The following is a 57,671-nucleotide window of genomic DNA, read 5'->3' as shown; positions in this document are numbered from 1 at the left end:
GAGAATCGTTGGTTTTGATGGCTTGTACGGGCAAGATTCGTATGAATATTTACGCTACACAAACGCCATTCAAGAATACATGACAACTGGAGTTCATCCTGGGAATTATTTTTGGCCGGTTTTATATCCGACGTTGGGAAGTCTATTAGGTTTTCTTTTTGGAAGCACGGCTTTTGCCTTGCAATTTATAAGTTGTTTAAGTTTCTCAATAACATGTGTATTCACGTTAAAAACAATTCGATTACTGTATCCAAAAGTAAAATTTAGCTTCTTTTACGTGTTGATTTTTGCCGTTTTCTGTCCATTTCTATTAAAAATGGGATTGATTGTGATGTCAGACGCATTAGCGTTAGTTTTTGTCGTATTAGCGTTCTATTTCTTTTTTAAATCATACATTAAAAACACAAGCCTTGCGCCTATTTTTATCTTTGCAACCTGTGCGTTGATGACACGCTATGCTTCACTTTTCATCACATTTCCGATCATAATTTACGCGTTGTATTTAGTGTTTAATAGAAGAAAAATTAAGCAATTTAGTCTTGCAGTAATCTTAAGTTTAATTGTGGCAATTCCGTTTCTTATTTTCCAATGGGGCGCATTATTTGAAGCTTCTTCCAATTCATTTTTAAAAGCTTGGTCGTTTGGAAATTATTTCAAATCAAGTTTCACCACTGGAGACGGCGCGTCCAATTTTACGTCCCCAAATTTGATGTATACACTCTATGTATTCTTTCATCCTGGATTTATCTTTATTGGATTTATTTTGAGTTTAATTACACTTAAGAATTATAAATTACTGGATGAGTTTCATCAAAAAATATTGATGATTTGTAGCGGATTATACATTTTCTTTTTAGCTGGAATTCCATTTCAAAATCCGCGCGTGCTCGGTTTGGTTTTTCCGCTGATATTAATTTTACTATTTCCCGCTTTCGCAAGATTGATGCACGTAAAATTGATCAAGCGTTTTTTTATTCCCATCGGAATTGTCTGTGTAGGATTGCAATTGGTCTTTTTCTCGATGACTTTCCACTTGATTTTTTCGCGAACAATTACAGAAAAAGAAATCGCAACAATGATTCAACCGTATCAAGGTGCGACATTATATAGTTTTGATGTAGATTTGGCAATGCAAGGTCGCGGACTCGATTTTGAGTATAAAAATATGTTCATGGAACGCTATAAAAAGTTCAATAAAAACGATTTAATTCTGTTCGATCCAGCACGTTATAAAGTACAATGGAAAGATAAAACGCCCATGTTAAACTGGGGATTTATTGAACAGAATTACGAATTAAAAATTTTAGAAACACATTCGGAAGGATGGAAATTATATCAAGTTGAGACTAAGAAGTAACATTATATATTATAAAGAAATACAAGACGTCAGTTCGAGTGTTTTATTGGAATGAAATGAAGATAAAATGTATCGAGAACAGCTTTTGAGCATTAATTTTCGTTCTAGCTTAAAAGTACTTCTCGATACAATTTTTCCTTGAAAAATCACTCGAAGTGACGTGTTGAAAAATAAAATAGTAAAAAAATCGAATCACATTTTAGTATGAACTCACTGTGTTTACAGAATAACATCAAAATCTAAAATACCAAAAAGTATGCTTTGGATGCGTATCAAATATCGGTTAGGATTAGTGTACAAAATCATTTTGTTTAAACTTGGTTTTGGCAAATTGCTTTTGAAAGATCGCTATGGCGAACGCATTTTAGTCTATCACGGAATTGATGAAGTTGGCGAAACAAAATACAACAGTCGCTTTATCTCAAAAGTATTCTTTGAGGAATTTATCAAGTATATTACCACACATTATAATGTAATTTCTCTAGATGATTTCTATCAGAAAAAATTCAAAAAAGACACCTTAAATATTGCCATTACTTTTGATGATGGCTATTTGAATAATTACACATATGCAGTTCCGATTTTAGAAAAATATAAGGTTCCTGCGTGTTTCTACATTACAACTATTCACGAAAAAGCGCCGTATTTATGGGCAGATTTTCTCGATTTAGTTTCCTATCATACAGAAAAAGAAGAAATTATTTTTGAACGGAATTTGTATAAAAAAAGCGCTAAAAGAGAATTCATTTGGAATGGGATTTCCATGAAAAATGTCGCAAAAGCATTGCCGTACGAAGTTTTAAAATTGATCTATGAAGTGTTTGAAGATGACTGGAAAGCTTTGCCGCCAAAAGACGTTGAAGACTATTGGAAACTCATGAACGCGAAACAAATCAAAGAAATTGCAGACAATCCATTATTCACAATTGGCGCGCACGGCGAAACACACGCAAGCTTGGTTGATATTCCATTGGAAGCTGCAAAACGTGAAATTTTAACGAGCAAACAACAACTCGAAACCATTTGCAAGCAACCAATTACGGAGTTTGCATTTCCGTTTGGGTATTACACTAATGAACTTGCTGAGTATTGTCATGAGATAGGTTTTGAACGCTTATTATTGGTTGATTACAATACAAAAGAAGATGCTAAAAATGAAACATCTCAAAACCGATTTGTAATGAATCCGTACATTTCCATGGAACAACAATTGGCGTGTTTGTTAAAAGGTTCTTACTTTTAGAAAATATATGTTATACAAAGAAATATACCGTCTTAAACGTGTTGACAACAACGATTTTCCAGCTATTAAAGAGCTTTTTTGGAAAGTCTTTAAAAAGAAAGTCACGCTCAACTATTTGCAAAACAAATACAACACTTCTTATGTTGGCGTCAATTACATCTGTAGCATTGCATATTGCGATGAAATTCCGGTGGCTTTTTATGGTGCAGTTCCACAAAAATTTAAGAATACTGATCGTGAAATTTATGTAGCACATGCCTGCGATTCGTATACGCTCCCAAATCATCAACGAAAAGGATTGCATAACGCATTGGCAACATTTGCGTATGAAATTATGAAAGAAAACGACATGAAATATGTGTATGCCTTTCATAGTGAAAATACGCATCGTAGCACAAAAAAATTAGGTTGGAAAGAACACGAACGTTTGCAACGATTTCACATAAAAGTAAACACACTTCCAATCGGGAAAGTATTAAATAAGTTGCGTCGGAATCATTTTTATGATGTTTTTTTCAAACAAAAAGTTTCTCTAGAAGCGATTGAAAAGTTAAATGCTGAACATAAAGAAAAGTATCAAATACAATTCACAAACGACTTTATCGATTATAAAAATAGTTTCAAAAGTCATCATTGTGTTGAACTAGAAGGCTGTGTTTTTTGGTTAAAAATTCAAGCAATTGCTCATGTTGGAAAGTTTTATGCGCCATCTGCGGAAGCGTTACAAAAAGCCATCAAAAAGTTGAAACGAAAAGCATTTTTCTTAGGAATCACAGAATTTTTATTTCAAGTTGATGCAGATTCTACCATGGCAAAACAGTTGCAAACCATTACGCAACCTAAAGAATCTTGGTTGGTTGGTTATTTAGATTTTGATCCTGAAATCGATTTAAAAGACTTTATATTTACCTATTCAGATTTAGACACTTTTTAAACATGGAAGTTCAGCTTAAAAATCATACATTTCAAATTGATCCGGGACAAAATAAACACTATTGGACGCATATTAATTCCACAGATTGGGAACCGCATACGTTTGCTATTTTTGATCATTTCGTCACTAAAAATTCGGTGGTTTTAGACATTGGTTCTTGGAGCGGCGTTTTAACATTATATGCCGCAAAAATCGCCAAAGAAGTGCATGCGCTCGATCCAGATCCGGTGTGTTTTCATGAATTGGAGACGAATGTTGGGTTGAATCCGGCTGTAGCCGAAAAAATAAAAACATACCAAACTACCATTTCAAATACTAAAGAAACCTTGCGTTTGTCTGCGCGTGAAGCGTATGGAGCTTCGTCGACAAGTATTTTATCGCGAAAGCGTGACACAGAAAATTCAGTAGAAATAGAAACAGTTTCGCTGCTCGATTTTGTAGAAACAGCACAAATTAACAACGTAGATTTTATAAAAATGGACGTGGAAGGTGCTGAGTTTCAAATTTTACCAACGATTGGAAAAGCCTTAGAAAAATTAAACTATCCAACATTATATGTATCGTTTCATTATGATTTTTTAAACGAACATTTATACAATAAAAATATTCCTTCGGGCTTTTTAAACAAAGTGTTGATGCGACTCGAAAATACGTTTGGATTTTCGTTATTTAAACGTCGAATTCGAAAGGAAATCGCCAATTTGTATGACGATGTAAAAGCGTATGCATACATTTATAAAACGGACGGCACATTGATTTCGCTTGAAGATTTACAGCGAAATCCTGAATTGATTAAAGAAACGGATTTGGTGTTTACGAATGTGGAATGGAACACTTCGGCTCCGCTCAGTGTAACAAAGAAGTAATAGCAAAACGTCAGTTCGAGTGATTTTCTGTCATATCGAGCGCAGTCGAGATAGATAGAAAATTGTATCGAGAACATTTTGAAACTATGAGTTGTTCTCGATACATTTTATCTCCATTTCATTTCGATAAAACACTCGAACTGACGTTTGGAAAAAACATAAAGGGTTGAAAATTAATTAATATTAGATTCCCGCATGCGCGGGAATGAAAAAATTGAACAAAAATAACCAACATATCGTATTTTTAACACCAGGTTTTGCGGAGTCTGAGGAAGATTCTACGACAATTCCAGCGTTGCAAGTGTTTCTGAAAAGTATTCGAAAAGCTTTGCCTAATGCTAAATTAACGTTGCTTGCATTTCAGTTTCCGTTTACTAAAAAAACGTACGATTGGCATGGTATTGAAGTGATTCCACTGAATGGACAAAATAGACGTTTGAAGAAATTGCAAACCTGGCGAAAGGCTACAAAAACACTCAAAAAACTGCACAAAACGCAAAATATTGACACCATTCATAGTTTTTGGATTGGCGAATGCTCTAAGGTTGGACAACGATTTGCGGAAAAACACAGTATCAATCATGTCGTAACTGTGATGGGACAAGATGCTTCTATTGAAAATTCGCATGCGAAGAATTTGATACATTCCAACGCAAAAATGGTGACACTTTCCAAGAATCATCATGCAGCACTATTGAAAACATATAATTTGGAATCTACTATTATTCCGTGGCATTTGGATGTTGCTGAGTTTCCCGAATTACAAGAAAATGCCATTGATATTTTAGGTGTTGGATCGTTGAATACTGTCAAGAATTATTCAGATTTCATCGAGATCATTTCAGCTTTAGCAAAAAAACATAAAAACCTCAACGTTGCTATTATTGGCGATGGCGCATTGCAAAACGAACTCGAAATACAAATTCAAAATTTAGGCTTAGAAAATACGATCACACTTCTTGGAAAACTACCAAGAACCGAAGTTTTGAAGAAAATGGCACAATCAAGGATTCTATTACACACAAGTTCGTACGAATCGTTTGGATTTGTGTTTTTGGAAGCATTGTACTCAGGAATGCAGATTGCTTCATACGATGTTGGACTTGCCAAAGCTTCTAAAAACTGGCATGTTGGTGAAAGTGAAATTGAACTGATTGAAGCCTGCGAAAGCTTACTTTCAGCGCAAAATGACGCAAAAAAACGTGTTGAATTAAGTTCAGAAAAACAATCTATTAATGCGTATCTAAATTTGTACCATGCGTAGATTGATCACCATAGGAATGAATACAATTCAAGGGTTTGCAAGTCCTGCATTTAACTTTTTGATTGTGGTTTTTGGTGTAAAAGTTTTTGGAAAAGCAGATTGGGCAAGTTTGATCAACGTGATGCTATGGGTTTTCTTTGTATCGTTCCTTTTAGGCTGGGGAAATAGAGATCATTTACTCCGAAAATACAGTCAAGAACCAGGACAAATGTATCATGCTTTTTTCAGTAATTTCTTATCGAGAAGTTTGTTGTTACCTTTTGCCTTATTGTTATTGTTATTTTTTCCTTTCAATATTTCCCTTTGGGCAATTTTACTTGTGGTGCTCACTTTTAGTTATGCTTCACTAAGCACTTTGGTTGTGTATCATCAACGGTTTAGTGCGCAATTAGTCGCAGAAATTGTAGCATTTGGAATCATTTTCGGAAGTATTTTTTACTTTGAAACATTTGATTTAGAAACATTTTTGCAACTATATGCGCTGGCAATTACGGTTAAATTATGCTTGTTGAGTGTACAATTGAACTTTTGGAAAGAATCATTTTCTGCCACGATTTCTATTCAAGAATTTAAAGCAGGGTTGCCTTTTTTCATTCTCGGACTCAGCGGCTGGTTGGTTTCAAAAGTAGATATTTATGTGGTTGATTTTTACTTAGAAAAATCGCAATTAGCCGAATATCAATTACTCATTACTGCTTTTTTAATGTTGCAAGCCATGGCAGCATATATTACCATTCCGTTTACCAAACATGTGTATCGTGTTTCTGATGAAGTTGTGCAAAAGATGAAATATAAGTTATATGCTGCTGCATTTCCATTAACTATTTTGGGCGGATTTGCTATTTGGTTTGTGATGGAATATTTTGTGGAATTAGGTTTCAGTTACGAATATTATGTAGTTGGCGGATTGATCGCGTTGCCTTGTTATTTCTACACATTGAATATCATGGAACTCATGAAAAACCATAAAGAGCGCACCATTATTTACATTAGTTTCTTTGGCTTTTTTGTAAACATAAGCTTGATTTTCTTCTTGATAGAAACTTACGAAATTTTTGGTGTTTTGCTCAGCGTTTGTATTACACAATGGCTTGTGATGATAATATATAAGGTGTTTCGGAGGTTTGGCTAAAAACGTCAATTCGAGTGGCTTTTTCGTAATGAAATGAAGAAAAATTGTATCGAGAATCATTTACTTTTCAAAGTAGATCTCGATACTAATTTGTTTCACAAATTCATTCGATCTGACGGATAGTTAAACGATTAAATCATTCTGAAATCAAAAGCGTTGCAAATCTAAAAATCCAAGAGCAAAGCGATACTAAAGCGAAGCGTAACTAACAATCTAAACTTACTTCTTCTTTCGAAAGAAATTCAACACTTTACTCACAAAATCATCATTGATGCCTAATGTTCCTTTGAGCCAGGTGTAAATCGCAATCATTTTTTTGTCGAGCCAAATAAAAACGGCTTTGAAACCATCATTTGGACGTGCACGATAATTGGTTGCTCTTCGTCTGAAAGAACCAGTTTTTTCTTCTGTGAAGTAATACAATGCAATTGATTTTCGCGTTACATCATCCGGACATTGTATCGGATCGGGAAAACCGTGATACGAATCTTCATCCGTGTTAAAAATAACAATTCGGTTAAAAACCGGTTCCACTTTTACAGCACATTTCGACATGTCTTTATCCCACAATTCCAACGCGCCACCATACGAAGTTTCCCAGTTTTTATTCAAATAGACCAATACATTCACACGACGTCGCCACGTTTTTTTGTGTGGATGCACGGTAAAATCTGCATGAATATTCAAATAGCCTCCATTTTCACTTTGATGAATTCCGCCGCCTTCAATTGTAGTATCGGGCAATAAATTGTCAATTCCCGTAAGGTTTTCAAGATATGTAATGAATTCGGGCGAGTTTAATTCTTTGATAATTCCATCACGAATAAACTCCGGAATTAAATCTAATTTGTTGAGTCCATGCTTTTTTTCGTTCACATGCACATAATGAATCCAACCAGCATCTTGAATCTTTGGAAACACTTCTAACGCTTTTTCAGCTGCAGCAGTTTCTAAAAAATCATCAGCCACCATATACGGATACGGTTGCGCGTTTTGATACTTTTCAGTATCCGTTGCTAACGTTGTATTCCATTTTGAATAATCAAAAATCATTGAATTGTTTCCTTGTATTTATGGCATAAATGTAGTAAAAAATAAAGAAGCTGTATTTTGTTTGTTATATATTTTTAGTTCCTTTGTTTTAAATTATAGTAATGAAAAGATTACGTCTGTTGCTTATTAATTTTTGTGTGCTAATTGGTTTATTGCTTATTGTAAGTATTATAACTTATTTTATAGCAGCACATAGAATACAGTCGTTTTTTGAAATGACTGGACCAAACCAAGTTGCATACCTACAAAAGGATTCTTTAGCGATGTTTGTTCACATTCCTGATATAAAGATTTACGATAATTGGGGAACACCACAACAAAAATTAACCACCGAGCGAAGAACTAACAATTTAGGGTTTAGAGAAGACGATGATATCGTTGAAAAGCAACAAAACGAATATCGTATTTTGGTTACAGGCGATTCGCATACAGATGGCGTTTTAAAACACAATCCGCAATCGTTTGTAAATGTTTGGGAAGAAAAACTGAATGCTTCGGATAGTATTTCTTATTATAATTGTATTAATGGCGGTGTTGGTTATTATACGTTTAGAAACTACTTAGGTTTTCTTAAAAAGTATAAGCATTTAAAACCCAACATGTATGTTATCAATGTTTTTACGGGAAATGATTTTAGAGAAGCTCCCATTTTTGAAGATGATAGAACGAATGTTGCCAACGTTTTTAAAAACACCTATACACGCCTTAAAAAAAGGTTTTATAGTGCAGAAAAAAAAGCGATTCCTTTTACCCAAGGAATTGAACAAACCTTATACTTTTATTCTTTCCCAGGCGAAAAGGAAAAATCTTTGAATCTGGCAAAAAAATACATGTTGAAAATCAAAGAATTATGTGCACAAGAAAATATTCAGCTTGTTGTTACTTTATTACCTTCCAAAATAGAAACCAATCCCGCATTTAAGTCCAAAATACAGTCATTATTTAACTTAGATACTTCAGCCATTAAAGCTAATGAAAAGCTTACCAATGAGTTTATAGAATGGCTAAACACGGAACATATTGTCAACATTAATTTGAAAGCGCCATTGGAGCAAGCTACTGAAAAAGTATTTTGGGACGAAGATTTACACATCAACCCAAAAGCGCATCGTATTATTGGGGAATTTTTGTTTGAAAAGGTTTTGCTTTCGACTCTACACAAGCATCACATTCAATAAAAAATTTTGATTAACGATTGAAGTTTTTAGATATCATTACAAGGAAGTGTCACATCGAGCATTATCGAAATCAAAATATATTTTGATTGAAAATACCTAGCGCAGCTATCGAGATGTGTCACATCGAGCGGAGTCGAGATGCTTTTTATCTTTAGGATTAAAATCATAAATAAATACGAATCACTACATTGCACACAAGTAGAAGAAAGTGAATGTATATTAAAAAATTAAAGCGCATGAAAAAAGCAATCCTATTTTTAGCAATCGCAGTATTTTCTTTGCACCTTTTTAGCTGTAAAACGGAACCCAAAAAAGCAGTAGACACTAAAACAGAGCAAGAAGTTGTTGTGGAAGAAAAAGAAGAGCTTGTTGAAGAAAATCAACATGCTGACAGAGAACCAACAGATGATGAAATTAGCGAATATGGAATTATTAAAAATATAGAAGATGCACAATATCCAATGTTTATCCTTACGGTTGAATTTCCTGAAAGACAGACCAAAGTTGACTTTAATCTAAACGTAGAAACGATTTCTCAAACTGCTGCTCATTTGGTGAGTTTACAAGGAAAATATGCAACTATTTATTATACGGACACTTCAGAAAATATACTCATGGACATTTATTTTAATGGCAACACCTTATATGGAGAAGATGCACCCGCAGTAAATGATAGTTATAAAAACATTACAGGTGTATTGAGTGGCGCAGAAAAAGAAACCGCTGGCGATTTACCAAGCACGGTTTACATTACAGCTGCAAACGGCGAAAAAATGGCTTTTAAAGAATTTATCACAACAGAAATCGTTGCTAAAAATGAAAAAACTGTGACTGCTTATTATTATATGAACTATAATCAGACAATTACGTATTTGAAAAAGTCTGAAGATTAACGATTGTTATTTTTCTTTGCCACGAATTCACGAATGTTTTCTATTTTGTCATTGGTTTCGCTGAATCTTCGATTTACTAGGTGTCACATTGCACAAGTGTAATCTTTAGCTTACTTTTATGGAAAATAATGAATTTTAGATAAAAGTTCCTACCATATCTTAGCAAACCGACTAACAAATTAAAATTTTAAAACCTACTTTTAAATACACCTCATGAACTTTTCTAATTACGTTATAGCAGCGCTGATTCTTTTGGGAGCTTTCATTATGTTGATGAGTGCGAGGTACACACAAAAGATATTCAATATTCTTCCAAATAGCGAACTAAAAAGGAATTGGAAAAAGCTGCGTTTATTAATGTTACTATTCTTAGTTGGGTATTTGGTAGTAGCGGTTGTCGTTATTTTGGGTGAAACTGAATTACTCGCGTTCCTTTCGGGAGTGATCTTTTTTATGGGATCATTGTTTGTTTTTTTGGTAGTTCGTACCGGACTGGACAGCTTTACAAAACTAAAGGAACTCCACCAAAATTTGGATGATACCGAATTAAAGAACAAAGAGCTTGAACAGTTTGCCTATATAACTTCACATGACTTAAAAGCACCGTTGAGAGGAATTTCGAGTTTGGCTTCTTTTATAAAAGAAGACTTAGAAGCTGGCGAAACGGATGAAGTGCACAATCACATAGCAACCATGCAAAGCCGCGTGGAACGTCTCGAAAACTTAATTAATGGCATCTTGAATTATTCGAAAATTGGGAAAATTAAACTCGAATCTATTGACTTGAATTTAATGATCCGGGAAGAATTCAAAAATTACCAAAACGTACCAACTATAAATTTCACAACCAAAGGAAAACTTCCCATCGTCAATGGAGATAAGGTACAGTTATCACAACTCGTCTCAAACTTGATCAGCAACGCCGTAAAATACAATGACAAAGACGTTTGTGAAATTTGTGTTTCAAGTACCGAAAAACCAGAGTCTTATGAAATTACATTTGAAGACAATGGACCTGGCATTATTCCTAAATATCATCAAAAAATCTTTGAAGTATTTCAGACACTCACTGAAAAAGACACGTATGAAAGCACCGGAATTGGGCTTGCCATCGTAAAAAAGATTATTGAAAAACACCAAGGAAAGATTAAGATAGAATCTAGTGGTACACTTGGTGCAAAGTTTATTATTTCGTATCCGAAAGTGTTGCGACGGTAGGGTTTATTTTACTACTTTTTGTCATTCCTGCGAAGGCAGGAATCTACTCGATTCTAGTAACCTTAATAACTAGAAATTTTTCTTAATTATACTTCATTTTTAACGTTTTAAGCACCAATTACGGGAAACCACATTGCACAGGTGTAACCTTTAGCTTACTTTTATGAAAAATCTTTACATATTGTTAAGTAAAATTTTACAAAATATAAATGGTAGACTTTAGAAAAAGACTTAATAAGTCAGAAATTGAAAAGAAAACAAATCCAATAGAGATATACGACTCATTGGATAGAAGAAGTATTGCAGGACCATTGAGACCAGCTCAACATAAAATTCTTTCTGAATGGTATGAATCTCGGAAGAATCAGAAAGATTTAATTATTAAACTACATACAGGAGAAGGAAAAACTTTAATTGGCCTTTTAATACTTCAATCAAAAATTAATTCTGACGAAGGTCCTTGTCTATTTATTTGCCCAAATATTTATCTCGTTCAACAAGTAAGAAGAGACGCAAAAAAATTTGGAATAAGTTACTGTACAATTGGTGAGGATAACTCTTTACCTAATGAATTTATTGATGGAGAAAAAATGCTGATAACTCATGTTCAGAAAGTTTTCAATGGTAAAACTATTTTCGGATTGGGAAATGACTTTATTTATGTTGAGAACGTGATTTTAGATGATTCTCACGCTTGTATTGATTCTATTCGAAATACTTTTACAATTAGCTTAGATAATGAACACTCTGCTTATAAAAAATTATTTGAACTTTTTAGAGATGCGCTTCCTGAACAAGGAGAAGGTACATTTCTAGAAATTGAGAATGGAGATTATAATTCTTTTTTACCAATACCATATTGGAATTGGATTGAAAAATCAGAAGAAGTCCTTCAAATACTTTCTAATTATCGAGAAGAGCTATCGATAATGTTTTCTTGGCCATTCATAAAGGATAGCATAAAAAATTGTCAAGCATTTATTTCTGGTCAAAATATAGAAATCACACCAATACATATTCCTATTGAAAAATTCTCATCATTTCATAAAGCTAGTCAAAGAATATTAATGTCAGCTACAACACAAGATGATTCATTTTTCATAAAAGGGCTTGGATTTAATTCAGATGCAATTAAAAATCCGTTAGACAATCCAAACCAAATATGGTCAGGAGAGAAAATGCTTGTTATTCCTTCACTAGTAGACGAAAGTTTGGATAGAGATAAAATGGTTAATACTCTAGCTAAACCATCTGACAAAAATTATGGGGTAGTTTCTTTAGTTTCTTCATTTAGTAAATCAAAAACTTATGAAAACCTTAAGTCTATTGTTCCAAAATCTAATGAAATTTCTGCGGCAGTTGACCATCTAAAAAAAGGAAAGTTTAAACAAACTATTGTTTTCGCTAATAGATATGATGGTATCGACTTACCAGATGAGACTTGTAGAATTCTAGTATTAGATGGGAGACCTTTTTTCTACTCTCTTTCAGATAGATATGAGGAATCAAATCGAATGAATAGTGACTCTATCAACATCAAAATTGCTCAAAAAATAGAGCAAGGTTTGGGTAGGAGTGTAAGAGGTGAAAAAGATTATTGTTTAATACTTATAATTGGAGCTGATTTAATAAGATTCATCAAGAGTTCAAGAACCAATAAATACTTCTCACCACAAACCAAACAGCAAATTGAAATTGGTATGGAAATAGCTCAAATGGCATCTGATGAAGTTTCGAGTGATAATGAGCCATTTGAAGTTGTAAAGTCTCTTATGAAACAAAGTTTGCAACGAGATGAAGGTTGGAAAGAGTTTTACAAAGAAGAAATGAATAAAATTCAGCCAAATAATTCTTCAAGTAAAATATATAATGTTTTAACATTAGAAAGAAAAGCAGCTGTGATGAACTACGCAGGAGATTATGAAAAAGCCAGCGATTTAATACAGCAAATAATTGACAATCATTGTGATGATGATAGTGAAAAAGGATGGTATCTGCAAATAATGGCTAGGTACAAGTTTTTACAAAGTAAAACAGATTCTAATAGTCTTCAAAAAAGTGCATTTCTTAAAAACAACGAACTACTAAAACCTAGCGAAGGAATTACTTATAAAAAATTAGAGTATGTTAATGAAAATAGGACTAAACGAATTGTAGATTGGATAAAAAATCATAAAAACTTTGAAGAATTGATGTTATCAGTTGAAGAAGTACTATCCGATTTAGAATTTGGAACAACTGCTGAAAAATTTGAGACAGCTTTAAAAGAATTAGGGTTAATGCTTGGCTTCTTAAGTGAAAGACCAGATAAAGAATTCAAAAAGGGACCTGACAATTTATGGTGTGGAGTAGGGAATCAATATTTTATTTTTGAATGCAAAAGCGAAGTAAACGTTGAAAGACAAGAAGTGAATAAAAATGAAGTCGGTCAAATGAATACTCATTCAGGATGGTTTGAAAATCAATACAACGATTCGCCAGTAAAAAGAATACTAATAATACCTACTAAAACTGTTTCTTATCACGCTGATTTCACACATAAAGTTGAAATATTGAGAAGAGGTAAACTAAGAAATCTGAGAAATAGTGTAAAAGGTTTTTTTAAAGAGTTCAACAAATATGAGATAGATTCACTTTCCGATGAAAAAATTCAAGAATTTATTAATGCACATAAATTAGACATAGATAATTTATTAACTGAGTATTCTGAAAAATACTATAAAAAAACGAGTTAAAAAACCGCTGCCAACAATATTAACCATTATAAAACTCAATATATAAAAGCCCTTTTCGGGGCTTTTTACTTTTTTAAAAAACTACCCACTACTCCACCAACTCCAAATCCTCAACCAAATACATAACACCATCACCAGGCAACCAACGTGAATACCTATATTCCTGAATCACTTGTTCGTCTTTGTTGGGTTTAAAAACCAGTTTGTAAATCGGCGTAACGCTTTCCCACCATTTTTCTTTTTCTTCCGAAAAGAAATTCCATGTGACATATTCTACGCCACCATTAATGTGATTTTTGGGAATTCCTAAATCTGTAAGTTCGCTGAGTGCATTCCAACGAACGCGATTCCACGATAAATAATCGTGCGTTGCAGCAACTGAAAACCAAGTGAGCAATCCGAGAAAACCAAACGCGAAATATTGATAGATTTTTTGAGGAACTTTTTGTGAATTCGTACCGATAAAAACAATCGCAATGGGAAACAACGGCAATAAATATCTGTCATATACGCCAACAATTAAAAATGGCGTTAAATACACGACATAAAACACAAACGATAAGACAACGATTGGCGAAATTGCTTTTTTCTTGAAGGTAGAAACTATAATTGTTCTGATATTGAAAAGCAACACAACACTCGAAAACACACCAATTACCGTGACGATTTGCCAAAACAATTCAGGCGCGCGTGGCGACGGACTTGTGGTAAAGTTTCCTGCGTGATCGGCTAATGTAGTGGGTCCAACACCGAAATCAATCCAAATGTTATCTAGGCTTGGTAATACTTTTCTACTTTTAATTAAAAATGCGGTGACCAATAGTGTCCAAATAATAGCTGAAATTTTATAGCCTTTAAACTTGTACCGATTGAAATATATCAAATGAATTGGCGCTAATAAAAACCCTAAATACGCCATACATCGAAAGAAATATGATATCGAATTAATGATGATTACTTTATCAACATGGAAGATACTATCTAGCATCAAATTGAACTTGGAATTGTAACGTTCTTGCAACAAATCATTCGATTCCATAATGTATGAAAACACCAACGAGAAGACAAATAAAATTGCTAAAGGTGCCATTGCTTTCGCGAGATGTTGCACAGTTCGTTTTTTCGTCAGCAACACCGTTATCAACCAAACAATCGGGAAAACCCACGCCAATTGTCGAATGAGAAATGCCCAACAACAAAAGAAAACTGCCCAATACATCGGTTGCCAATTATCGGTTTTAATTGCTTTCGCGAAAAAGTAAAATGCCCAAATAGTGACGCAATAAAAAGGAATATCCGTCATAAACGAAAACGACAACGAGAGAAATATCGGATTCATCATGCATAAAATCGTTCCGAACAATGTCATCCAACGCGAAACATTAGCAAGTTTGCAGAGTTCGTAAATTCCGAGAATTGTCGCGAATCCCATGACTAAGGTAGAAAAGCGCAAAACGGTGAACGAAAACCCAAAGACTTTGGTAAAGAAATAGCCCCAATATACGTGTCCAACCAAGGTCATTTCTCCCCAATTATAGAGTTTCAAATACCCATCTTCTAGTAAAGTTTTGACAGATTTTCCATAGCACCAATCGTCATTCAGTGGGAAATCGCCCATCGGATTTATGATTGCGATAATGACCAACCACAAAAGCAGCAACCCAAGTTGATCTTGGTGTTTTTTGAGGAAGTTGATCATTTTTTATAATACGTAAAATAAGATTCAATATGCTTTTTCGCGAATGCATTTCCAGCTTCACTCCAATGTCCATCACAGGATAAAAACAAGGCTTCGTACTCTTCCGTTGTAAAGCTTTCTGTTTTTGGTAACAAGTCTAAATATTCAACATTAATACTGTCACAAACCGCTTTCAAGCGTTCTCCAAGCGAGTTTTTTCCGTGTTCGCGATACGCTTTGATTTCTTTTTCAATCGGAATGCTATAGATCATTACTGGGCGATCTCCCGCCAGTTTTTTAATGACTTCTATCGAATAGCGCATGCGATTGAATTGTTTCTCTGTATAATTGAAATAGCTCGGCACTTTGGACGCGTCTAACAATTCATCTTGTGGAATTGCTTTTACCCTGCGCATCACACGTAAATAGCGATACATATTGTATGAATTGGTAAAATTCTTTAATGTTTTATGAATAAATCCTTGCTTTCGTGGTCGCGCTTTTGACTTCTGAATACTATCTGTATGATATTCCAATTCATAGTTAGGATAAGTACCATTTAAAAATGGCTTGTACCGATCGCCAGCAACTTTTAACGCAATTTCGTAATCGTCATCAATAAAATCATTGGAAGGCAAAATTCCCACTAAAACGGCTTCATGCGAATATTTTCGCGCAAGCGTTTTATACAACATAAAATATTGCGTTGGTCCAAAATTCCCTGCCAAACCAAAATTCAAATGTGGAATGTTTTTATCTTTTTCTAACAGGTTTGTCAATCGATCTTCTAGATTCACACCAATTCCTTCTGTAAATGAATCGCCTAAAGCAACTACTCTTTTAGTGTTGCTAATAACTTCTCGTTCTACATCGCGAAAGCCTTTCGAATTTGATGTATACACCACATCAAAGCAATACTTTTTCTGTCGATATTCATCATTTGGCAAATGCAGTGTTCCGAAGTCTTCATTCAAATCAAACCAAAAATTCTGGGTATTTTGAAACGTATACGTTGGTAATTCTATTTTAACTTCTGCCACGCGAATGTAAATAGCGAGTACAATTTCGAGTAAAACAAATGTAATCCCGAAAATAATAATCAGGTTTTTGAGTGGTTTAAAAACGTACTTTTTAAGCAAAATATTTCTTTTGATAATTGGTGTGTCCAAAACAAATATACAATCTCTCTGAAAAGATGCTGTATGAAACATAAAAAATAAATACGATATAAATTTACTTTTAAGTAGTTACACTATTCTAAATATTAATTTTGGTTAAAGCTACAGAAAAGTATTCTAGGACTAAGATCTGGAGGTTACTATAAAAGGACATGCGATTATTGGAAACTTTCCTTTTAAAAATATTGAAATGAGGTATTAATCTTTATAAAAGTTTTGCATAGATAAGCCAAAAAAAATATTACTTTTGACATTATCACAGTTATGATAATACCATTTCTAAGATTAATCTCACCACAACAAGTATTGATTTGATTTTTTTAAAAAAACCATACAAAACGCTCCATAAGGATTCTTTTCTACAAAGAATTAATTCGACAGTAATTGGCGAAGGCATGCTTCATGAAGGCAATATATATTTAATGGATTATGCGATCCAAAATATGCCAAATGAAGGTATTATTTTCGAAATAGGATCATATGCTAGTTTATCGACCAATGTGATGTTACATTTATTAAATAAACATAACAAAAAACACCTTTTCATAGGTTGTGATGCATGGGTTTATAAAGGTTTTAAAGATCATGAAGGAACCATCCGTAATCATATAGACGGCAGCGATACTATAACTAGAACAGCGTATGCAGCATATATAAAAAATGCATTTATTAATGCTATAAATTTACTGCATCCAAACACAAAACCTTACACGTGTCATTTAACTTCTGATGCTTTTTTCAAAAATTGGAACACCACTAATGAATTTACAGATGTTTTTGATAGAGCATTTAGTATCCATCAAGAGATTTCTTTTTGTTATATTGATGGGAATCACTCCTACGAACAAACAAAAAAAGACTTTGAAAACGTAGTTTCAAAATTAAAATTGAATGGATTTATTTTAATTGATGACTCTGCGAAATATATGAATTTTGGGAGCGCAAAATTTATAAAAGAGATTAAAAAGAATGTTAGGTTTAAAATAATAGATAATAATCCCAATTATTTAATTCAAAAAATAAAGTGATAAAATTCATACATGTTTTATCTATTTTAAATTTGAACGGTTTTAAAAACACTCTTTTTGAGTAAAATAGTTCTTTTGATGATTGATCTACAAAAACAAACATACAGTGTCTGTAAAAAGAATCTTAAAGAATGATAAAAAAATTGAATGTTATTTAGACTTACTCTAAGTAGCTATATGATTTTATCAATTTAAAATGTAAATTTAAATACGAATTTTGCTATTTGATTTGTAATTTTACAATTTCGCAGGAAAAAGACACCATGAACATATCTACTTTAAAAAAAGGCAATAAAAAGCTACTGCCAAACAAATATATGTTTGCGCCTGAGTGGATTATTTTGGGAGTGAATAATGTATGTAATTTACATTGTAAAATGTGTGATGTTGGAACGAAGAATTTGGATTCTAATTTTGCGCAAAATTTAGTAGGAACACATCCAATTAATATGCCATTACCATTGATTGAAAAAATTATTGATCAAATGGCAAATTACTACCCTGATTCAAAATTAGCATATGCATTTACCGAACCGTTAGTATATCCGCACTTAGAAGCTTCTTTACAATACGCCAAACAAAAAGGAGTTGCATGTGCTATCACTACAAACGCGCTTACACTAAAACACAAAGCAAAAATTGTGGCCGATAGCAATATATATATTTCACTAGATGGTCCGCAAGATATTCATAACGAAATTAGAGGTCATAAAAAATCATTTCAAAAAGCCATAGAAGGCATAGAAGAAGTTTTGACAATCAATCCGAATGCGACAATTGGTGTTTTTTGCGTAATTACCGAGTGGAATATTGGCTACATGAACGAGTTTTTAGACTTTTTTAAAGACTATCCATTGCAGCAAATCGGATTTATGCATTCAAACTTTGTAGAACAACGTGTTGCAGATGCACACAATGAAATTTGGGCAAATTCATATCCGGCAACGGCTTCAAATACAGATGAAGTTAATATTGACAACTTCGATTTGGATGTGCTTTGGGATGAAATTGCCACGATAAAATCTAAAAATTATAAATTTCCTGTGAGTTTTTCTCCCGAAATTACTTCAAAAGAAAAGCTCCACGAATATTACGATAAATCAGAAATTAGAATTGGAAAAATGTGTAATGATGTTTTTACCAATGTCATGATTAAATCGGACGGAAGTGTGATTCCTGCACATGGTAGATGTTACAATTTAGAACTAGGAAACATATACAAAAAAAACTTAAAACAAATTTGGAATGGACGTGTTTTAGCAAAATTCCGTTCCGCCTTATCAAAAAATGGAGGTTTATTGCCTGCATGCAGCTGCTGTTGTAATTCTTTTTAAGTATGAAACAATTAAAATTTAAAATTATTTCGATCGGAATTGGGCTTTTACTCAGTGCTTTTTTGGGCGAAATGATTGCTAGAGTGTACTTTTTTGGCGGCGCGGCGTTTTCATATTCACGTACGAACTCGTTTGGAATTTTAGACAATGCTGGATTATTGAAATATTCAGATTCAGATGATTTAGTATATGAGTTACTTCCAAATTTAGATACAAAATACAAGTTAGCCGATTTTCACACAAATGCAGAAGGTTTCCGCGATCGGAATCATGAAGTTGCTTCGAATGCTAAAAAAATTGCCATTTTGGGCGATTCATTTACCATGGGAACTGGCGTGTATGAAGAAGATATGTATGTAGCACAAACAGAAAATTTGTTAAACGAGGAAGATCAAAACACAAATTACGAAGTGTTCAACTTTGGAGTTTCTGGCTATGCACTGACAAATTATAAAACAATCTTGGAACGTAATGCGCTCAAATACAATCCAGATTTGGTTGTGATTGGCTTTTGCGCTTCTAACGATCATTATAGAATTGGAATCGATTTTTCTATGGATGATTTTATCATCAAACCGAAGAAAAATGTGTTTTGGGATTCATATTTAAAGAAATTATTAAAAATTAAGCTCAGTCCTAAAACGCCTGAACCTGTTTCTTATGAAACTGAACATGTACAATATATTGACAAACAGTTTCAAGGTTTTCAAGACATTTTCACCAAAAATAATAGCAAAGGACTCGTTTTTTATATGGATCTCGTTTACGATCCGATTCGCGTACAAAAAGTAAAAAATTTAGCTGAAAAAAATAATTTACACTTTGTAGATGTTTCCGAGTTTTTTCAGGATAAAAACCTATTTAAGTACATTGTGAACGAATTAGACCCACATCCGAACGGAAAAGCCAACCAAATCTTTGCTGAGAAGCTTTCAAGTTATATTTTAGCAAATCGAAATGATATATTCAATAAGTAATGGGAAATAAGATCATCATATTCAATCCGAGAAGTGCCAATGCAAAGCATCGCTTACCAAATACTATTATTCAGGTTGGTGCTGCAATTCATGGAAAATATGACTATGTTTTTGTAGATGGAAACATGGAAACCGATCCTTGGGAAAAAATTTCTGGGTATTTTGCTACGGGCGAATTTAAGTATTTCTGTTTGACAGTGATGCCTGGTCCGCAATTGAAACAAGCGATTCCGTATGCAAAAAAAATCAAGGAATTGTATCCAGGTTCCATTAATATTTGGGGCGGTTATTTTGCGTCGAACCAATATAAACCCTGTATGAATTCTGGGTATGTTGATTATATTATCAACGGTCCTGGCGATAATACATTTCCGCAGTTATTAGATGTGTTGGAAGGAAAAAGTGACGAGAAACTCATGTTGATCCGGAACTTAATTTTCATGAATGATGAAGGTAAGATTGTGCAAACGGTGAAAGAAGCTTTGCTCGATCAAGATTCGTTACCACCATATCCGTACGAATATTTTAATACGTTTTATCCGTTAGAAAATTATTTGGCAAAGACATTTATGGGACGCAGAACGTTTGCGTATCATTCAAGTATGGGCTGTCCGTTTAGTTGTTCTTTTTGTGCGGTTGTCCCGATTTATAACGCAAAGTGGAAAGCAAAAGCTGCGCCAACGGTTTATAAAGACATAGAATATTTCAAACGCAACTACAATATTGACGCCGTAGAGTTTCACGATAATAACTTTTTTACGTCCAAAAAACGTGTGATGGAATTTTCCAAACTCGTTATTGATGATAATATTGAATGGTGGGGAGAAGGACGCATTGATACGATTAATAAATATTCGGACGAAGAATTGCGTTTGATGCGAAAAGCAGGTTGTCGCATGATGTTTTTGGGTGCAGAAACAGGAAACGACGAAGTGTTGAAGCAGATGAATAAAGGTGGAACACAATCGGGTCAAATGATCAAGGATTTTGTGAGACGCATGAAAGATGTGGACATTATTCCTGAACTTTCGTTTGTATTGGGCTTACCTGGACCAGACGAGAAAAAAGTATACGAACAGATTTTGTGGGATATTAACTTTATTCGCGAAATCAAATCGATCAATGCGGATGCTGAAATTATCATTTACTTATACAGTCCAGTGCCAACAGAAGGTTCTGAGTTGTATCAGCAAATTGTAGATGCAGGTTTTTCATTTCCAGAAACCTTAGAAGAATGGATTGAACCAAGTTGGGAAAAATTCGATTTACGAAGAAATCCTTTGACACCTTGGTTAAAACCGTATATGATTGATACGATTCAAAATTTTGAAACGGTGTTGAATGGGTATTATCCAACTGCTTCTGATTTTAGAATTAAAGGATACAAAAAATGGTTACTCAAATTAGTTTCGGGCTACCGTTTTAAATATGGTTGGTATAAATTTCCTTATGAAATTAAGGTTTTGCATAAAATTTGGAAATACCGTCAGCCAGAAATTGAAGGTTTCTATTCAGAATAATTTTCAGAAATATGTTTAAGAAGCTCCGAAAGATCATATTTCCTATTGCGAAATTTTTCTTTGATAAATATACTGTAAAGGAACGAAAGTATACATATGAAGGTATTACGGTACAGATTAATGAAGAAGTATTTCCTCCAAAATTTACTATAAGCACCAAAATTCTTTTAGAACATATAAAACCATTAAACATTGCGGACAAGAGCTTTTTAGAACTCGGCTGTGGTTCTGGAATTATCTCGTTGTTTGCAGCTTCTAAAGGTGCAAATGTGACAGCTTCTGACATCAATCAAATAGCGATTGATGAACTAAAAGAAGCTGCTGCAAAGAATGAAATTGACGTAAACGTTGTGTATTCTGATTTGTTTGATGATTTAACGGATCACACTTTTGAGTATATTATTATAAATCCGCCGTATTATCCAAAAGCGCCACAGAACGATAAGGAACGTGCTTGGTTTTGCGGAGAAGATTTTGAGTATTTTAAAAAACTATTCGCCCAACTTCCAACACATATTGCACCAAACACTTGGATGATTTTATCGGAAGATTGCGAAATTGAACACATTAAACAACTCGCTTCTGAAAATGGACTTTCGTTTGAGTTGATTTTACAAAAAAGTGTCGTCAAAGAGAAAAACTATATCTTTAGTATTCAAAAATCATAGAAGATTTGCAAACAACTTCGCGAAATATATTATTAGATATTTTAAAAATTATAGCTGCACTATTTGTGATTGGCACACATTGTGGCTTTTTGTTTGAATATAGTGAAACAGCATCTCAAATTGTGACAAACGGAATTTTCAGAATTGCTGTTCCATTTTTTTTCTGTGTGAATGGTTTCTTTCTATTTAACGTATTTAAAAATGATCGCATACAAACGTGGGCAAAACGCGTTGGTATTCTATACCTCGTTTGGATGTTGATTTATACCTATTTTTGGGTGTACTTAATTGATTTTAATCTATTTAAAATTATTTCAACATTCGTGTTTGGCTTTAATCATTTATGGTATTTGGCTGCGCTTATCCCTGGCGGATTGGTATTATATCAACTTCGAAATGCGTCAAATAAAGTATTAATTGTAAGTGCTTTTGTTTTATTTTTAATTGGAATTGTCATTCAATATGTAGGACAGTTTCATGTATTTGAGCAACAACCTACATTAGATAAGTTGATCAATTATCCTCCATTACATCGAAACTTTTTGCTCTTTGCATTGCCACTCTTATGCATTGGTTATGTAATAAGACGCGCAAATTTTCATACCAAACTCAACAAACAATTTGTCATAAAACTACTCATTATAAGCTTAACTATTTTAGTTGCAGAGAATTTGATTACGTATTATTTTATAACAGGAGAAGCGATTCTAAACACCTATCTTTCGTATTTATTCTTGGCTCCAGCATTGTTAATTGCAGCGTTTACGTTCAAAATCACGTCCAATTTGAATAGTAAAGTATTATCGTCATATTCGATTGCGATTTACTTAGTGCATCCATTCATTATTTTTTTAATTTATAATACGCTTACTTTGTCACCTACAGCAACAACTTTTGTGACTATTATATTGTCAGTAATTGCAAGTTATGTATTGATTCAACTCAACAAGAAATTGAAATATATTTTATAAATCCTTTTATTCGTGAAAAGTAAACTCAAATTTGCCTTTGTATTATTCAGAAATGTACTGATCATTCTTCTTTTGTTAGAAATTGGATTGGGTATCTTTTATAGTTACCACGATGAAAGTGGTATTGATGGAAACACTGAACGCATTATTGCAAGTGGCTTGTATGAAGGTGATGGTATGGATGATGAATCTATCAAGGAAATTTTCAGAGAACTTCGCCAACAAGATATGATGTGGGAACCGTATTTACATTATCGTTTTAAACCGATGAATGGAAAACACAATACAATTTATGAAAATGGACTCCGAAAAACAGCAAATCCTAGCTTAAAAGATTCGGCGACAGCCTTAAAAATATTCTGTTTTGGCGGTTCTACGATGTATAGCTCAGGTTCAAGAGATGAACATTCCATTCCATCAAAATTAGCAAAATTAATTCACACAAATTTCCCTGATCAGAATGTCGAAGTAACCAATTTTGGCTGTCACGGATACACACGTGTTACTGAGAATATTCAGCTACAGCGAGAATTAGTAAAAAATAATATTCCTGATATTGTTATTTTCTACGATGGCGTAAACGAAATCATTTCTGCACATCAAAACAACGAAGCCGGATCGCCAACAAACGCATACAACAGAAAGAAAGAATTTAAAATTGCGCACAGCTACAAAAAGCGTATTAAACTAATGATTTATTCGAGTAATTTATACCGATTTGTGACCACAATGCAGCGCAAACTATTCACAAAATCAGCCTACAAACAATTAAGTTCTCGTTCGGATGCATTGGCAACAGATATTGCAAAAAACTATGTTGGTTATGTTCAAATTTCAAAAAGCTTAGAGAACGAATACGGTTTTAAAGTGTTCAATTTTATGCAGCCGAATATTTATTCAAAAAAGAACTTAACAGAAGCTGAACAAAGCTATTATAACGATCAAAAATATTACGAAAACTTATATAAGTTATCGTATGAAACGGTTCGTAAAGATTCAACAATGATTAAAGATTCCACTTTTGTGGATATCAGCGATGTATTTGACAATGCTGAAAAAACGGTTTATTTTGACTTTTGTCATACGGGCGAACTAGGAAATAAATTGGTCGCAGCCAGAATGTTTGAATATTTAAAACCTGTGCTGACACCAAAAACAACCGAAGCTGTAACAGTATCTGAAACTGAACAACTAACAACAATCAACCAATAATAATATAAAGAAACATGGAACAACTTTTAACCTTAGACAGTCTTTTTACCCTATTTATGCTTGTCTTATTACAAGCCGTATTAGGATTTGACAACCTATTGTATATTTCGTTAGAATCGCAAAAAGCACCAAAAGATAGACAATCGTATGTCCGAAAAATGGGCGTTGGTTTGGCTATTGTTTTACGAATTGTATTATTGTTTTTGTTGCTGCAATTGATCGAGTTTTTTCAAGAACCATTTTTATCCATGCATAGCAACTCTTTGGTGGAGTTCGACTTTAACGGACATAGTTTAATTGTATTAGCAGGTGGAATTTTCATCATTTACACCGCCGTCAAAGAAATTTGGCACATGATGTTGATGAAAGAGCACGAAAAAACCGAAAATGTAAAAAAGAAATCTGTAAAAAGTGTCATCATTTGGATTGTGGTTATGAACTTGGTATTCTCGTTTGATTCTATTTTAAGTGCCATGGCATTAACGAGTGATATGGACAAAACGCCGCAGCTTATTTTAATGACCGTTGCCGTTGTATTAGGTGGATTGTTAATGATTATAATGGCAGATAAAGTATCCGACTTTTTACAAAAGAACAAAATGTATGAAGTATTGGGATTATTTATACTGTTCATTGTCGGAATCATGCTACTCTCTGAAGGTGGTCATTTAGCACATATTCACTTATTTGGAAACCCTATTGAACCAATGAGCAAAACAACATTCTACTTTGTCATTATTACGTTAGTTATTATTGACATTGTTCAAGGTCGTTACCAAAAGAATTTATTAGCTAAGAAAGAAATGTTGGATAAAGCTAGTGAAGAGAAGGAAGCGTAATAATTGTCTTAAATGTCATTCCTGCGAAGGCAGGAATCCATTGTGGCTTAAAACTAAGATTACTTTTTAAAAGGAATTTCAGACTGTAAAAAATCACTCAATACCACATTCCCATTAGTATTAATGTGTGGATCGTTGGAAAAATACAAACGATGACTAGCATTGTCGTTCGCTTGAAAAGTTTCTAAAGGATTTAATTGTGTCACATTTGTGAATGCTTTTAAATCCTTTTTAGCTTGCGCGAAGAATGGATAATCGGTTTGCTGAATGGTCATTTTATCTTCAAAATTGGCGCCTAGCTGATTCAAATTGTTTGCATAAAAATCGTTTACTTGTGAACAATGTGGAATCCAAACAATATACACAGGAATGTCTTTAGAAACCGTTTCCAAGAAAGTCTTCATATATTCTAACCAAGCATCATAACGTTCCTTAAAAGGTACCTTAAGCATCAACGTGTTATTAAAAAACGAACGATCAAAGCTTAAAAACCGTTTCGTTCGCTGATCGTAATAATCAATCGAAAAAATATCCGTTGCCATGGTATGCGTTCTGCTGTTGACGCGCGGACTAAAAACGGTTGCTTTATGATTCAAATAGGACAAACTCAAAAAATAATCAGATGCTTCCCAATATAAATTTCTGGCAATAGAAAACTTTTCCCAACTCCATAAATGATTAACATCGGTCAAATCGTTTCCGACATATACTTGGTAAATAATTGCTTTAGGTTGATGTTTTTTAATTTTTGCTTTCGCGAAAGTATTCACTTGCCGAATCCCAATTCCGGGAACACTCACATTTACGAACGATTTATTAGGATTGTTTCGCTTTAACTTATCAATATAATTCATATCGGCAGCTGTGGCTGAGAAAGAATCGCCAAATACCAAATAATCTACGGAAGGTTTTTCAAGATCTGCAACATTGTTCAAGTGTGAAGTTTCTGCTTTATAAAAATCGATTACAGAATTTCTATATAAAATTTCAAACAACACAAAAGTTACCAATACTATTATTGTAGTATTCATAAAAAACTTCTTTATTTTTGGTAAAAATTTCATTCCTAAAAATTTTGATAAAGATAGCAGGAAAATTACGTTTTCGTGAAATTTTTTAACTGGTTAAAATGTGCTTTCACTTTTAGATTCGCTCACAAGATATAAATCGCTAACGAATTCTATCTGGCAAGAATCGCAAAATAAAAGTAAGCAGATGAAAACCAATACATTTAACTAATTTCAGGATTCTTCTCTTTGTATTTGTTATCTAAATAATAAATCTTACCTTTGCAGACTCTTTTTAAGAGATAGGAATGTTTAATAATTAAATAAATTTAGTGTGGACACATTAAGCTACAAAACAATTTCAGCGAACAAAGCTACTGCAGATAAGCAATGGGTTTTGGTTGATGCTGAAGGACAAACGCTAGGGCGTATGGCTTCTAAGGTAGCAAAACTACTTAGAGGTAAGTACAAGCCTAGCTTCACACCACATGCTGATTGCGGAGATAATGTTGTTATTATCAATGCAGAGAAAATCATCTTAACTGGAAACAAATGGACGGACAAAACTTATATCCGTCACACAGGTTATCCAGGTGGTCAAAAATCATTAACTGCAACGGAACTTTTCGGAAAAGATCCAGCAAGATTAGTGGAAAAATCAGTTAAAGGAATGTTACCAAAAAACAAATTGGGTAGCGCATTATTCCGTAACCTAAAAGTTTATGTTGGACCAAAGCACGATCAAGATGCGCAGAAGCCAACACTTACTAACTTAAATGATTTAATGTAACATGGAAGTTATTCACAAAATTGGTCGTAGAAAGACGGCTGTTGCACGTGTATATGTTACTCCAGGAACTGGAAACATTACCGTAAACAAGAAATCGTTTGAAACGTATTTCCCAACACCAACATTACAGTACAAAGTAAAACAACCGTTCGCTTTAACAGAAACAGTTGATACATACGATGTAAAAGTAAATGTATATGGTGGTGGATCTACTGGACAAGCAGAAGCTGTTCGTTTGGCAATCTCAAGAGTTTTATGTGAGATTGATCCTGAAAACAGATTAGCACTTAAACCAGAAGGATTACTAACAAGAGATCCAAGAATGGTTGAACGTAAGAAATTTGGACAGAAGAAAGCTCGTAAGAAATTCCAGTTCTCTAAGCGTTAATTTTTGTCGTTTTTCGAAAAAAACGTACAGTTCATTTATTATTGAAATTAAAATCATGTTGTCGTTGTTTCGCACAGCGAAAATTAGTTTAGCATCTAAATAGATAAGACCAATTATTATTGCTACTTACCTATTGCTAACAACGGAACGTAAACTATTTACAAAAATGGCAAATAAAATAGAAGTAAAAGACTTACTTGAAGCTGGTGTACACTTTGGACACTTGACAAGAAAATGGGATCCAAACATGGCGCCGTATATCTACATGGAGCGTAATGGAATCCACATTATCAACTTATATAAGACTGCTGCTAAAATTGAAGAAGCGAATGAAGCTTTAAAGAAAATTGCAGCATCTGGTAGAAAAATACTTTTCGTAGCTACCAAAAAACAAGCAAAAGATATTGTTGCTGAAAAAGCAGGGAAAGCTAACATGCCTTACATCACTGAAAGATGGCCAGGTGGAATGTTAACTAACTTTGTAACGATCAGAAAAGCTGTTAAAAAAATGGCTTCAATTGATAGAATGAAAAAGGATGGAACGTTCTTAACTTTATCTAAGAAAGAACGCTTACAAGTTGATCGTTTAAGAGCAAAATTAGAGAAAAACTTAGGTTCAATCAACGATATGACACGTCTTCCAGGTGCATTATTCGTTGTTGATATCAAACGTGAACACATCGCGATTAAAGAAGCTCAGAAATTAAACATTCCAATTTTTGCAATGGTTGACACAAACTCTGACCCAAGACAGGTAGAGTATGTAATTCCTGCAAATGATGATGCTTCTAAATCAATCGAGAATATTTTAACTCACGTTACTGATGCAGTAATCGAAGGTTTATCTGAAAGAAAAGCTGAAAAGGATGCTAAAAAAGCTGATAAAGAAGAAGTTGCTGCTCCAAAAGCTGCAAAAGAAACTCCAGCTCCAAAGGCAGTAGTAGAAACTCCAGCACCAGCTGTAGCAGAAGCTCCTGCTCCAGTTGTAACGGAAGAAGCTCCAAAAGCTGAAGCTGCTGCTCCAGCTGCAACGGAAGCTCCAGCAAAAGAAGACGAAACAAAATAATTATTATTTAACGTTGATACGTTAATTCATAAAAGATAAATGAGCAGTTTTACTGTTGATTTTGAAACTACTGAATTAACGTATTAAACATTAAAACACACATAAAATGGCAAAAATTACAGCCGCAGAAGTAGGTAAATTAAGAAAAACTACCGGTGCAGGAATGATGGACTGCAAAAAAGCATTAGTTGAAGCTGAAGGTGATTTCGATAAAGCAATTGACATTCTTCGTAAGAAAGGTCAAAAAGTTGCTGCTAAAAGAGCAGATCGTGAATCTTCTGAAGGTGTTGCTGTTGCTAAATTAAATGCGGACAATACTGCTGGTGTTGCAATTGTTTTAGGATGTGAAACTGATTTCGTTGGTAAAAACGAAAGTTTTGTAACCTTAGCAAAACAATTTGCTGACTTGGCTATTGATCACAATACAAAAGAAGAATTTTTAGCTGCTGATTTCGGTGGAATGACAGTTGCTGATAAACTAATAGAACAAACAGGTGTTATTGGTGAAAAAATTGACATTAGTGGTTTTGAAAAAATCGAAGCTCCTTACGTTGGTTCTTACGTACACATCAATAAAATTGCTGCTGTTGTTGGATTATCTGCAAACGTTGATAATGCTGAAACATTAGCAAAAGACTTAGCGATGCAAATTGCTTCTATGGGAGCAACGACATTATCTTACAAAGATTTTGACCCTGCATTTGTTGCCTCTGAAACAGAAGCAAGAATTGCTGCTATTGAAAAAGATAACGAAGAGTTAGGTCGTTTAGGGAAAACATTGAAAAATGTTCCTCAATACATTTCTATGTCTCAGTTAAGCGAAGAAGTTTTAGCAAAAGCAGAAGCTGCTGCAAAAGCTGAATTAGCTGCAGAAGGAAAACCAGAGAAAATTTGGGATCGTATCTTACCAGGAAAAATGGAAAGATTCATTTCTGATAACACGACGTTAGACCAAGAGCAATGTTTATTAGACCAAAACTTCATCAAAGATGAAAAGTCTACGGTTGCTAAATATGTTGCTTCTTACGGAGACGTTCATGTAACTGGATTCAAACGTGTATCTTTAGGATAAACAAAATATACTCTTCGGAGTTATTAGTATAAAAAAAGGGTTATCAATTTAATTGACAACCCTTTTTTAGTTTGTAATTTATTATTAACAAGGAGTCTCGGGGTTGGTTGGAATACTGCAATTTAAACGTGCAGATCCACCACATAAATAACCTCCACTACCTGGACAATTTGCAGATTCATTACATTCATCTTCATTTTCAGTGTGCACGCTTGTATCAACGCATTTAATACATGCACTGAGGTCAGAACCATTTCCACCTTTAACTGTATTTAAAGTTTGTAAGTTAGAAATTCTTGACTTTTGTAATCCTAATTTTAATTTTTGCTTTTTCATAACAATTTGATTTATGGTTAATCATGAATGTAGTAATTAACTTATATTTATGCAAATATTAAACTACAAAAATAGTGGTGATTAGAAAATTTATGTTTAAACTAAAAGTTATATCACTAATCATAAGTTTAAAAACACGACTTTTTAATCTGTGTTTTTTTAAGATGTTCTAAATTCTATCACAACAAAATAAGGAACACTACTAAAAACATTTTTGTACACTTCATTATTTGTTATATTTGCAAAACTCATCACAACAAATAATGCAATACAAAAGAATTTTACTCAAATTATCAGGCGAAGCGCTCATGGGCGAAAGACAATACGGTATAGATCCGAAACGTTTGGCCGAATACGCAGAAGATATTAAAAAAGTAGTTGAATTAGGAATCGAAGTTGCCATTGTGATTGGTGGTGGAAATATTTTTAGAGGTGTTGCAGGTGCCAGCAATGGTATGGACAGAGTACAAGCAGATCACATGGGAATGCTTGCAACAGTGATCAACGGATTGGCACTACAAAGTGCTTTAGAAGCTGCCCAAGTACATACGCGTTTGCTAACAGCTTTAGAAATTAAAGAAGTTGCAGAACCCTATATTAAACGAAAAGCCATTCGTCATTTAGAAAAAGGACGTGTTGTTATTTTTGGTGCTGGAACTGGAAATCCTTATTTTACTACAGACTCTGCGGCTGTATTACGTGCCATTGAAGTACATGCCGACGTAATTTTGAAAGGAACACGTGTAGATGGTATTTACAATGAAGATCCTGAAAAGAATACGAAAGCTATTAAATTTGATCACATTTCGTTTGATGAAGTATTAAAGCAAGGACTTAAAGTCATGGACACCACAGCTTTTACACTAAGTCAAGAAAACGAACTACCTATTATTGTTTTTGATATGAATACGCAAGGGAATTTACTCAAAGTTGTTTCTGGAGAAAATATTGGAACAAAAGTAAACCTGTAAGGTAAAATATGGCGTAGTTTTTGATTTTATTCAAACAATAACAAAAAAATATTTTAAATTAGTAATGATATAGAGAAAGTAGGAAGACCACTTTCATTAATAATTTTAAACAATATGGACGAAGACATTAAATTTATCATAGATTCTACGAAAGAAAGTATGGATAATGCCATTGCGCATTTAATAAAGCAATTATTAGGAATCAGAGCTGGAAAAGCTTCTCCTGCAATGCTTACAAATGTAATGGTTGATTATTATGGTTCGCAAACACCATTATCGCAAGTAGCAAATGTAAACAGTACTGATGCGCGCACAATTACGATTCAACCTTGGGAAAAAAGCATGATTCAAGAAATTGAAAGAGGAATTATGCTCGCAAACCTTGGATTCAATCCTATGAATAATGGCGAATCGGTAATTATCAACGTTCCAGCATTAACAGAAGAACGCCGTAGAGATTTAGCAAAACAAGCTAAAGGTGAAGGTGAAGATGCAAAAATTGGAATTAGAAATGCACGACAAGAAGCAAATAAGGAAATCAAAAACTTAGAGATTTCTGATGATGCTAAGAAAAATGCAGAAATCGATGTGCAAAAATTAACAGACACATACACTCAAAAGATTGACGATGTCTTAGCGTTGAAAGAAAAAGAAATTATGACGGTTTAAAAAACGTTAAACTTATAATAAACCAAGAATAAAGCGACCTGCGGTCGCTTTATTTTTTGTAACATTATACCATTCTATTCGTTATAGTATAATACCATTGAGAACGATGTTGTAACGAACAGAAAATAATTGCGACGAAGATTATAAGCGTGTTTAGGTACTTTACTTTGCAAAACTCAAGTAATAATTCCATCTGACCACTAAAAAATACACCATACAGATGAAAAAATCAGTATTGATTTTTATTTTACTACTCTCATCCATTGCTGCGGTTGCGCAACAACGAATTTCAGGAGTTGTTACCGATAAGCAATCCAAAGAATCTTTACCATTTGCTAATATTTTTATTTCTCCAACGAAAGGAACAATCACAGATGCAGAAGGAAAGTTTACACTAAACTTAGAAAAAGAAATTTCATCCATTCGTGTTTCATACATCGGTTACAAAACCGTCACAATTCCTATTGAAAAAAACACAACATATCTTAAAATACAACTAGAACCTTCACAAGAATCCCTAGATGCGGTTGTTTTATACAATACGGAAAATCCTGCGCTGCAAATTTTACGCGATGCGATAAGCCGCAAAAAACTAAATGATCCTGAACGCAAACTGAATTCATTCAAACTAAATTCATACAACAAGCTTTTAGTGACGGCAAGTCCTGATTCTATCAACGGACAACTGGATTCCATTTTTACTAAAAAAGAAGGCAAATTAGTCTTCAAAGAAATAGATTCTTCTAATTATAGCTTCAAAAAAGACATGACGCGAAGCCACATTTACATGACCGAAAAAGTCAGTGAAGTTTCGTTTAGTTCCTCCAAAGGAAAGCGCGAAAAGGTTTTGGCAACACGCATGGCTGGCTTCAAAGAACCGATTTACGAAATCTTAGGTATTAAAATTCAATCGTTCTCTTTTTACCAAAATCAATATGAACTTTTTGGAACTTCGTACGCAAGTCCATTAGCCAATAACGCTTTATCCACCTACAATTATAAAATATTAGATACAGTAACCAATAGCGATCGCGAGTCCTACATGATTTACTACAGTCCAAAGAAGAAAGGAAAAACTTCTGGATTGGAAGGTATCTTATACATTGACAGAGAATCGTATGCATTGCAAAAAGGAATTGCAGAAATAAAAGGTGTCATAGACATCAAAGCGGTTCAAAATTTTGAATACAACAAAACATTTGAAGTTTGGTTTCCAATCGACAAAGAAATTCAAATCCAAAAAGGAAAAACAGACGATTCTGTATCTTTATTTGGTGCAAGTATCAATGTACAACGCGGAACTCCACAAGACAGCACAGATACGGTTCGCAGCAATAAACAAGAGGTAAGCGATTTTATTTACCTAAGTTCAAAAACACAAAATTTTGATTTAGCCATCAATGAACCTGTAAAAATTAAAGGTCGTGGATTAGCTATTGAAATTGACGATCAAGCACACAACAGAGATGAAATGTATTGGAATCAATTCCGGACCGACAGCATTACACAACGTGGAAAAGAAACGTATGTAGTTTTAGATAGCGTGGTTGCAGAAGATGGCGTTGAAAAAGATATTTACTTAGCCCGAAAATTACTTCGCGGATATTATCCAACAAAATATATAGATTTAGACTTACGTTATTTACTTAAATATAACAATTACGAAGCGTTCCGATTAGGACTTGGCGGAGTCACCAATGCAAATTTTTCTACTAAATATAGAATGAATGGTTACGGAGTCTATGGAACACGTGATAAAGATTTTAAATTTGGTGTTGGCGCTGCAGCGCGATTGGACAAACGTACGCAAACTTGGTTTGGCATTTCGTATACTGACGATTTGGTAGAAACGGGAAGTTCTCGATTTATCACAGACAGACGTGCTTTTTCATTGTTTGAACCGCGATTATTCAATATTGATTTATTTTATGAAGTCAAACGCTTGACTGCAAACATAGAACATCAAATTACCGCTAAAACACACGCAAACTTGATGCTTTCCAGAAGCAATGTAGAATCTACGTACGATTACGGTTTTGTGAATGATGGTGAAGTTTTTAATGCATACGACATTACAGAAGCTACCTTTTCAGTACAATGGAATCCGTTTAGCGAATACATGCAAACGCGTCACGGACGTACAGAAATCAAAAAAGCATTTCCTCAATTTGCATTCCAAGCGACACAAAGTTTTAATGGTTTGCTTGGTGGCGATTTTAACTATACCAAGCTTGATGCAAGAATAGTACATGAAATTAGACCGATTGACAAAGGTGTTACTTCGTTCTTACTAAAAGGTGGATTGGGTATTGGCGACATTCCAATTTCGCATTTATACCATACATCACCAAACAATCCGAACAAAGATGTATTGCTACAACGTTTCTCCATTGCAGGAAGAAACAGTTTTGAAACTATGTACTTCAATGAGTTTTTCTCGGACAAATACGCTATGTTTCAAGGGAAACATCAATTCAAACCTTTCAAAATTACAAAAAGATTCCGTCCAGAATTGACATTAATTACACGATTTGCTATTGGTGACGCTAAAAACATTGAACGTCATTTAGGGCAAGAATTCAATTCACTACGACACGGATATTCTGAATCTGGATTTGAAATAAACAAACTATTCAAAGGATTTGGGTTGAGTTTCATGTACAGATATGGTGCATATCATTTACCAAAATTTGAAGATAACTTGTCGTTTAAATTTACCTATTATTTTAGTTTAGGATTTTAAGCCTGACTTCATTCGTTTTTCCTAAATTTGCACGAGCTAAAGAAGAACAATGATTAAATGGATAAATACGCGTTTTTGGTCAAGTGTAGCGAGATTAATTCTTAGAAATAGGATTGCAATTTTACTACTTATCACCGGCATTACTGTCTTTTTAGGCATGCAATGGGAAAACATGCGTTTCTCCTATACGGAAGCCAACTTATTACCCGACAATCATCCTGTTAATGTAGAATACAACAAATTCCTTGATATTTTTGGTGAAGAAGGAAACCTAATTATTCTTGGCGTAAAAGACTCTTCACTTTTTACTCCTGAAAATTTTAATGCTTGGAATCGACTTAGCAAACGGTTTAATGCAAAACCAGAAGTTGATGCAGTCATTTCTACCGAAAATCTTAAAAAGCTCATTAAAGACGAGGAAAGTCAAAGTTTTGTACTGGAAAACTTAGTTACTGGCGAATTAAAAACACAAGAAGAGGTTGATGAGATAAAAAACGAACTCTTCAACAATCTACCCTTTTACGAAAGTTTACTCTTTAATGATGAACAAACCATTAGAACTGCCGTATATCTTGACAAAGAAATTGTAAACACCTTAACTAGAAAAAACTTTATTTATGGCGAAGTTCTTCCGCTAATTGAAAAATTTGAAGAAGAAACCGGACTCGATTTACGCGTTTCGGGAATGCCATACATTCGTACGCTGAATTCGCAAAACATTGTAGACGAAATTAGCTTGTTCATTGGCGCGGCATTATTAATAACGAGTTTAATATTTTTCTTCTTCTTCCGATCGTTCCGAGCTACGGTTATTTCAATGGTTGTGGTTATCATTGGTGTGATGTGGGCATTTGGAATCTTAGGATTATTGCATTACGAAATCACGGTACTAACAGCATTAATCCCTCCGTTAATTATCGTTATTGGAATTCCGAATTGTATTTTCTTCATTAATAAATATCAGCAAGAAATAAAAAAACACGGAAATCAAGCCAAATCATTGCAACGTGTTATTTCTAAAATTGGAAACGCAACTTTAATGACCAACGTAACAACGGCGGCTGGTTTTGCGACGTTTATTATTACAGAAAGTAAACTTTTAAAAGAGTTTGGGATTGTTGCTTCCATCAATATCATTGCCATTTTTATCCTATCACTATTAATCATTCCGATTATCTATAGTTATATGGCGTTGCCAAAACAGAAACACTTAAATCACTTAAACAAACGTTGGATTGGTGGCTTTGTAAATTGGATGGAAAATACGGTTCGTCATCATAGAGTTGCTGTATACATTACATCAGTAAGCTTACTAGTATTGAGCATTATTGGAATTTATCAAATACGGATTTCAGGAAGTTTGATAGAAGATATGCCGCAAGGTGCTGACTTCTTTAAAGATATTCGCTTCTTCGAAGAAGAATTCGACGGTATTATGCCATTGGAAATTTTGATTGATACGAAACGTAAAAATGGAGTGACGAAACTTTCTACGCTCAAACGCATGGATAAGTTTGAAGAACTCATCATAGAAACACCCGAATTGTCAAAACCAATGTCTATTGTGAGTTTGGCTAAATATTCGCGTCAAGCGTACTTTGGTGGACTTGCGAAGAATTATACACTTCCAACATCTAATGAAAACAATTGGATTTTGGCGTATGCCGGAAAATCCAAATCAGATACAAATTTACTGAAAAGCTTTGTCGATTCTACGGGACGTTATGCACGTATTACAACGTTCATGAAAGATATTGGAACCGATAAAATGGAGCGTATTGAAGAAAATTTACAAAATAAAATAGACAATACTTTTAAAGATAAATACGATGTAACTGTGACAGGGAAAGCACTAGTTTTCCTTAAAGGAACTAAATATTTGGTGGACAACTTAGTCATGTCGTTATCACTTGCCATCTTTCTGATTTCGTTGTTTATGGCGTATCTATTTCGTTCGTTCAGAATGATTTTAGTTTCATTAGTTCCCAACTTATTACCACTATTAATTACTGCTGGAATGATGGGCTTTTTAGGCGTTCCCATCAAACCATCAACTATTTTAGTATTTAGTATCGCTTTTGGAATTTCCGTAGATGATACAATCCATTTCTTAGCGAAGTACCGACAAGAATTGCGCAGCAACCACTGGAAAATTCGCAAATCAGTCTATGCAGCATTGCGTGAAACTGGCGTAAGTATGTTTTACACGTCTATTGTGCTATTCTTTGGATTCTCGGTATTTATGATTTCTAGTTTTGGTGGAACTGTCGCTTTGGGCGGATTGGTTTCTGCAACGTTACTCTTTGCAATGTTGGCAAACTTATTATTATTACCTTCATTATTGCTTTCGCTAGAAAGAAGCATTGCTAACAAACGTGTATTAAAAGAACCAAACTTTAGAATTCTTCCTGAAAAGGAAAACAGAAAACTATCAGAGCTTACTAAAAAAGATACTTCAGACTAAGGATTTATATTTAGAATAATGATTTTTCTAGAGGCGAAAAAGTATGTATCTTTCAAAACCTTTATAAAAAAATAAAGCCTGAAGCTGTTGTTACAGCATTCAGACTTTATTAGGTTCCCCCAAACCTACCTTAATTTACTTAATCATTGAAGACAAATTAAGATTACAATTGATTAATAGCCACTACAAATATATGTCAAGTTGCAGCGTTTAGACAAGGGGAAAAATCCCCTTTTTACTGGGTAATACCCTTTTATTTTCAAGTATTTATACGTCTTTAAGAATTAATCCGCATAAATAAGGCACACTTCCTACAAATTACACCCTTAATTTTATTGATTCTATTTTCATTAATTTTCGTTAAAGAACTATATTTGTCGCCTAAATTATTAAGAAAATGAAATCATACACAGTCGCTGAGTTATTAAACTCAGAAACATTAGTACAAGAAGTTATTGTAAAAGGTTGGATACGAACTTTTAGAGCAAATCGTTTTATTGCTTTAAATGACGGATCAACCATTAATAATATTCAATGTGTTGTTGATTTTGAAAATACAAATGAAGAGATCTTAAATCGTATCACAACGGGTGCTGCTGTTTCCATTAAAGGAGAATTGATCGAAAGTCAAGGAAAAGGACAAAAGGTAGAAGTAAAAGTACAAGAGGTCACTATTTTAGGAGATGCAGATCCAGAAGAAGTATCAAAAACAATCCTTCAACCCAAAAAACACAGTTTAGAGTTTTTACGTGAACAAGCACATTTACGCACACGTACAAATACATTTAGTGCGGTGATGCGCTTGCGTTCGTCCTTATCTTTTGCAGTTCATAAATATTTCACCGAAAACGGATTTTACCACATGCATACGCCAATTATTACAGGTAGTGATGCTGAAGGTGCTGGAGAAATGTTTAGAGTGACCACATTAGATCCTAAAAATCCACCATTGGATGAAGAAGGAAACATTGATTATTCAAAAGATTTCTTTGGAAAGGAAACCAACTTAACGGTTTCTGGACAGCTAGAAGCAGAAACCTACGCAATGGCGTTAGGAAAAGTATATACATTTGGTCCAACGTTTAGAGCCGAAAACTCAAACACGTCGCGTCACTTGTCAGAATTTTGGATGATTGAGCCCGAAGTTGCGTTTATGGATTTAAGCGGAAACATGGACTTAGCAGAAGATTTCATGAAATCTGTTCTTTCCTATATCTTAGAACACAATCCAGACGATTTAGCATTTTTAGAAAACCGTTTGATTCAAGAAGATAAAGCGAAACCACAAGCTGAGCGCAGTGAAATGACCTTAACGGAAAAATTGCGTTTTGTAATTGATAACAACTTCAAACGTGTAAGCTACACAGAAGCAATTGATATTTTACGCAATTCGAAACCAAACAAAAAGAAGAAATTCAAATACTTAATTGACGAATGGGGCGCAGATTTACAAAGTGAACACGAACGTTTCTTAGTAGAAAAGCACTTCAAATGTCCTGTAATTTTATTTGATTACCCAGCAAATATCAAAGCATTTTACATGCGTTTGAACGAAGATGAGAAAACAGTTCGTGCCATGGATATTTTATTTCCAGGTATTGGAGAAATTGTTGGTGGATCGCAACGTGAGGAACGTTTAGATGTTTTAAAAGAAAAAATGGCTGCCTTAGATATTCCAGAAGAAGAATTATGGTGGTATTTAGAACTTCGTAAATACGGAACTGCTGTACATTCAGGTTTTGGACTTGGTTTTGAACGTTTAGTGATGTTTGCTACAGGTATGACAAATATTAAAGACGTAATTCCTTATCCAAGAACACCACAAAACGCTGAGTTTTAAGGAGCGTTCTAGTATAAAATATCAAAAAGCAGACTTCATTTACGAACGTCTGCTTTTTTTATATCATTTGATAAAAGCCAGTTTTTTCATCGTGCTATTTTCTAACTACGGGAAAAAGTATGCAATTCTTCATAAATACCTCACTATTTTTACGTTCACAACTTCCAATACCGTGGTAGGTTTTTTTATATTTGTGTGTTATTAAAAACTAATATGTAAGGGAAACATAGTATCTTTAATGACAATGGTATTGTTTTTGATTAAATCTCAAACAAAACCGCCCACAAGGTTATCCTTCTTTGAATTAAGAAAGCAGTTTTCATAAAAAACTAATGACAGTCAAAAAGGTTATTTTGAAGAAACCAACCAAATAATATGCTTAAACAACAATTAAATTTTAGATTATCTCAAAAACTATCTCCTCAGCAAATTCAGTTGATGAAATTGATTCAATTGCCTACGCAAGCTTTTGAACAACGATTAAAGCAAGAACTGGAAGAAAATCCTGCATTAGACAGCGGAAAAGAGCAAACTGAAGAGTATGATGCTGATTTGTCAAATGAATTTGATGACGATTATGGAAATGAAACAATTGCAGCAGAAGATATCAATGTAGACGATTATTTGAGTGATGATGAAGTTCCTAGTTACCGTTTGCAAGCAAATAATTATAGTGCTGATGATGAAGAAAAAAATGTTCCGTATGCTTCTGGAACGTCGTTTAATCAGCATTTAAAAAACCAATTAAATACGTTTCGACTTTCTGAAGAAGATCGTGAAATTGCAGAATTTTTAATTGGAAGCGTTGACGAAAGTGGTTATATCCGCAGACCTTTAGAAGATATTGTAGATGATTTAGCGTTTACTCAAAACATTTTTACAACAGATGATACGGTTGCAAAAATTTTAAACATTGTGCATGAGTTAGATCCTGCTGGTGTTGGCGCACGAAATTTACAAGAATGTTTGTTGATTCAACTACGAAGAAAAGAACCAACAGCTTCTATTGAGCTTGCCATTAACATTTTAGACAAGGCATTTGATCATTTTACAAAGAAACATTACAAGAAGCTTTTACAAAAATTCGATATTACCGAAGTTGATTTGCGCGATGGAATTTTGGAAATTGAGCGTTTAAATCCAAAACCTGGTGGATCGTATGCTGGAAATACAAAAATCATTGAACATATTGTGCCTGATTTTGCCATTCGTATTGTAGATGGTATGTTGGAGTTGACATTAAACGGACGAAATGCACCTGAATTGCATGTTTCTAGAGATTACAACGACATGCTGAAAGGCTATAAAGATACACGTGAGAAAACGAAATCGCAGAAAGATGCCGTAATGTTCATCAAACAGAAGTTAGATGCTGCAAAATGGTTTATAGACGCTATTAAACAACGTCAACAGACGCTTTTGGTTACAATGAATGCCATTCTTCATTATCAAGAAGAATATTTCCTTACAGGCGATGAACGCAAGTTGAAGCCAATGATTTTAAAAGATATTGCTGATATGATTCAAATGGATGTTTCTACAGTTTCGCGTGTTGCCAATAGTAAATATGTAGATACGCCATACGGAACAAAGTTGATTAAGGAATTTTTCTCTGAATCCATGAAAAATGAACAAGGAGAAGATGTTTCTACACGTGAAATTAAAAAGATTTTAGAAACGGTTATTGAAGACGAAAGCAAGAAAAAACCGTTAACGGATGAAAAGTTAGCCAGTATTTTAAAAGAAAAAGGCTATCCGATTGCGCGTAGAACGGTTGCAAAATATAGAGAACAACTGGATATTCCTGTAGCAAGATTACGAAAGAAAATATAAATGCGTACGTTTCTTAAAGTTATATCGTACCTATTCCACCCTATTTTCATTCCAGTAATGGCAACAGTTGGCTTTTTTTTAGTCACACCACGATTGTATGAATTGAATTTTAAAATTGACGTCGCAATTACGATTTCAATTTTTACCATCTTCATTCCGATCTTACTTTTTATTTTATTGAAACGCTTTAAGCTGATTGATTCTATTTTTGTGAAAGATGTGTCTCAACGCAAAATTCCATTGTACGTATACGTTTTAGTATTGTTTTTAATTATTACCAAAGTCATTACGAAATCAATTTTTGCAGAATTGTATGATTTCTTTTTAGCGACTTTAATTGCTACGATTGTTTGCCTTACGTTGGTTTTATTTCGCATAAAAGCAAGTATGCACATGATGGGAATGTCTGGTTTGGTAATGTTTTTAATTGCATTAAGCATTACGTATCAAGTCAATATTACCTTTGCTTTGAGTGTCCTTATTTTAATGATAGGACTTGTAGGGACTTCCCGTTTATTTTTGAAAGCACATACATTTGTAGAATTGATTATTGGCTTTTTTATTGGTTGGATTCCACAATTATTGGTGATGTATGATTGGCTATAGGATGTAAAACATTAAGCCAACTTTAATTATACTCATATCAAATTGTTCGCCATCAACCGTAACTGTAGTGTCTTTGAAAAGCTTATTTAAGCCATAATACACATGAAAATTCCAGGTGTTGTACCCAGCGCTTAGTGTGAGTCCATATTGAAATCGATTCAAATCATCATTTTGAAATTTGAGATTTTCATTATCACTTACAAATTTTGAAACGCCCGAAAAGATATATCCGAACTTAAATCCACCATAAATACGCCAAAACTTATAGGACGAAGCTGTGGAAGTTCGCCAACGAAATTCTATCGGAAGTTCTACAACATGCGTTCTGTATTTGTTTCGCTTAAAACTTTGATCGCTATCAATAGCTTCATACGTAATTCCAGCATTTGTTTCCGTAGCTTTTAGATTGTGAAAGTATGAATTATAAGAATATCCCAAACCAATTCCAATCGCTTTATTACGCTTCTTGTTGATAGGGAAATCGCGAATAACGCCAAGATGTATTCCATTGGATAAGTTGTTCTGAGAAATGCCGCTAGGTCTATTTTGAATGATATTATAGGTAACTCCTATATAAAATTGATCTTCTCTATAGTTTTCATCAGGAATTGTATCACGTACTATTTCTTCTTGTGCGATGGCATAATTCAATCCCAAAAAGATAAATATGATTCCTATGATAATGCGTTTCATGCTGTTTCTTGTATTAGCGAGTTGATTTCATGAACAATTAGTACCAAGATAGTACAAAAAAAGCACTCTAGAAAGAGTGCTTTTTTAATACAAAATTTAAGTTTATCTATTTTTTGTAATTCTTACTAAACTCCCCTTTTTTGGTAGTATAGTTAATTTTCAGAGCGTTAATCTCACGAAGCTCTTGTTTGATATCTGAAATTAATCCCATATTGGTTTCACCATCTACTTTTAAAGCAGTGATCGCAACATTTTGATATTGCTGTCCAAGTTTTGGATTGTTATTAATTTCATTGAACCAGTAATCTTTGATTTCTGAAACGTCTGCAAACTTATCGTTTAATTGAATTTTTGCTTGTGTTCCAAAGTCATCTTGATATCTTTGACTAGGTTTCCCAGCATAAATATAGATTACCTTATCATCTTTATTAAGAGTCTGTACCTGATCTGCAAACGCTAAATTTTGTCTTACTTTATAGTCATCTTTTTTGAACGTTGTTACCGTCATAAAGAAGAATAATAACATAAAAACAATATCTGGCATCGCTGCTGTAGATACTGGTGGCAACTCACCACTTTTTTTCTTTTTAAACTTAGACATAGTAGCTACAATTTAGTTTTTAACGTTTTCAGCTTCAGAAATTTTCAAAGGATACATATCTTGAATCTTTTTCAATTTCTTACTTAATGCATCTTTCTCTGGAGAACCATCTTTCAATTTTGGATCATTATACAACGAATCTATCGTAGTATATTTTTGTCCATTAATTTTCATCGACTCTCTATTTCTTAAGAAGTTGTATGCTCCTACGAGCTCGTTTTGAACAGAAATAAATGTTTTATATTCTGTTTCTCTATCATTTCGCACCGAAATAATTGCTTTATTCGGGTGATCTGAAGAGGTTTCATCTTTCTTTCCTTGACAGTAATTACATGGCTCACCAATTTCATTAGTTCCTCCACCATTGTCTAAAAAATCGATAGTAGCTTGCCTAAGATCTTTTAGCTGCATAACTTCTTCCTCTACTAACAAGTCATTGTTTTTATTTACTAACACAGTAAATAAATTTTTCTGCTTGATAATCGGAGGCACTTGTCCTGGAGGTGGAATTGGTGGCAACTTTCTAGTGATACCACTATCCACTTCAAAAGTAGTAGTTACTAAGAAAAAGATAAGAAGCAAGAATGCAATATCTGCCATAGATCCTGCACTAACTTCTGGTATGTTTCTTCTTCCCATAATTATTTATTAAGTGATTTTTTAATTGCAAATCCAATCATTGCTAAAATTGCAATCATTGCTAAAAAGTAAAACATGTAAATACCTGTTCCTACATATTTAGATTCTGATGCTGTGATGGTTATTTCATCTCCAAGATTTTTTGGAATTGCATCACTAGCTGACACGTACGATAGTATTCCAACAATAGCGAATACTGCTAAGGAAATCAATGACTTCTTTAATGCTCCAGGATTTGTAGCCAAGTTTTTGAGTCCAAAAAATATAGCTATTGCAGCCGTTACAACAACGAGTATTTCACCTGCAACAATCATAGCATTTCCTGTTGAGTCATCCGTAAGAATCGTAATATATAGAATTACTCCTATAAGTGCGATTAGGGCAACTAAAACTGTTAATATTATTTTTAATGATTTCATAATGATATATTGTATTGTAAAAAGTTGACAGTATTATTTTTTGTAACGAACCAATAAATCTACTAAAGAAATAGATGAATCTTCCATATCGTTTACAATACTATCAATCTTAGCAATAATATAGTTATAGAAAATTTGAAGGATAATACCTACAATAAGACCGAATACAGTCGTTAATAAGGCAACCTGAATAGAACCTGCAATTAAGGAAGCATCTAATGATCCTACAGCCGCAATCTTATCAAAGGCTTGAATCATTCCAATTACTGTTCCCATGAATCCTAACATCGGCGCAATTGCGATGAATAGAGAGATCCAAGATACATTTCTTTCTAATTGTCCCATTTGAACACCACCGTAAGCTACGACAGCTTTTTCAGCGTTATCAACGCCTTCATCCATACGATCTAATCCTTGATAGAAAATAGATGCAACAGGTCCTTTAGTGTTTCTTGCAACTTCTTTCGCTGCTTCTACACCACCAGTTGACAATGCATTTTCAACATTTGCTAATAATCTCTTATTATTTGTTGAAGCCATATTCAGATAAATGATTCTTTCGATACATATTGCAAGTCCTAAAATAAGACATAACAATACAATTCCCATAAATCCTGGTCCACCTTTTATAAAGTAATCCTTTAATACTTGGTGAAAACCTTGAGCTTCTTCTGCAGTTTTAGCAGCATCTTGAGCAGTTGCAACACCTACATTTAAAATCGTTAACATGGCTACAGCCATAATAGAAAATCCTTTTTTCATTTCTCTTGAACTTAAATTTTGTTAGTTAATCGGGTTAAAGATATAAAAATTTTATAATTATTTACGATAAATTATGCAGAGAGGAAGGGATTCGAACCCTCGATACGGTTATGCCGTATACACACTTTCCAGGCGTGCGCCTTCGACCACTCGGCCACCTCTCTCTATCGTTGGGCAAATAACAAAAAATATTTTAGTTTTTGAAATATATCTAGTTATTTTTAAGACATTTCACCTCTTATTTGTGTTTCAAAGATTCTTTTGAACTCAGATTGGCTAGTTTTCCTGCCCAAAAGATACATTAATTTTGCGAGAGCAGCCTCGGTTGTGATGTCTTTACCGCTTATTATACCTAGTTTTTTTAATGCAACGCTCGTTTCGTATTGTCCCATGATCACTCTCCCACCTGAACACTGCGTAATATTCACAATAATTATACCTTTTTGCTTTATTTCAGTTAAAAAATCCAAAAACCACGTCTCTGTTGGGGCATTTCCAGCTCCATACGTCTCTAAAATGATCGCTTTTATAGTTTTTGAAGCTAAAAAACCTTCCAAACTTGATCGAGTTATGCCCGGAAACAATTTTATTAGCGCAATATTATGGTCCATTTTTTTATGAACTTTGAGCTTTTTTTTACCCGTAGGATGCCGTAAATTTTCTTTAAATATTTTTAAATGCACACCAGATTCTGCCAAAGGTGGATAATTTAACGAATTAAATGCTTCAAAATGCTCTGCATTTATTTTAGTAGTTCGGTTTGCTCGGTATAATTTGTACTCAAAATACAAGCCAACTTCTTTAATTTGCGGTTTTCCATGTTTATCTTGTAAAGAAGCAACTTGAATAGACGTAATTAAGTTTTCTTTTGCATCAGTACGCAAGTCTCCAATAGGCAACTGAGATCCCGTAAATATGACTGGTTTTGCCAAATTTTCCAACATAAAACTTAAGGCTGAAGCCGAATAACTCATCGTGTCGCTTCCGTGCAACACAACAAAACCGTCAAAAGCATCGTAGTTTTCTTCTATAATTGACGCCATTTGTATCCAATATGTAGGGTTCATATCAGAAGAATCAATAGGATTTTCAAAGGTTACGGTTTCTATTTCACAATCTAAATGTGAAAGTTCGGGAATACGCTCAAGGAGTTTATTAAAGTTGAAAGCACGCAAGGCTCCTGTTTCAAAATCCTTGATCATTCCAATGGTTCCACCAGTATATATTAATAATATGTTAGCTTGTGTCATTTTTTGGTTGCTAGTTGTTGGTTATGCTAAAGATATCCCAATTAATTAAATCCCAAAAACCGCTTTTGAGTTTTCTGTTGTAATCGTCGCTACTTCTGTTGCTGGCAATTGATAGATTTCTGCGATTTTTTCTAATACATTTAGTACATAACTACTTTCATTACGTTTTCCTCTGTATGGTGTTGGCGCTAAATACGGTGCATCGGTTTCTAAAACGATATGTTCTATTGGAATTTCATTCAGGAACTTATCAATTTTTCCGTTTTTAAACGTAACAACACCACCAATTCCAAGTTTCATATTGTAACCAATGGCTTGTTCGGCTTGTACTTTTGTTCCTGTGAAGCAGTGAAAAATTCCGAATAAGGATGCATCTTTTTCTTTTTCTAATACTTCAAATACCTCATCAAATGCATCTCGACAGTGAATGACAATTGGAAGTTTGTATTTTTTTGCGAGTTGAATTTGATGTTGAAACGCTTCTTGTTGTTGCGGCAAGAATGTTTTATCCCAATATAAATCAATTCCAATTTCGCCAACAGCATAAAATTTTCGAGTTGCTAATAAGTCTTCTACATGCGCCAATTCTTCTTTGTAATTTTCTTTTACATGCGTTGGATGCAATCCTGACATTAAGAAAACTTCATCTGGATAGTCTTTTTCAAGCTGAAACATGCGTTCTGTGTAGGCTGAATCAATTGCAGGAACAAAAAAACGACGCACTCCATTGTTTATGGCGCGTTGCATCATGTCGTCTCTATCTTCATCAAAAGCTTCACTATATAAGTGTGTATGTGTATCTGTAATCATCATGCCGTAAAAATAGTATTTTCAACACGAAGTATATATGACTTCTTTTTAAAAAGTATGACAAAACAAACATTTTCTCGCAGCTTGTCACATCTTGCCTGACAATAATAACACGAATGATAGATAGGCATGCGTTTTGATTTGTATTTTAGCATATAGACAACACATATTATTACAGATGGGAAAGAGTTTACGAAAATTTTTATTGGATAAAGGATACCAACGCATTAAGCTGAATAGAATTAATACGAATCATTACGAAGTGAAAGCAAAGATTAATGGTATTGAAGGAAGTTTTATTTTAGATACTGGCGCTTCTACATCATGTGTAGGTTTTGAAGCGATTGAAACCTTTAACCTGACGGCTAAAGACTCTAAGATTAAAGCTGCTGGCGCTGGTGCTATTAATATGGACACGCAAGTTTCTAAAAAGAATAAAATTTCTATTGGAAAATGGTCAAAAAAACGTGTTGCATTGGTTTTATTTAATCTAGATCATGTAAATACTGCCTTAACGCAACATGATGCACAACCTGTAAATGGAATTATTGGTGCTGATATTTTACAAAAAGGAAAAGCCGTGATCGATTATGATAAGAATTGCTTGTATCTGAAGTAGTGTATATCAAGATAATTTAGGCTTTTGAGATATTTTGAGATAAAAAATAACTTCCTAGAGATTCCACACTACTGCGGAATTAGTTCAACTAGCAACACTGTATGCCCAAACGACTTTACAATATTGAGTTTCACTAAAAACAGGGGATTCTACGTATTGTTTGGAATGACTTTTTTGTGGAATTTTACAATTCTGTTTAACCTAACTCCATTTTGTTATGACTTCCCTTGATCAAAACAATAAACCAGTGACATTATTATTTGTAATTCAAATGTTATTATTAATCGCTGGATTGTGCATCAATATATATGCATTAGTATAAATATAAAAAAGCACGACCAGAATAAATGATCGCGCTTTTACGTATTTTACTCGTTGTACAAATCCTATTTATTGCTCTCGTTGATATGCTATTTTATCAAGTGTAGCTTTCTGCTGTTGCTTGTAGAGTTTTACAACTTTTACTTTTTTCTCTTCATTTGCTGTTCCATAATTTTTATAGATCGTATATTTTAAATACGTTGGATTGCGTGTAGCTTCTTCTTTTAAGTTTTTAATATTGATCATCCATTCGCCAATGTCCGTTGCTTCATCAATGACAAATTCTTCTGTGTGATAGCCATTTTTTACTTCATTCAGCAGATACTCTTTGTTTGCAATGATTGAATGTCCCCAAGTATAAAATTTGTTTTCAGGGTTTACAAATTGCAATTCAAATTCTGCGTCAGCGTCATTCCATTCAAATACAATTCGCAAATCATACTTAAACGTTGTTGTCAATAAATTTGATGGAAAGTCTTTATAATCTACTTCACTTCTGTGTCTTCGTAATAGCTGTTGTAGTTCATTTAGTAATAATTGTTCCAATCCTGTGAAATCTATATTTTCAATAGAATTCGTAAGCATTTTTTTGTACAAATCTATAGATTCTTGATAATCGCCTGCATGTTTATAAATCAGTGCTAAATCGCGATACGACTGTGCTGAATTTGGTAATAATGTAGCAATACGTTGATATATCAGTTTTGCTTTTTCATATTGTTCCAATTCTTCTAACTTGTATGCTACCGCTTTTAATGCTTTTGGGTTGTTTCCTGCAATTTTTTCAATATTTGCTAAGATTGCTATTGCTTTCTCTGAATTCCATTTCATGAAATATTCAGAAACATCCATATAATAGGAAACCGTTTGAAGCTTGCTGTTGCGTACTTGCGAATTATAAATCTCTAAAGCCGCTGCATAATTTGATGCTTGTTGCAATTCCGTAATGTAACTTGGTTTTTGTACCGTGCTTGATACTAATGGCACTGATTCATCGTATTTGTTGTTGGTTAACAAAGCTGCATCAATCACGTTTCCGCTTTCATCTCTTTTTAGAAATCTATTTTTTGATGTAATTAATATGGTGGGTTGCCCTCCATATAAAACTGTTGCCGACATTGCTTTTAACACCACTATATTGTCTACAGTCCTAATTTCAATATCATTGATATTTCCATAATACGGAAATCCATCATAAAACACAAGTGCCGGTGTACCTCTAACGGATAGAACTGGCTGTCCTGGTTGTGTCTGTGTAGTATTCATTGCAGACCTAAAACTTCTTCGAGCAAAAGCGTTGAATCGATTGCGAATATTACCTTCGCCCATAGCAACATTTAAACCTGCAATTCTTCCTCTTAATACATCGGTAAGATATACATGGTGCGAGCCAATGTCGTCTGATGTTAGCATAGAACCTAACGAAAATCCATCAAAGTCTGCTTTTCCAAATCCTGTATCAACATAGCGTTTCTTCTTTTTTGCCTTCTTTCCTTTGATTAAAACTGTGTTTAATAGTTCTGCATTTGGTTTTAATTTTACAGTTAAAGGAGTCAAATTAGAAACAATTATTTCTTTGTCATACATTCCTATGTAATCAACAATAAGTGTATCACCTATTTTTGCAGGAATTTTGAATGTTCCGTCAACGTTTGTTTGCACTTCCGTAAATGTGTTTTTAATCCGAACTTTTGCATTTTGAATGGATGTGTTATCTCCTCTGAAAACAGTACCATTTAATGTGTTTTCATTTTTATTATTCGTTGTAGCTGTCAGAAATATTTTATTGGTTACTGTCAAATATTTAGAAAGTTTTGGCATTTCGACAGTTATTGTATCGTAATCAAGTGTTAAAAACTGAAAACGATCGTTGTCAGTTACTAAATCTTCATCAAACGTAAGTGTAAATTTCCCCGAAGCGTCTGTGATGGCTTTAATGTCCTTTCCAACACATTGAATGTTTACATAAGGTATTGGTTGTTTTGTATCCATATCCAAGACATGCGCATCAATCGTAATTGTGTATTGCGCAAAGACAGTCGTTGTGAGCAAGAAGGAAATAATGTAAATGATCTTTTTCATAGCGGTTAATTTTAGTAAGATAAAAGCATCAAGAATAGTGCCGTATTACACTATAAATACTCATTTCTTACATACAATTTACGAAATAATGATGAATGTAAGTTTGATTCGTTTCTAAAAAGAAAATCTTTAACTAAATTTAAGAGTAATACGCTTCAAAAAGCTCATTTTTAACTTCTTATCTTGATTTTATACCAATTATTAATTGAAAATCCCCTAAAAGTGTATTCAAAAAAAAATAACCATTACTACTTTTCAGTCGCAATGGTTATTTTAAGTTTATGTTTTACTTAGAATGTATACTACAATTCTAAAGCTCTTTTAATATTATTATCCATCAATAATTCTGTTGGATTTTCTAATGCTTCTTTGACAGCAACTAAGAATCCTACTGATTCTTTTCCGTCAATGATTCTATGATCATACGAAAGTGCCACATACATAATTGGAAGAATAACTACTTGTCCATTGACAGCCATTGGTCTTTCCACAATGTTGTGCATTCCTAAGATTCCTGACTGTGGCGGATTGATGATTGGAGTCGATAACATACTTCCGAAAACACCACCATTAGAAATCGTGAATGTTCCTCCTGTCATTTCATCAACGGTAATTTTTCCGTCTCTTGCTCTAATAGCCAATCTTTTCACTTCAGATTCTACACCTCTGAATGATAAGTTTTCTGCATTTCTAATTACAGGAACCATTAATCCTTTTGGTCCAGAAACTGCAATACTGATATCACAGAAATCATAACTGATCATTTCCTTACCGTCGATCATAGAGTTTACGGCTGGATATAATTTTAACGCTCTTACAATTGCTAACGTGAAGAAAGACATAAATCCTAAACTTACACCATGCTTTGCTTTAAATGTTTCTTTGTATTCTTTACGCAATGCAAAAATTGGTGCCATATTAACTTCGTTAAACGTAGTTAACATTGCGGTTTCATTTTTTGCAGACACCAAACGTTCCGCAACTTTTCTACGCAACATTGATAATTTTTTACGCTCACTTCCACGCGTTCCACCAGCTGGTGTTCCCATGCTTGGTTGTGCATTTGCAGCATCGTCTTTAGTCACACGACCGTCTTTTCCAGTTCCAGTTACAGCGCTAGCGTCCATTCCTTTTTCAGCTAATATTTTCTTAGCTGCCGGAGAAGCACTTCCCGAAGCATACGTTTTTGTAGGTTCGGTAGCTTTTGGCGTTTCCACAGTTTTTGGAGCTTCCGCCTTTGGTGCGTCTGCTTTCTTTTCTGCTGCTGGCGCATCTCCACTTGGAGCTGTTGCACTTGTATCAATTAAACAAACGACATCTCCAACTGCTACTGCATCGCCTTCTTCTGCTTTTAAGGTGATTGTTCCACTAGCTTCTGCTGGCAACTCTAAGGTTGCTTTATCAGAATCAACCTCGGCAATTGCCTGGTCTTTCGTTACATAATCGCCGTCTTGCACTAACCACTCTGCTATCTCTACTTCAGTGATGGATTCTCCTGGCGAAGGAACTTTCATTTCTAAAATCATCGTGTTCTATATTTTAGTTTGTATTTTATTTTTATTTGGGCGTTTCCACAAAAACATACTTCGCATTTCGACTGCGCTCAATGTGACAGTATTTTTTTGTGGTCAGGCTTTCGGTAGTCGCTCTCTGCGAGGAGCTCCAACAATACCTCAATCCTTAACGCATATTATTTTTAGTTTTATCAAAAACATACGCAATTACTTCTGCATGACGACGTTTTGATCGTACTGAACTTCCTGCAGCTGGCGCACCGTAAAATCTTCTAGAGGCAACTCTAAAGTTTTTCACTTCGTCAATATGCATTAATAAGTGACTATACGCTCCCATGTTTCTTGGCTCTTCTTGTGCCCAAACAATATCGTCTGCGTTTGTATATTTTGCAATAGTTTCTTTAATTTTTGTTTTCGGCAACGGAAATAATTGTTCTAATCGAACTAAAGCAACATCGTCTCTTCCTTGTGTTGAGCGTTCTTCTAATAGATCGTAATAGAATTTTCCTGTACAGAATACCAACGTTTTTACCTTGTCGGCTTTTACATCAGCATCATCAATTAGCTTCTGAAAAGTCCCAGTTGCAAATTCATCTACAGTTGAAACTGCTTTTGGATGACGCAATAAACTTTTTGGTGTGAATACGATTAATGGCTTTCTGAAATCTGCTTTCATCTGGCGACGCAGTAAGTGATAAAAGTTTGCTGGCGTTGTACAATCGGCAATGAACATATTGTCTTTTGCACACATTTGTAAGTAGCGTTCCATACGCGCAGATGAATGTTCCGCACCTTGTCCTTCATAACCATGCGGTAATAACATGACCAATCCGTTTGGTGTTTTCCACTTGTCTTCTGCCGAAGATATGTATTGGTCAATCATAATTTGCGCTCCATTACTGAAATCTCCAAATTGTGCTTCCCAAATTGTTAATGTATTTGGACTTGCCATGGCATATCCATAATCGAACCCTACAACTCCGTATTCTGATAGTAATGAGTTGTAGATATAGAAATTCCCTTGATTTTCCGCTACATGATCTAGCAACTTGATTTCTTCTTCTGATTCTTCTGCTTTTACAACTGCATGGCGGTGCGAGAAGGTTCCTCTTTCCACATCTTGCCCAGAAATACGCACATCAAATCCTTCTTGTAATAAAGATCCGTAGGCTAACATTTCTCCCATTCCCCAATCGATCTTGTCAGCTTCAAACATGTCAAGACGACCTGAGATTAAGCGTTCTATTTTACGTAAGAACTTTTTATCTGACGGAAGTTTTGAAACAACTTTAGCAATTTCAGTTAGTTTTTCTTTCGGGTAACTTGTGTCAATATCTTTTGCCATTGCATCTTCATCTACTCTTTCCAGACCTAAGTCTTTCCAAGCTTCTTGCATGAATGGTGTAATGACTGTTTTTTCTTCTTTACGCGAGTCTTCTAGTTTTTCTTCTAGTAAGTCTTTGTATTTTTTTTCTAATTCTTGCACATAGTTTCCATCAATGATTCCTTGTTTCTGAAGTTTTTCAGCGTAGATATCACGTGGATTGCTATGTTTTGAGATTGCTTTGTATAGTTTTGGTTGTGTAAAACGTGGTTCATCACCTTCGTTATGACCATATTTACGGTATCCTAGTAAATCAATGAATACATCACGTTGAAACGTCATACGATATTCTAATGCAAATAATGCGGCATGTACCACAGCTTCTGCATCGTCTGCATTTACATGTAATACTGGCGAAAGCGTTACTTTTCCAACATCTGTACAATAGGTAGACGAACGTGCATCTAAGTAATTCGTTGTAAATCCAATTTGATTGTTTACCACAATGTGAATGGTTCCGCCTGTTTTGTAACCGTCTAATTGTGACATTTGCACAATTTCATAGACCAATCCTTGTCCTGCAATGGCAGCATCACCATGAATTACTATTGGTAATACTTCTGAGAAGTTATCTGCATGATCGCGATCTTGTTTTGCACGTGCAATTCCTTCTACAACGGCACCAACGGTTTCCAAGTGTGAAGGATTTGGCGCAATGTTCATGCTTATTTTTTTACCTGAATCAGTTTCTCTATCTGATGTCAACCCTAAGTGATATTTTACATCACCATCAAAAATTATTTCTTCATAATCTTTTCCATCAAATTCACTAAAGATATCTTTTGCAGATTTTCCAAAGATGTTTTTCAACACGTTCAAGCGACCTCTGTGTGCCATTCCAAGAATGAATTCTTTTACACCTTTTTCTGCTGCTTTTTCAATAACTGCATCTAAGGCAGGAATTAACGATTCTCCACCTTCTAGCGAAAAACGTTTTTGCCCAACATATTTTGTGTGCAAGAAGTTTTCAAAAGAAACTGCTTCGTTTAATTTTTTGAGAATGTACTTTTTTTCGTCTGCCGAAAAGTTTGGATGGTTGTCGTTTTCATTCAACTTTTGTTGCATCCAAGCAATTTGTTCCGGCTTACGGATGTACATATATTCTACGCCGATAGATTCGCAATAAATACGCTCTAAATGTGTAATAATGTTTCGAAGTGTTACTTTTCCGAGTCCAATAATTTCACCTGCTTCAAACTGCTTGTCTAAATCACTTTCATTTAAACCAAAGTTTTCTATCGCGAGCGATGGCGCATATTTTCTTCGTTCTCTTACGGGATTTGTTCTTGTGAATAAGTGTCCACGAGTACGATATCCGTCAATAAGTTTGATAACTTGAAATTCTTTCTTTACATTTTCGGGAACGACAACTTTTGAAACTGCTTCAGTAGCATCTTGCTCTTCTCCATAACTTTCAGTTCCAAAGTCATATCCTTGAAAGAAAGCACGCCAACTTGGTTCAATGCTATCAGGATTTTGTAAATATTGATCGTATAATTCAGCAAAGTATGCTGTATGCGCTGCATTTAAAAAGGAAAATCTATCCATGTTTTTTTCTTCCTGTCTTGTTTTGACAAAATTTTATCAAAAATACAACTTTTGATAAAAACACATCATAAGTTTTGTATATATTTATGTGATAAATATATAAGCTTTTCCAAGAAATGAAAGATTCTGTTTTTTCTCGACCAAAAAATACCTTTTTACTCCTTTTTATGTGTTTAATTTCATGTTGCGCATTTTCACAAAACACAACTGCTGATCCGCAAGGAAGTGATTTCTGGCGATACGTTCGTTTTGGAGGTGGATTGGGCTTGAGTTTTGGAAACGGAATTTTTAGTGCCACCATTGCGCCAAGTGCTATTTATGATTTTAATACACAATTTTCAGCAGGTGTTTCGTTAAACTACACTTATTTTAAGGATGATGATTTTTTTAAATCGACTATTGTTGGTGGAAGTTTTATTGGATTGTATAATCCGCTGCCTGAAATTCAACTTTCAACCGAGTTTGAGTACTTAAATGTGAGTCGTAATTTTGAAGATCCAATTTTTGTGGATGATAATTATTGGCAACCAGCTGTGTTTTTTGGTGTTGGGTATAGCACAAATAATATTACTGTTGGCGTTCGTTATAATGTGCTACACGACGATGAGAAAAGTATTTATGCAGATGCGTTGGTTCCTTTTTTTAGAGTTTATTTTTAAACCACACTTTTTGCCATTCACGTTTTAACATGAGCAAGACTACTTGTTCGGAAAGTTGTACCATATCCGAACCATCTAGCGCTTTTATTTTGGTTTCGGAAACATCCATGATGTAGAGCAGATTCAGATATTCAGCAAACTTTTCTTGAATGAGTTGGTATACAATTGCGTGCAATTCTCGTTGTAATGATTTTGGAGAAATAGTGGCAGGAAAAGTTTCTTCAATATTTGCGAGTGTAAAGTCTTTATTGAGTTGTTCAATGAGTTTTTCGTACAAGGCTTCTTTGGTAGCATCTGCTAATAGTGCCTCTATGTGTGTGTGCTTTTTTAGCATAAATACGAAGTTATGAAAATACTCCTTATGATGAATGATAAAGTCTTAAAATAATCAATAAAATAACAAGATATGTTTGTTCAGATTATGATGAGTTTTCACCAAATTTGACATCTTTAATAGCATCCATTGCATCATAATAACCATAATTATAAATTGGAGTGTTTGCATCATTGGATTTGCACACGACAAGACACATAAAGCTGTCGCTGCCTTTAATATGTTTTTGATCTTTTTTACTCAATACTTGAATATTGTTAAGGCTTAAAATTGATTTTAACTTGATATAAATTTTTCATTCGGTAAAATTATAAACCAATTACGAAAAAAACCATGGTTAACATTTAAACAAAAGGAATTAAGGCAAGCAATCGTTATCACAATTAACACTTTTTTCTTCCCAAAGCCATGAATATTTCCATTGCTTTTTGTTGCAATTATACATCTACTTCTTGTTCTTACAAAACTTCTGTTACATAAAGTCATCAAGGTTTTCTTTTAACCTTATTATTTAATTTTATGATTAACAATGACCCAAATAAAGAGCATAAGAAGAATAACGGAAGAGTTGAAACCTCCATTTTATTAGGCTAAACACCTAAAAAAAACAGTTGTAATTATTTAAGTAAGAAGCAAAAGAAAAGCAATCTGAAAACAGTGATAGTCGAAGATCGCCTTTTTTTATATTTAACAAAGACCATAATCTGAAAGAGTAACTGGCTCTGCATCTGTATCAACAGCATCCTCCAAAGGCATTTCATACCACCACCATTCAAGTTTGCATTCAGAATAGGAAAGCTCATAATATACACCTCCTTTTAAAGCAGTTTTGAGATTAGAAATAGACTTTTTGTTAAGAACTAATGAATTAAGATTTCTTTTTTTCATGGTATAAGATTTTGATTAAAAAAAAGAATTTACGAAAATAAGTCATGAATGAATTACGGAAAAACCATAGTTAACATTTAAAACAGTGATTTTTATACACAAAAAAATCCCAACACAACTGTTAGGATTTTCACTTTTAGTACTCGAGATGGGAATCGAACCCATACTCCCGAAAGAACTGGATTTTGAATCCAGCGCGTCTACCAATTCCGCCACTCGAGCTTTTTAAGGTGTGCAAATTTAGAAAATATTTTTAATTCTCGCTTAAAAAAAGAAATAAAAGCTTTTAGAGTTGTAATAAATTTCTAAATTTGCACCTCGTTTTACACAACACAACAATTAACTAACTACTAAACAGAATATTAAATGTCTTATACTGTCCCAGACCCAAAGATTTTTGCCTGTACGCAGAGTGAAGAGCTTGCAGAAATGATTGCCAAGCAGTATGGAACAAAGTTAGGAAAAGTAACGTTCTCAACCTATAGTGATGGCGAATTCCAACCTTCTTTTGAAGAGTCGGTTCGTGGCGCAAGAGTATTTATCATTGGATCTACGTTTCCAAACTCAGACCATTTAATGCAAATGCTTTTAATGCTTGACGCTGCCAAAAGAGCTTCTGCTCGTCATATTACAGCTGTACTTCCCTACTTCGGTTGGGCAAGACAAGATCGTAAAGACAAGCCAAGAGTTCCAATAGGCGCAAAACTGATAGCAAAGATGCTAGAAGTAGCTGGAGCAACGCGCATCATTACAATGGATTTACATGCTGATCAAATTCAAGGTTTCTTTGAAAAACCAGTAGATCATTTATTTGCTTCTACCGTATTTTTACCATATTTAAGAAACTTAAATTTAGATAAACTTACTATAGCTTCTCCTGATATGGGGGGTTCTAAAAGAGCGTATGCGTATTCTAAGTTTTTAGAAAGCGACGTTGTTATTTGTTACAAACAACGTAAAAAAGCCAATGTCATTTCACATATGGAACTTATTGGTGATGTAACAGGAAAAAATGTAGTCTTAGTAGATGATATGGTAGACACTGCCGGAACATTAACCAAAGCTGCAGAAGTAATGATGGAAAAAGGAGCATTGTCTGTACGCGCAATTTGTACACATCCTATTTTATCAGGACAAGCGTATGAACGAATAGAAAACTCAAAATTAGAAGAGTTAATCGTAACTGATTCTATTCCTTTACGACAAGAATCAAGCAAGATAAAAGTAGTAAGCTGTGCACATTTATTCGCAGATGTAATGCACAAAGTACACAACAATACTTCTATCAGCTCAAAATTTTTAATGTAATTAAATATTAATATAAACACAAAGAATGAAATCAATTACAATTAACGGATCTCAAAGAGAAAGCGTGGGCAAAGTATCAACTAAAGCCTTACGTAATGCTGGAAAGGTTCCTTGCGTATTATACGGAGGAGACAATCCATTACACTTTTCAGCAGAAGAATTATCATTTTCTAAATTAGTGTATACTCCAAATGCGCACACAGTTGTGATTGCATTAGAAGACGGTTCTACACACAATGCTATTTTACAGGATATTCAATTTCACCCTGTAAGTGACAAAATTTTACACGTCGATTTTTATCGTTCATTTGAAGATAAAGAATTAACGATGAGTATTCCTGTTACTTTCAAAGGAACTGCTCCTGGTATTATAGCTGGTGGATCTTTACGTTTAAACAAGCGTAAGCTTAGAGTAAGAGCGTTGCCTAAAAATTTACCTGATTTTATCGAAGCAGATGTTTCTGAATTAGAAATCGGAAGTAAATTATATGTTACTGAACTAGCAAACGAAAACTACACATTATTACATGCTGATAACACCGTAGTTTGTCAAGTAAGAGTATCTCGTGCTGCAATGAAAGCTGCGCAAGAAGCTGCAAAAGCAGAAAAAGAAGGAGAAGCTTAAAAATAGTTGATCTTCTGATCTATAAAGAGGCTGTCTGAAAAGGCAGTCTTTTTTTTTGCAATTTTTTGAAGTAATTCTTAACTTTAAGAATGAGCAGAAAAGTTATTTTTAAGACCTATTGTCAAGATCAGTTAAGTCTTTTACCTCCAAGT

50 protein-coding genes and 2 tRNA genes (1 of these 52 running past the window's edge) are annotated in these 57,671 nt (G+C 34.0%); 33 read left to right on the top strand and 19 right to left on the bottom strand.

The genetic code is table 11. From position 1 onward, the window contains the following. From H2O64_RS23190 to H2O64_RS23165, 6 genes are all read left to right on the top strand, one after another. Window positions 1–1,357, top strand: partial view of an ArnT family glycosyltransferase gene (locus tag H2O64_RS23190; RefSeq protein ID WP_187564632.1) — the 3' portion only. 11 nt of this gene lie to the left of the window's left edge; the window shows 1,357 of its 1,368 coding nt (coding positions 12–1,368); the start codon falls outside the window, past its left edge; its stop codon occupies window positions 1,355–1,357. Window positions 1,358–1,622: 265 nt separating this feature from the next. Next, window positions 1,623–2,600: a polysaccharide deacetylase family protein gene (locus H2O64_RS23185; protein WP_187564631.1), complete on the top strand. Its 978-nt coding sequence runs from the start codon at window positions 1,623–1,625 to the stop codon at window positions 2,598–2,600. Between the two features lie 7 nt (window positions 2,601–2,607). Next, window positions 2,608–3,534, top strand: coding sequence for a GNAT family N-acetyltransferase (locus H2O64_RS23180; protein WP_187564630.1), 927 nt, complete (start codon window positions 2,608–2,610; stop codon window positions 3,532–3,534). Window positions 3,535–3,536: 2 nt separating this feature from the next. Further along, entirely contained in the window at window positions 3,537–4,400 is an 864-nt protein-coding gene (locus tag H2O64_RS23175; protein ID WP_187564629.1) for an FkbM family methyltransferase, read from the top strand. Window positions 4,401–4,605: 205 nt separating this feature from the next. Beyond that, on the top strand, window positions 4,606–5,664 hold the full coding sequence (locus H2O64_RS23170; protein WP_187564628.1) for a glycosyltransferase: 1,059 nt from the start codon (window positions 4,606–4,608) through the stop codon (window positions 5,662–5,664). Beyond that, the gene (locus H2O64_RS23165; protein WP_187564627.1) at window positions 5,657–6,796 is read left to right on the top strand and encodes a lipopolysaccharide biosynthesis protein; all 1,140 of its coding nucleotides are present in this window, start codon (window positions 5,657–5,659) and stop codon (window positions 6,794–6,796) included. The genes H2O64_RS23170 and H2O64_RS23165 overlap by 8 nt, the downstream gene beginning before the upstream one ends. A 219-nt stretch (window positions 6,797–7,015) precedes the next feature. Here H2O64_RS23165 and H2O64_RS23160 read toward each other — a convergent pair whose 3' ends face one another. Beyond that, window positions 7,016–7,849: a 2OG-Fe(II) oxygenase gene (locus tag H2O64_RS23160; protein ID WP_187564626.1), complete on the bottom strand. Its 834-nt coding sequence runs from the start codon at window positions 7,847–7,849 to the stop codon at window positions 7,016–7,018. Between the two features lie 101 nt (window positions 7,850–7,950). On the opposite strand from H2O64_RS23160, the gene H2O64_RS23155 reads away from it, so the two are divergent. From H2O64_RS23155 to H2O64_RS23140, 4 genes are all read left to right on the top strand, one after another. Continuing rightward, window positions 7,951–9,027 (top strand): SGNH/GDSL hydrolase family protein, encoded by a 1,077-nt coding sequence (locus tag H2O64_RS23155; protein WP_187564625.1) that lies wholly within the window; start codon window positions 7,951–7,953, stop codon window positions 9,025–9,027. A gap of 236 nt (window positions 9,028–9,263) precedes the next feature. Beyond that, window positions 9,264–9,920, top strand: a complete 657-nt coding sequence (locus tag H2O64_RS23150) for a hypothetical protein (protein WP_187564624.1) — start codon at window positions 9,264–9,266, stop codon at window positions 9,918–9,920. Between the two features lie 357 nt (window positions 9,921–10,277). After that, window positions 10,278–11,138, top strand: a complete 861-nt coding sequence (locus H2O64_RS23145; RefSeq protein WP_235983013.1) for a sensor histidine kinase — start codon at window positions 10,278–10,280, stop codon at window positions 11,136–11,138. A 209-nt stretch (window positions 11,139–11,347) separates the two neighbouring features. Further along, window positions 11,348–13,873: a DEAD/DEAH box helicase family protein gene (locus H2O64_RS23140; protein ID WP_187564622.1), complete on the top strand. Its 2,526-nt coding sequence runs from the start codon at window positions 11,348–11,350 to the stop codon at window positions 13,871–13,873. Window positions 13,874–13,961: 88 nt separating this feature from the next. Here the strand turns inward: H2O64_RS23140 and H2O64_RS23135 are convergent, their stop codons facing one another. Both H2O64_RS23135 and H2O64_RS23130 read right to left on the bottom strand, forming a co-directional pair. Beyond that, the gene (locus tag H2O64_RS23135) at window positions 13,962–15,572 is read right to left on the bottom strand and encodes a glycosyltransferase family 39 protein (RefSeq protein WP_187564621.1); all 1,611 of its coding nucleotides are present in this window, start codon (window positions 15,570–15,572) and stop codon (window positions 13,962–13,964) included. Beyond that, entirely contained in the window at window positions 15,569–16,690 is a 1,122-nt protein-coding gene (locus H2O64_RS23130; RefSeq protein ID WP_187564620.1) for an SGNH/GDSL hydrolase family protein, read from the bottom strand. Before H2O64_RS23130 ends, H2O64_RS23135 begins: the two co-directional genes overlap by 4 nt. Before the next feature lie 350 nt (window positions 16,691–17,040). Between H2O64_RS23130 and H2O64_RS23125 the strand changes: the two genes are divergently transcribed. The 8 genes from H2O64_RS23125 to H2O64_RS23090 all read left to right on the top strand — a co-directional run bounded on the left by H2O64_RS23125 (window position 17,041) and on the right by H2O64_RS23090 (window position 25,278). Next, window positions 17,041–17,757, top strand: coding sequence for a class I SAM-dependent methyltransferase (locus H2O64_RS23125; RefSeq protein ID WP_187564619.1), 717 nt, complete (start codon window positions 17,041–17,043; stop codon window positions 17,755–17,757). Window positions 17,758–18,020: 263 nt separating this feature from the next. After that, a complete protein-coding gene (locus H2O64_RS23120) occupies window positions 18,021–19,091 on the top strand; it encodes a radical SAM protein (protein ID WP_187564618.1) in 1,071 nt (356 codons plus the stop codon). Between the two features lie 2 nt (window positions 19,092–19,093). Then, a complete protein-coding gene (locus tag H2O64_RS23115) occupies window positions 19,094–20,068 on the top strand; it encodes an SGNH/GDSL hydrolase family protein (protein WP_187564617.1) in 975 nt (324 codons plus the stop codon). Then, window positions 20,068–21,588, top strand: a complete 1,521-nt coding sequence (locus H2O64_RS23110) for a B12-binding domain-containing radical SAM protein (RefSeq protein WP_187564616.1) — start codon at window positions 20,068–20,070, stop codon at window positions 21,586–21,588. The genes H2O64_RS23115 and H2O64_RS23110 overlap by 1 nt, the downstream gene beginning before the upstream one ends. 11 nt (window positions 21,589–21,599) lie before the next feature. Next, a complete protein-coding gene (locus tag H2O64_RS23105; RefSeq protein WP_187564615.1) occupies window positions 21,600–22,256 on the top strand; it encodes a methyltransferase in 657 nt (218 codons plus the stop codon). A 5-nt stretch (window positions 22,257–22,261) separates the two neighbouring features. Next, window positions 22,262–23,227: an acyltransferase gene (locus tag H2O64_RS23100; protein ID WP_187564614.1), complete on the top strand. Its 966-nt coding sequence runs from the start codon at window positions 22,262–22,264 to the stop codon at window positions 23,225–23,227. A gap of 12 nt (window positions 23,228–23,239) precedes the next feature. Beyond that, on the top strand, window positions 23,240–24,439 hold the full coding sequence (locus H2O64_RS23095; protein ID WP_187564613.1) for an SGNH/GDSL hydrolase family protein: 1,200 nt from the start codon (window positions 23,240–23,242) through the stop codon (window positions 24,437–24,439). Window positions 24,440–24,453: 14 nt separating this feature from the next. Continuing rightward, window positions 24,454–25,278 carry a TerC family protein gene (locus tag H2O64_RS23090; protein ID WP_187564612.1) on the top strand — a complete coding sequence of 275 codons (825 nt, stop codon included), beginning with the start codon at window positions 24,454–24,456 and terminating at the stop codon, window positions 25,276–25,278. A 59-nt stretch (window positions 25,279–25,337) separates the two neighbouring features. On the opposite strand, the gene H2O64_RS23085 is transcribed toward H2O64_RS23090, so the two are convergent. Beyond that, window positions 25,338–26,309, bottom strand: coding sequence for a hypothetical protein (locus tag H2O64_RS23085; protein ID WP_187564611.1), 972 nt, complete (start codon window positions 26,307–26,309; stop codon window positions 25,338–25,340). Between the two features lie 310 nt (window positions 26,310–26,619). On the opposite strand from H2O64_RS23085, the gene rplM reads away from it, so the two are divergent. From rplM to tsf, 4 genes are all read left to right on the top strand, one after another. Continuing rightward, a complete protein-coding gene (gene rplM / locus H2O64_RS23080; RefSeq protein ID WP_187564610.1) occupies window positions 26,620–27,075 on the top strand; it encodes a 50S ribosomal protein L13 in 456 nt (151 codons plus the stop codon). A gap of 1 nt (window position 27,076) precedes the next feature. Continuing rightward, window positions 27,077–27,463 (top strand): 30S ribosomal protein S9, encoded by a 387-nt coding sequence (rpsI, locus tag H2O64_RS23075; protein WP_187564609.1) that lies wholly within the window; start codon window positions 27,077–27,079, stop codon window positions 27,461–27,463. A 166-nt stretch (window positions 27,464–27,629) separates the two neighbouring features. Next, entirely contained in the window at window positions 27,630–28,529 is a 900-nt protein-coding gene (gene rpsB, locus H2O64_RS23070; RefSeq protein WP_187564608.1) for a 30S ribosomal protein S2, read from the top strand. Between the two features lie 106 nt (window positions 28,530–28,635). Next, window positions 28,636–29,601, top strand: a complete 966-nt coding sequence (tsf, locus tag H2O64_RS23065; RefSeq protein WP_187564607.1) for a translation elongation factor Ts — start codon at window positions 28,636–28,638, stop codon at window positions 29,599–29,601. An 84-nt stretch (window positions 29,602–29,685) separates the two neighbouring features. On the opposite strand, the gene H2O64_RS23060 is transcribed toward tsf, so the two are convergent. Then, window positions 29,686–29,937, bottom strand: coding sequence for a hypothetical protein (locus H2O64_RS23060; RefSeq protein ID WP_187564606.1), 252 nt, complete (start codon window positions 29,935–29,937; stop codon window positions 29,686–29,688). A gap of 263 nt (window positions 29,938–30,200) precedes the next feature. Between H2O64_RS23060 and pyrH the strand changes: the two genes are divergently transcribed. From pyrH to H2O64_RS23025, 7 genes are all read left to right on the top strand, one after another. Further along, the gene (gene pyrH / locus H2O64_RS23055) at window positions 30,201–30,908 is read left to right on the top strand and encodes a UMP kinase (RefSeq protein WP_187564605.1); all 708 of its coding nucleotides are present in this window, start codon (window positions 30,201–30,203) and stop codon (window positions 30,906–30,908) included. A 114-nt stretch (window positions 30,909–31,022) separates the two neighbouring features. Then, window positions 31,023–31,577 carry a ribosome recycling factor gene (gene frr, locus H2O64_RS23050; protein WP_187564604.1) on the top strand — a complete coding sequence of 185 codons (555 nt, stop codon included), beginning with the start codon at window positions 31,023–31,025 and terminating at the stop codon, window positions 31,575–31,577. A gap of 220 nt (window positions 31,578–31,797) precedes the next feature. Next, window positions 31,798–34,320, top strand: coding sequence for a DUF5686 and carboxypeptidase-like regulatory domain-containing protein (locus H2O64_RS23045; RefSeq protein ID WP_187564603.1), 2,523 nt, complete (start codon window positions 31,798–31,800; stop codon window positions 34,318–34,320). Window positions 34,321–34,369: 49 nt separating this feature from the next. Continuing rightward, window positions 34,370–36,784 carry an efflux RND transporter permease subunit gene (locus H2O64_RS23040; protein WP_187564602.1) on the top strand — a complete coding sequence of 805 codons (2,415 nt, stop codon included), beginning with the start codon at window positions 34,370–34,372 and terminating at the stop codon, window positions 36,782–36,784. Between the two features lie 397 nt (window positions 36,785–37,181). Beyond that, a complete protein-coding gene (asnS, locus tag H2O64_RS23035) occupies window positions 37,182–38,624 on the top strand; it encodes an asparagine--tRNA ligase (protein WP_187564601.1) in 1,443 nt (480 codons plus the stop codon). A 375-nt stretch (window positions 38,625–38,999) separates the two neighbouring features. Then, entirely contained in the window at window positions 39,000–40,457 is a 1,458-nt protein-coding gene (rpoN, locus tag H2O64_RS23030) for an RNA polymerase factor sigma-54 (RefSeq protein WP_187564600.1), read from the top strand. Then, window positions 40,458–41,063 carry a hypothetical protein gene (locus H2O64_RS23025; protein ID WP_187564599.1) on the top strand — a complete coding sequence of 202 codons (606 nt, stop codon included), beginning with the start codon at window positions 40,458–40,460 and terminating at the stop codon, window positions 41,061–41,063. On the opposite strand, the gene H2O64_RS23020 is transcribed toward H2O64_RS23025, so the two are convergent. The 8 genes from H2O64_RS23020 to H2O64_RS22985 form a co-directional block, all read right to left on the bottom strand. Beyond that, on the bottom strand, window positions 41,058–41,756 hold the full coding sequence (locus tag H2O64_RS23020; RefSeq protein ID WP_187564598.1) for a porin family protein: 699 nt from the start codon (window positions 41,754–41,756) through the stop codon (window positions 41,058–41,060). The genes H2O64_RS23025 and H2O64_RS23020 overlap by 6 nt on opposite strands. A gap of 106 nt (window positions 41,757–41,862) precedes the next feature. Beyond that, on the bottom strand, window positions 41,863–42,357 hold the full coding sequence (locus H2O64_RS23015; RefSeq protein WP_187564597.1) for an ExbD/TolR family protein: 495 nt from the start codon (window positions 42,355–42,357) through the stop codon (window positions 41,863–41,865). A 12-nt stretch (window positions 42,358–42,369) separates the two neighbouring features. After that, the gene (locus H2O64_RS23010; RefSeq protein WP_187564596.1) at window positions 42,370–42,996 is read right to left on the bottom strand and encodes an ExbD/TolR family protein; all 627 of its coding nucleotides are present in this window, start codon (window positions 42,994–42,996) and stop codon (window positions 42,370–42,372) included. 2 nt (window positions 42,997–42,998) lie between these two features. Further along, window positions 42,999–43,415, bottom strand: a complete 417-nt coding sequence (locus tag H2O64_RS23005) for a hypothetical protein (protein WP_187564595.1) — start codon at window positions 43,413–43,415, stop codon at window positions 42,999–43,001. A 33-nt stretch (window positions 43,416–43,448) separates the two neighbouring features. Continuing rightward, window positions 43,449–44,177 (bottom strand): MotA/TolQ/ExbB proton channel family protein, encoded by a 729-nt coding sequence (locus tag H2O64_RS23000; protein WP_187564594.1) that lies wholly within the window; start codon window positions 44,175–44,177, stop codon window positions 43,449–43,451. Between the two features lie 76 nt (window positions 44,178–44,253). Next, a tRNA-Ser gene (locus H2O64_RS22995) sits at window positions 44,254–44,341 on the bottom strand. A 57-nt stretch (window positions 44,342–44,398) separates the two neighbouring features. After that, a complete protein-coding gene (locus H2O64_RS22990; RefSeq protein ID WP_187564593.1) occupies window positions 44,399–45,427 on the bottom strand; it encodes an asparaginase in 1,029 nt (342 codons plus the stop codon). Window positions 45,428–45,472: 45 nt separating this feature from the next. Next, window positions 45,473–46,240 (bottom strand): TatD family hydrolase, encoded by a 768-nt coding sequence (locus H2O64_RS22985; RefSeq protein WP_187564592.1) that lies wholly within the window; start codon window positions 46,238–46,240, stop codon window positions 45,473–45,475. 175 nt (window positions 46,241–46,415) lie between these two features. Here H2O64_RS22985 and H2O64_RS22980 point away from each other — a divergent pair, with 175 nt between their 5' ends. After that, window positions 46,416–46,856 (top strand): retropepsin-like aspartic protease family protein, encoded by a 441-nt coding sequence (locus H2O64_RS22980; protein WP_187564591.1) that lies wholly within the window; start codon window positions 46,416–46,418, stop codon window positions 46,854–46,856. 390 nt (window positions 46,857–47,246) lie between these two features. Here H2O64_RS22980 and H2O64_RS22975 read toward each other — a convergent pair whose 3' ends face one another. The 3 genes from H2O64_RS22975 to H2O64_RS22965 all read right to left on the bottom strand — a co-directional run bounded on the left by H2O64_RS22975 (window position 47,247) and on the right by H2O64_RS22965 (window position 53,705). Then, entirely contained in the window at window positions 47,247–49,259 is a 2,013-nt protein-coding gene (locus tag H2O64_RS22975) for a carboxypeptidase-like regulatory domain-containing protein (RefSeq protein ID WP_187564590.1), read from the bottom strand. Between the two features lie 302 nt (window positions 49,260–49,561). Continuing rightward, window positions 49,562–50,785 (bottom strand): 2-oxoglutarate dehydrogenase complex dihydrolipoyllysine-residue succinyltransferase, encoded by a 1,224-nt coding sequence (gene odhB / locus H2O64_RS22970; protein ID WP_187564589.1) that lies wholly within the window; start codon window positions 50,783–50,785, stop codon window positions 49,562–49,564. Window positions 50,786–50,939: 154 nt separating this feature from the next. Continuing rightward, window positions 50,940–53,705: a 2-oxoglutarate dehydrogenase E1 component gene (locus tag H2O64_RS22965; RefSeq protein ID WP_187564588.1), complete on the bottom strand. Its 2,766-nt coding sequence runs from the start codon at window positions 53,703–53,705 to the stop codon at window positions 50,940–50,942. Window positions 53,706–53,821: 116 nt separating this feature from the next. Here H2O64_RS22965 and H2O64_RS22960 point away from each other — a divergent pair, with 116 nt between their 5' ends. Further along, on the top strand, window positions 53,822–54,364 hold the full coding sequence (locus tag H2O64_RS22960; RefSeq protein WP_235983011.1) for an alpha-ketoglutarate decarboxylase: 543 nt from the start codon (window positions 53,822–53,824) through the stop codon (window positions 54,362–54,364). Here the strand turns inward: H2O64_RS22960 and H2O64_RS22955 are convergent. The 3 genes from H2O64_RS22955 to H2O64_RS22945 form a co-directional block, all read right to left on the bottom strand. Next, the gene (locus tag H2O64_RS22955; protein WP_187564587.1) at window positions 54,348–54,698 is read right to left on the bottom strand and encodes a hypothetical protein; all 351 of its coding nucleotides are present in this window, start codon (window positions 54,696–54,698) and stop codon (window positions 54,348–54,350) included. The genes H2O64_RS22960 and H2O64_RS22955 overlap by 17 nt on opposite strands. A 687-nt stretch (window positions 54,699–55,385) precedes the next feature. Beyond that, window positions 55,386–55,586 carry a hypothetical protein gene (locus H2O64_RS22950; protein ID WP_114902308.1) on the bottom strand — a complete coding sequence of 67 codons (201 nt, stop codon included), beginning with the start codon at window positions 55,584–55,586 and terminating at the stop codon, window positions 55,386–55,388. Window positions 55,587–55,726: 140 nt separating this feature from the next. Continuing rightward, window positions 55,727–55,808 (bottom strand) — tRNA-Leu (locus H2O64_RS22945). Window positions 55,809–55,952: 144 nt separating this feature from the next. Here H2O64_RS22945 and H2O64_RS22940 point away from each other — a divergent pair. Both H2O64_RS22940 and H2O64_RS22935 read left to right on the top strand, forming a co-directional pair. Beyond that, window positions 55,953–56,894 (top strand): ribose-phosphate pyrophosphokinase, encoded by a 942-nt coding sequence (locus H2O64_RS22940; RefSeq protein ID WP_187564586.1) that lies wholly within the window; start codon window positions 55,953–55,955, stop codon window positions 56,892–56,894. 25 nt (window positions 56,895–56,919) lie between these two features. Further along, complete coding sequence (locus tag H2O64_RS22935) at window positions 56,920–57,519, top strand: 50S ribosomal protein L25/general stress protein Ctc (protein WP_187564585.1); 600 nt, start codon at window positions 56,920–56,922, stop codon at window positions 57,517–57,519. Window positions 57,520–57,671 lie beyond the last annotated feature (152 nt).

This window comes from Kordia aestuariivivens, assembly GCF_014397005.1.
In the GTDB taxonomy this organism is placed as follows: domain Bacteria; phylum Bacteroidota; class Bacteroidia; order Flavobacteriales; family Flavobacteriaceae; genus Kordia; species Kordia aestuariivivens.
Note: the sequence above shows the minus strand (reverse complement) of the source record. Positions and strands in the feature narration are given on the sequence as shown.

What these genes read in the sequence shown, in the direction of transcription:
- H2O64_RS23185 (WP_187564631.1), top strand. Translation starts at nt 1,623, where the DNA reads ATGCGTATCAAATATCGGTTAGGATTAGTGTACAAAATCATTTTGTTT.
- H2O64_RS23180 (WP_187564630.1), top strand. Translation starts at nt 2,608, where the DNA reads ATGTTATACAAAGAAATATACCGTCTTAAACGTGTTGACAACAACGAT.
- H2O64_RS23175 (WP_187564629.1), top strand. Translation starts at nt 3,537, where the DNA reads ATGGAAGTTCAGCTTAAAAATCATACATTTCAAATTGATCCGGGACAA.
- H2O64_RS23170 (WP_187564628.1), top strand. Translation starts at nt 4,606, where the DNA reads ATGAAAAAATTGAACAAAAATAACCAACATATCGTATTTTTAACACCA.
- H2O64_RS23165 (WP_187564627.1), top strand. Translation starts at nt 5,657, where the DNA reads ATGCGTAGATTGATCACCATAGGAATGAATACAATTCAAGGGTTTGCA.
- H2O64_RS23160 (WP_187564626.1), bottom strand. Translation starts at nt 7,849, where the DNA reads ATGATTTTTGATTATTCAAAATGGAATACAACGTTAGCAACGGATACT.
- H2O64_RS23155 (WP_187564625.1), top strand. Translation starts at nt 7,951, where the DNA reads ATGAAAAGATTACGTCTGTTGCTTATTAATTTTTGTGTGCTAATTGGT.
- H2O64_RS23150 (WP_187564624.1), top strand. Translation starts at nt 9,264, where the DNA reads ATGAAAAAAGCAATCCTATTTTTAGCAATCGCAGTATTTTCTTTGCAC.
- H2O64_RS23145 (WP_235983013.1), top strand. Translation starts at nt 10,278, where the DNA reads ATGTTACTATTCTTAGTTGGGTATTTGGTAGTAGCGGTTGTCGTTATT.
- H2O64_RS23140 (WP_187564622.1), top strand. Translation starts at nt 11,348, where the DNA reads ATGGTAGACTTTAGAAAAAGACTTAATAAGTCAGAAATTGAAAAGAAA.
- H2O64_RS23135 (WP_187564621.1), bottom strand. Translation starts at nt 15,572, where the DNA reads ATGATCAACTTCCTCAAAAAACACCAAGATCAACTTGGGTTGCTGCTT.
- H2O64_RS23120 (WP_187564618.1), top strand. Translation starts at nt 18,021, where the DNA reads ATGAACATATCTACTTTAAAAAAAGGCAATAAAAAGCTACTGCCAAAC.
- H2O64_RS23115 (WP_187564617.1), top strand. Translation starts at nt 19,094, where the DNA reads ATGAAACAATTAAAATTTAAAATTATTTCGATCGGAATTGGGCTTTTA.
- H2O64_RS23110 (WP_187564616.1), top strand. Translation starts at nt 20,068, where the DNA reads ATGGGAAATAAGATCATCATATTCAATCCGAGAAGTGCCAATGCAAAG.
- H2O64_RS23105 (WP_187564615.1), top strand. Translation starts at nt 21,600, where the DNA reads ATGTTTAAGAAGCTCCGAAAGATCATATTTCCTATTGCGAAATTTTTC.
- H2O64_RS23090 (WP_187564612.1), top strand. Translation starts at nt 24,454, where the DNA reads ATGGAACAACTTTTAACCTTAGACAGTCTTTTTACCCTATTTATGCTT.
- H2O64_RS23085 (WP_187564611.1), bottom strand. Translation starts at nt 26,309, where the DNA reads ATGAATACTACAATAATAGTATTGGTAACTTTTGTGTTGTTTGAAATT.
- rpsI (WP_187564609.1), top strand. Translation starts at nt 27,077, where the DNA reads ATGGAAGTTATTCACAAAATTGGTCGTAGAAAGACGGCTGTTGCACGT.
- rpsB (WP_187564608.1), top strand. Translation starts at nt 27,630, where the DNA reads ATGGCAAATAAAATAGAAGTAAAAGACTTACTTGAAGCTGGTGTACAC.
- tsf (WP_187564607.1), top strand. Translation starts at nt 28,636, where the DNA reads ATGGCAAAAATTACAGCCGCAGAAGTAGGTAAATTAAGAAAAACTACC.
- H2O64_RS23060 (WP_187564606.1), bottom strand. Translation starts at nt 29,937, where the DNA reads ATGAAAAAGCAAAAATTAAAATTAGGATTACAAAAGTCAAGAATTTCT.
- pyrH (WP_187564605.1), top strand. Translation starts at nt 30,201, where the DNA reads ATGCAATACAAAAGAATTTTACTCAAATTATCAGGCGAAGCGCTCATG.
- frr (WP_187564604.1), top strand. Translation starts at nt 31,023, where the DNA reads ATGGACGAAGACATTAAATTTATCATAGATTCTACGAAAGAAAGTATG.
- H2O64_RS23045 (WP_187564603.1), top strand. Translation starts at nt 31,798, where the DNA reads ATGAAAAAATCAGTATTGATTTTTATTTTACTACTCTCATCCATTGCT.
- H2O64_RS23040 (WP_187564602.1), top strand. Translation starts at nt 34,370, where the DNA reads ATGATTAAATGGATAAATACGCGTTTTTGGTCAAGTGTAGCGAGATTA.
- asnS (WP_187564601.1), top strand. Translation starts at nt 37,182, where the DNA reads ATGAAATCATACACAGTCGCTGAGTTATTAAACTCAGAAACATTAGTA.
- rpoN (WP_187564600.1), top strand. Translation starts at nt 39,000, where the DNA reads ATGCTTAAACAACAATTAAATTTTAGATTATCTCAAAAACTATCTCCT.
- H2O64_RS23025 (WP_187564599.1), top strand. Translation starts at nt 40,458, where the DNA reads ATGCGTACGTTTCTTAAAGTTATATCGTACCTATTCCACCCTATTTTC.
- H2O64_RS23020 (WP_187564598.1), bottom strand. Translation starts at nt 41,756, where the DNA reads ATGAAACGCATTATCATAGGAATCATATTTATCTTTTTGGGATTGAAT.
- H2O64_RS23015 (WP_187564597.1), bottom strand. Translation starts at nt 42,357, where the DNA reads ATGTCTAAGTTTAAAAAGAAAAAAAGTGGTGAGTTGCCACCAGTATCT.
- H2O64_RS23010 (WP_187564596.1), bottom strand. Translation starts at nt 42,996, where the DNA reads ATGGGAAGAAGAAACATACCAGAAGTTAGTGCAGGATCTATGGCAGAT.
- H2O64_RS23005 (WP_187564595.1), bottom strand. Translation starts at nt 43,415, where the DNA reads ATGAAATCATTAAAAATAATATTAACAGTTTTAGTTGCCCTAATCGCA.
- H2O64_RS23000 (WP_187564594.1), bottom strand. Translation starts at nt 44,177, where the DNA reads ATGAAAAAAGGATTTTCTATTATGGCTGTAGCCATGTTAACGATTTTA.
- H2O64_RS22990 (WP_187564593.1), bottom strand. Translation starts at nt 45,427, where the DNA reads ATGACACAAGCTAACATATTATTAATATATACTGGTGGAACCATTGGA.
- H2O64_RS22985 (WP_187564592.1), bottom strand. Translation starts at nt 46,240, where the DNA reads ATGATGATTACAGATACACATACACACTTATATAGTGAAGCTTTTGAT.
- H2O64_RS22980 (WP_187564591.1), top strand. Translation starts at nt 46,416, where the DNA reads ATGGGAAAGAGTTTACGAAAATTTTTATTGGATAAAGGATACCAACGC.
- H2O64_RS22975 (WP_187564590.1), bottom strand. Translation starts at nt 49,259, where the DNA reads ATGAAAAAGATCATTTACATTATTTCCTTCTTGCTCACAACGACTGTC.
- odhB (WP_187564589.1), bottom strand. Translation starts at nt 50,785, where the DNA reads ATGATTTTAGAAATGAAAGTTCCTTCGCCAGGAGAATCCATCACTGAA.
- H2O64_RS22965 (WP_187564588.1), bottom strand. Translation starts at nt 53,705, where the DNA reads ATGGATAGATTTTCCTTTTTAAATGCAGCGCATACAGCATACTTTGCT.
- H2O64_RS22960 (WP_235983011.1), top strand. Translation starts at nt 53,822, where the DNA reads ATGAAAGATTCTGTTTTTTCTCGACCAAAAAATACCTTTTTACTCCTT.
- H2O64_RS22955 (WP_187564587.1), bottom strand. Translation starts at nt 54,698, where the DNA reads ATGCTAAAAAAGCACACACACATAGAGGCACTATTAGCAGATGCTACC.
- H2O64_RS22950 (WP_114902308.1), bottom strand. Translation starts at nt 55,586, where the DNA reads ATGAAAAAAAGAAATCTTAATTCATTAGTTCTTAACAAAAAGTCTATT.
- H2O64_RS22940 (WP_187564586.1), top strand. Translation starts at nt 55,953, where the DNA reads ATGTCTTATACTGTCCCAGACCCAAAGATTTTTGCCTGTACGCAGAGT.
- H2O64_RS22935 (WP_187564585.1), top strand. Translation starts at nt 56,920, where the DNA reads ATGAAATCAATTACAATTAACGGATCTCAAAGAGAAAGCGTGGGCAAA.